Consider the following 54,372-nt stretch of genomic DNA (forward strand, 5'->3'; position numbering starts at 1 on the left):
TGCGCGGCTGAGGTCCCGACGGGACCGGTGGCCGGGCGCTGGGCGGGCGGATCCGGACGGCCCCGTCGTCCCGGAAAGAGGCCTCGAACCGGGAACCGGGCGCCGCCTTGCGGCACTGCGCGGCTGAGGTCCCGACGGGACCGGTGGCCGGGCGCTGGGCGGGCGGATCCGGACGGCCCCGTCGTCCCGGAAAGAGGCCTCGAACCGGGAACCTTCGCGCTTCACCCGATCGGAGCAGTGACGGTGTGGACCTGGACGGCCACTTCCCGCACGGAGGGCAGCGCGGGGACGTGCCGTCGGTGTCGCCCGGGGGCGGCGGGAGCCGGTCGAGGCGACACCGGCACGACTCGCGATGTCAGTGGCGGCTGGGATGGTGGAGGGCATGGACAAGGACGACGAACAGCTGCTGCGCGGCCGGGTCTACGGCGCGGACCACGACGACCCCCGTCAGGGCCCGCAGCGCGGCCGGGACTATGCCGAACTGGTGGGTGGACCGCTGGACGGTCTGCTGCTCGACATCACCGGCCGCACGCCGGAGGAGATATCCGGCGGCGTGGCGCTGGAGACGGAGCTGGGCCAGTTCGGCCCTGGAGCGCGCGCCATGTACGACCCGCGTCCCGGGGAGCCGATGTTCTTCGACTGGGCCGGTGACGCCCCCTGAGGCGTGACCGGCGGGCCGTCGGCGCCGGGTGCCCGGCTCAGATGTGCCAGGCGACGCTGTTGTCGGCCGCCGTGACGACGGCGAGCACGACCAGGTCGGCGACCCCGAGCAGGATCCCCAGATAGGCCCGGTGCCTATGCAGCGTGCCGCGGTGCAGGGCGACAAGGCCGAGGACGACGGCTGTCGGGCCGAGGACGATGTTGAAGACCAGCAGGCCGACGAGGCCGAGGATGAAGGACGCCACGGCGAGGCTGTACGGGTCGCGGCGGGACCGCGTCCGCGTCGTCTCCTGGGTGGACTGGCTCATCGTGCCTCCCCGCCCCGGTAGGAGGTCGTCTTCTGCGACGTGCCGGTCCGGTGCTTGCGCAGCCCGTAGAAGAGCAGCCAGCAACCGATGGCCACTGCGGCCACCAAGGTGACCGGCAGCGGCAGGTGGGCTGCGGCACCCACCACAACGCCGAGGAGCAGCAACGCGGCGACGAGGAAGAGCATGTGTCTCCTTCTGGATTCGCGGGGCATCACGGACGAGCGATCGCCGGAGCCCCGGGTGCCCCGGCCCTCAACCGGGAAACGCCTGCCCCACCTGTCGGCCGAGGAAGTGACCTGAACTCGCCGCCCGCGCCCACCTGTTCCGGGAAGGCCGGGGTCGTCGCGGGCCAAGTCGGTCCCGTTACAGCGCGAGACGAGTCCCCGGGAAGGGACAAAAGAGGTTCCGGAGTCTTCACCTCACGAGTCGGGGTACCCGGGTCACCATGAACGACAACTACTGGGACATCGCGCTGTCGAACGCGGCCTACGGCACATTCGGAGCCTTCGTCGGCGGCCTCGTCGTCGCGGGCGCCCTGGTGTGGGCCGTGCGGCTGGGCATCAGGACGCGCCGCCGCGAGTCCGCGCCGCCCACGCCCTCCGAGCAGCCCAGGCTGCCGGAAACGGGCCCGGTGCGGGAGACCAGCGAGATCCGTGAGCCGAGCGAGGTCCCCCGGGCCGCGGACAAGAGCGAACGCCTCACGCCGCGTCAGGTCCAGGCCTCGGGCAGCGAGCGGAGTGATCGGCAGGAGCGCCCTCGCTGGGAGTCCGAGCGGTAGCCCTCAGCAGCCTGCGGAGCACGCCGCTCCCTTCAACGTCCCGCAGAGCCTGCTACGCCCCTCCGTCACTAACCCGTCATGCTGAGTCACGGCGTCTCTCAAAGGGGTTTACTGGCGGTAAAGTGGGGAAATCGGACACAAGTGCTTCGGACAGGAGGCACGTCCGTGGGAGCGGTTCGCTCCGCAGTGCGGGTGTGTCCCGAAAGTGCTGTGCGACGGCCTCCCATGGTGTTCTGTCCCGTCAGCAACCCCTGAGGGAGCTGTCAGCACATGCACACCACAAGCACGGTGAAGGGCCGCCGTCCGCATGACGACGCCCCCGACACGGACGCCGCGTTCGAGCGGCTCGCCCGGCTTCCGGACGGGGCGGAGCGGCATGCCCTGCGGGACCGGATCGTCCAGGCCTGGATGCCCATGGCCGAGCGCATCGCCGGCCGGTACCGCGGGCGGGGTGAGGCGCTGGAGGATCTGGTCCAGGTGGCCGCTCTGGGCCTGGTGAAGGCCGTGGACCGGTACGACCCCGATCGGGGGAACGCCTTCGAGAGCTATGCGGTGCCGACCATCGCGGGCGAGATCAAGCGTCACTTCCGCGACCACATGTGGGTGCTGCATGTGCCTCGACGCGTCCAGGAGGCGCGCAACCGGGTGCGTACGGCCATCAGGGATCTGACGGCGGTGAGCTCCGGCAGGCAGCCGACGGTCGCCGAGATCGCGGCCTACGCACGGCTGACCGAGGAGGAGGTCCGCAGCGGCCTGGAGGCTCTGGACAGCTTCGCGGCCCTGTCGCTGGACGCCGAACTCACCGACGGCGACGACGGATACTCGCTGGCGGACGCGCTGGGGGAGACCGACGCCGGATACGACCTGGTCGTCGACCGCGAAGCCGTGAAGCCGGCCCTGCGGAGGCTTCCCGAACGCGAGCAGACCATCCTCTACCTGCGATTCTTTCGCGGTATGACGCAGAGCGGCATAGCGGAGGAACTCGGGGTCTCGCAGATGCACGTCTCGCGCCTGATCAGCAACTGCTGTGCCTCGCTGCGGGACCAGGTGATGTCGGACGCGGCCTGATCCAGCTCAGCGAAGGGGGCCGGCCGCCCGCCAGAGATGCCGACCGGGCGGCCGGTGGCGGGCTCACTGCCGAACCCTCCCGGGAGCGGTTGGCAGGCAACCCACCTCACTGCGGACTACCGGGCTGAGCTCCGTCCAAACACGTCCCGACGATCAGGATGCGTCCTGGAGCGGGACACGTCCGGTTCCACACGGAGTGTGTACCGACCCCGCACGGAGTGGTCACGAAGAAGGTCCGTTCAACCGCGGACCGGCCAGCACTCGGTCCGGGGTCAGCGGCAGCTCGCGGTGCCGGGTTCCGGTGGCGTGGTGGACGGCGTTGCCGATGGCCGCGGCGGTACCGACGATCCCGATCTCCCCGATGCCCTTGCCGCCCATCGGGTTGAGGTGCGGGTCCTCCTCATCGATCCAGTGGGCCTCGATCGCGGGCACGTCCGCGTGGGCGGGGACGTGGTAGGCGGCCAGGTCCGACTCGACGAAGTCGCCGAACGCGGGGTCCATGGTGCTGCCTTCCGTCAGCGCCATGCCCAGACCCATGGTCATGCCGCCGATGAACTGGGACCGGGCGGTGCGGGCGTTGAGGATGCGCCCGGCCGCGTACACACCCAGCAGCCGGCGTACCCGGACCTCGCCGGTGACCGTGTCGACCGCGACGTCGGCGAAGTGGGCGCCGAAGGCATGACGTGCGTAGGCGCTGTCCGCGTCGGCGCTTCCCGCTGTGTCGGCGCTCGCCGAGAGCCCCTCGTCGGGCAGTGGTCCTGAACGTTCCGCCAGCGAGGCGCGCAGCCGGGTGCAGGCCTCGTGGACGGCCCAGCCCCAGGACGCGGTGCCCGAGGAGCCGCCGGCCAGCGGGGCCGAGGGCAGGTCGCTGCTGCCGATCTCGGTGCCGACCCGGTCCAGCGGGACACCGAGAGCGTCGGCCGCGATCTGCGCGAGCACGGTCCGGGCGCCGGTACCGATGTCGGTCGCGTTGACACGGACCGAGAAGGTTCCGCCGGGCAGTGCTCGCGCGACGGCGGTGGAGGGCGACACGAGCACCGGATAGGTGGCGGCCGCCACACCCGAGCCCAGCAGCAGGGCACCTTCGGAACGGGAGCCGGGCCGGGGATCGCGCCGCGCCCAGCCGAAGCGCTCGGCGCCGTCCCGCAGACACTCGACGAGATGCCGGCTGCTGAAGGGATTGCCGCTGTCGGGTTCGGTTTCCGGCTCGTTCGCGATCCGCAGTTCGACAGGGTCCATGCCGAGGGCCACCGCCAGTTCGTCCATGGCCGATTCCAGGGCGAACATGCCCGGTGCCTCTCCGGGGGCGCGCATCCAGGACGGGCTCGGAACGTCCAGCGGTACGACGCGGTGCGTGGTGCGGCTGTTGGGCGAGGCGTACATGATGCGCGCCGGTACGGCTGCCTGCTCCACGAACTCCTTGATGCGCGAGGTGTGGGTGGTGACCTCGTGCGTGAGCGAGGTGAGGGTGCCCTCCTCGGTCGCGCCGAGCCGGAGGCGGTGCAGTGTGGGGGCGCGGTGGCCGACCAGAGCGGGCATCATGCGCCGGGGCAGGGCGACGGTGACAGGCCGTCCGGTCCGCTGTGCGGCCATCGCTGCGAGCACGACGTGCGGGCGTGCCGTGCCCTTGGACCCGAAGCCGCCGCCGACGTGCTCGGCCATGACGGTGATCTGCTCCTCGGGGAGCCCGAACAGCCCGGCCAGTGTCGCGCGCACGGCTGTGGAGCCCTGGCTGGAGTCGTGCACGACGAGACGCTCGTCGTCCCAGTGCGCGGTGGCCGCGTGGGGTTCCATGGGGTGGTTGTGCAGCGGTGGCACCCGGTAGGCCGCGTCGACACGGACAGCCGCGGACGCGAACGCGCCGTCGGGGTCGCCTTGCTCGCGCTGCCCCGGATAGCCGCCGTTGGCCTCCTCCGGGAAATACCCGGCGGGGTGGCCGTCGGTGAGCGTGACGTCGTGGTCCCGCGTCGTGTACTCGACCCGCACCGCCGCGGCGCCGGCCCGGGCGGCCTCGATCGTCTCCGCGACGACCAGGGCCACCGGCCAGCCGCGGTGCGGTACGTCGGAGTTCTGCAGGACGGCGAGGGTGGGGTCGTCCGCCTCGGCGAGCCGGGGGGCGTCCTCGGGAGTGAGTACGGCGAGTACGCCGGGAACGGCCAGGGCCGTCGACGTGTCGATCGCGCGGATCGAGCCGCTCGCGACGGTGGCGGCCACCGGTCGGCCGTACGCGTGGCCGGCGGCGGTGTGCTCGGCTGCGTAACGGGCCCGGCCCGTCACCTTGTCGGGGCCCTCCCGGCGTTCGGCCGCCGTGCCGAGCACGGTGTCGGTTCGGGCCATGGAGGTCCTCCTTGCTCCTTGTGGTGCCGGGCCGGGAACGTCCGGAGGCCGGTTCAGGCGGTGGTGGGCGTCGCGAGCCGGGTCAGTACGTCCACGGCGAGGTTGCGGGCCAGACGCACCTTGTGGGCGTTGTCGCGCAGGGGCTGGGCCGCTTCGAGTTCGAAGTCCACAGCGCGCCCGAAGGCGGCCTCCGTGGCGGCGGCGCCGAACAGTGCCTCCTCGGCGCGTCGGGCACGCCAGGGTCGGTGGGCCAGAGCGCCGAAGGCGATGCGGGCCTCCTGGACGACGCCTTCCTCCACCCGGAGCACGGCGGCGACGGACGCGAGGGCGAACGCGTACGACGCCCGGTCGCGGGCCTTGCGGTACAGGGACGGCACCCCGGCCCTGTCGGCGGGCAGCACCACACCGGTGATCAGTTCGCCGGGCCGGATCTCGGTGTCCCGCTCCGGGTGGTCGCCGGGCAGCCGGTGGAACTCGGCGGCCGGGAGCGTGCGGGCGCCGTCGGCTCCGTACAGCTCGACCTGCGCGTCGAGGGCGGCCAGCGCGACGGCCATGTCCGAGGGGTGCGTGGCGATGCAGTCGAGGGAGTGGCCGAGCACCGCGTGCTCGCGGTGGACGCCTTCCCGGGCTCCGCAGCCGCTGCCCGGTTCACGCTTGTTGCACGGCTTGCCGGTGTCCTGGAAATACGAACAGCGAGTGCGCTGAAGGAGATTGCCCCCGGTGGTGGCGATGTTGCGCAGTTGCCCGGAGGCGCCTGCCAGGATCGCTTGCGAGAGCACCGGGTAGCGGTCGCGGACCAGGGGATGAGCCGCGAGATCACTGTTGCGGACGGTGGCCCCGACGCGGAGCGCGCCGTCGGCGGTTTCCTCCACCGTGTCCAGACGCAGTCTGCTGATGTCGACGAGGGCGGTGGGGCGTTCCACGCCCAGCTTCATCAGGTCCACGAGGTTGGTGCCGCCTCCGAGGTAGCGCGCGCCAGGACGTGCGGTGAACTCCGCGACGGCCTCCTCGACACTGCCCGCACGTACGTATCCGAGAGGCTTCACCGGGTCACGTCCTCGATGGCTTCGACGATGTGCGGATAGGCGCCGCACCGGCAGAGGTTGCCGCTCATCCGCTCGCGGATCTCGTCCCGGCTCATGGGGACCGAACGACCGGAGGGTGAGGCCGGGTCCGTGACGTGGGAGGGATGCCCTGTCTCCGCCTCGCCGAGGGCGCCCACGGCACTGCAGATCTGGCCGGGGGTGCAGTAACCGCACTGCAGGGCGTCGCGGTCGATGAAGGCGCGCTGGAGCGGATGCAGGTCCCCGGAGTCCCCGGACAGCCCCTCGACGGTCGTGATCCGGCATCCGTCCAGGGCCACGGCGGGCAGCAGACAGCTGTTGGCACGCCGGTCGTCGACCAGGACCGTACAGGCCCCGCACTGGCCGTGATCACAGCCCTTCTTCGCGCCGACGAGACCGAGACGCTCGCGCAGGACGTCCAGGAGCACCGAGCGGTGGTCGACGGTGAGGACGTGCGATGCGCCGTTCACCCGCAGGGTGATCTTCGATTCATGAGGGTCGGGCGGAAGGGACGTGCCGCGTGCCGAGCCGGGATTCATGGCAGGCCTCGCCTCTGTGAGGGACGTTCGGACGACGGCCCGTGCCGTTCACCCGGTCGGTGCTGCGTCCAGGCTGGCACAAACCAGGCTTTCCGGGCTATCGGCGTACGGCCGAACAGGCCCCGTCGCTCAGGAACCGACCCGGACGGCGGCGCGTGATGCCGGGCCGGCGCAAAGGCCCGTCACGACTCAGCGGCCTCGTCCGCGACCTGGCGCAGCGTGCGTCCGCTGCGCGCCGAGCGGGCGCGGTGCGGGTCGGGCGTCCCGTGACCTGCGCCGGCGTGGACGTCCTTCGCCTTCACCAGCAGCCAGGCCTCCTCGTCGCCGTCCTCGCCGCTGCGGAACCGGGTCAGGGCGTACTCGCCGCGCAGCTTCGAACCGTTGAGCCAGAAGGTGGCGTGCCCGTGTTCGAGGGATTCGTCGAACGGTACGGGCCTGCCGCGGCGGTCGTGGCTTCGCGGCTGGTAGGTGCCGTGATCCCAGACGATGACCGTTCCGCCGCCGTACTCGCCCCGGGCGATCACACCCTCGAATTCCTCGTACTCCAGCGGATGGTCCTCGGTGGGAACCGCGAGCCGCTTGTCCTTCGGATCCATGGAAGGCCCCTTGGGGACGGCCCAGGACTTCAGTACGTCCCCGACCTGGAGGCGGAAGTCGAAGTGCATGCGGCGGGCGTCGTGGATCTGCACGACGAAGTGCGGCTCCTCGTCCCCGCCCTCTCCGCCGCCCCTGGGCTCCCCGGTCCGAGTGAAGTCGCGTTTGCCGCGATAGCGCCCCAAGGCGTCCTGTTCAGCCATCCCGTGCTCCTTTCCCGGCGGACGGACTCGACGGCCCGAGGGCGCCCGCGCCGTCTCCTGCGGAGTACCCCACAGCCTGCCTCCGAGCCGGGGCCGAACCGCGTCGGGGAGTCGCGGGAACCCGTTCGCGGAACGCGTGCCACGGAGTGCCGCCCGCCCTCGGCCGCGAACGCGGCGTTTGCGGGTGGGACGCCGGGGCACCCGGAAGTCCGTGCTTCGGACTGGAGGCGCAAGCCGAGCGGAGATCTCCCTGGCCGGCTGCGACCTCGTCGTGGGCCGGACAACTCCGCGCGGTGACCCAGACCTTCCGTTCGGGTCGTGCCCGGAGTGCGTCCCGGGCGCGTCCTGAGACTTCCGTTCAGGAGCGAATCCGCGTGCCTACCCACATGACCGCAGCGCGTCCGCACACCCACAACGCCTCCGCCTCGCCCTCCGCGCCGGCGCGCCGTACCCATGATGATTCCCCCGAGGCCACCGCGCTCTTCGAGCGGCTGGTGGAACTGGACGACGGCCCCGAGCGGGACGCCCTGCGCGACGAGCTGGTGGCCCTCTGGCTGCCCATGGCCCATCGGATCGCCGGCCGCTTCCGCGACCGGGGCGAGGCCATGGAAGACCTGCGCCAGGTCGCGGCGCTCGGGCTGGTCAAGGCGGTGGACCGGTTCGACCCGGCCCGGGGCGCCTTCGAGAGCTACGCGGTGCCGACCATCACCGGCGAGGTGAAGCGTCACTTCCGCGACCGGATGTGGGCCCTTCGCGTACCGCGCCGGGTGCAGGAACTGCGCAACAGGGTCCGCGTGGCGCGCCGGGACCTCCTTGAGCGCCCGGGTACCCGCGAACCCACCCCCGCGGACCTCGCCGCCCACACGGGACTCACCGAGGAGGAGGTCGCCGCGGGCCTTGAGGCGCTGGAGAGCTTCAGCACGCTCTCGCTGGACGCCGAACTCGCCGCCGGCGACGACGGCTACAGCCTCGGCGACACGCTGGGCGAGTCCGACTCCTCGTACGACGTCGTCGTGGACCGCGAGGCTGCCAAGAACGAACTGCGCAGGTTGCCGGAGCGCGAGCGGGCCATCCTGTACATGCGCTTCTTCGAGGACATGACGCAGAGTGGGATAGCCGACCGCCTCGGCATCTCGCAGATGCACGTATCGCGGCTCATCACCCGCAGCTGCGCCCAGGTGCGCAACGAGGCTCTGGGGCAGTACTCCAGTGGTCGTTCCGCGTCATGACACCGTCGTCCGCACGCAAGGAGTCGCACCGATGCTGATGCCCCTCCCCGCCACCCTGCACCGGCTCGTCGAGGAGTACGAAACGCTCCTGGCCGAGGAGGCGCGCCCCGGGGTCACGGCTCCGGGCGCCCGGCTCCGCGATCTCGCCTACACGCTGTGCGTGTCCACGGGAACCCGCGAGATCGCCGACGCGCTCACGAGGGCGCACGCCTACCTGGTGACGGCGGCCGCACCGCCGGTGCGCGTCCGCCGCACGGTCAGGGCGGGGGCGCCGGGCCCCGCCGTGCGGGCGACGACCATTCCCAGGGAGACCGAGCCCACGCCTCGGTGAGCGCGTTCGACGGTCCATCGGGGTACGCGTCCGGCGGGTCGGACGGGGCGGGCACGCCGGCCCGATCGGACGTCGACAGGTGAGGATCGCGCCGATCTGGACACCATGGATCCATGAACGAACACGACACGGGCGCCACTCCGGTGCACCAACGTCCCAGCGGCGTCTCGGACGCCACGGTGGAGGCCCTCGGGGCGCTGTCGAAGGCCCTGGAGACGACCGAACGGGCCCGCGGGCACCTGTACGAGTTCCATCAGCTGACGGGCGGCGCCGACTTCGAACTGGACCGCGCGGTGAGGCTGCTCCGTGAAGCGGGCCACGCCGCATGGGCCGACCGCGTCGAGCGGGAGATCGTCGGACGCAACGTCATCCCCGGCCACTGGACGTTCCAGATCGTCGAGGCGTACAACGCCACGTACTACGAGCCGTTCAAGAGCGCCGAGACCGAGATCCGCGGAGAGCTGGCCGACGGGGTGGACCACCTGTTCGAGGCCGAGCTGAAGGAGAAGCGCCGGACCGGCGGCCACCCCGATCATGCCGCTTCCTGAGAAAGATGTCGGGCAGAGGACGGTTTGGTGTGGCCGGTGAGGGCTACGCGACCTCTGTGCACCGCGTCAGCGACGCCACCCGTCTTCCCCGAGGGAGGTTGTGCCGTGCCGCATCAGGCGACGAGTACGAAGGCCGACAGCGGGACCGACAGCAGGGCCCGGACCGCCGACAGGGCCCGGGCCGGCAAGAAGTCCGGGAAGCGGGCGACCGGCCCGACGGACCGAGCCCTGGTGGCGGCCCTGCTCGACCGGCAGCCGCGTACCTACGCGGCGCAGGCGGGCATCCGGCTGCGTGACACCCCGGCCCCGCTCTACCGGACACTCGTCCTCGCACTCCTGCTCAGCGCCCGCATCAGGGCCGACATCGCGGTGGCCGCGGCCAGGGCCTTGTCCGACGCCGGGCTGCGCGACGCGCGGTCCATGGCGAAGGCGTCCTGGCAGCGGCGCGTCGACGCCCTGGGGGAGGGCGGCTACCGGCGCTACGACGAGCGGACCTCGACGCAGCTCGGTGAGGGAGCCGAGCTGCTGCTGGAGCGTTACGGCGGTGACCTGCGCCGGCTGCGCGAGGAAGCGGACCCGAAGAAGGCCCTGCAGGACGTCCCCGGGATCGGTCCCACGGGCGCCGACATCTTCCTGCGTGCCGTGCAGGGGGTGTGGCAGGAGTTCGCGCCGTACATCGACGGCAAGGCGCAGGACGGAGCGCGCAGGCTCGGGCTGCCGGTCTCACCCCGAAGGCTGAGCGGTCTCGTCACCGTGGACGAGATGCCCCGGCTCGCCGACGGGCTCGTGCACGTCGCCCTGGACAAGGCGTTGGCCGACGAGGTGCGCGCGGCGGCCGAGGCGGCCTGACGGAGCCGGCCTCCGGGGGACAGCAGGGCCCGAGGCGTTCTCCTTCGGCAGGGGCCCAGGCGTGTACGTTCGTCCGTATGCCGCCCGACTACTTCGCCGACGACCCGCGTTCGAACCTGGAGCGCATGCTCGCGGGGGACCTGTACATCGCCGACGACCCGGAGATCGCGAAGCGACAGCAGCGCGCCATGCGCCTGGCCGCCCGCTACCAGGCGGCCTACCTTGAAGACGCCGTCGGCTCCCGGCCGATCCTCGCCGAACTGCTCGACGCGGTCGGTGAGGACGTCGATCTGAGGCCGCCGCTGTACGTCGACTACGGCAGCAACATCACCATCGGGGCGCGCACCTTCGTCAACTACAACCTCACCGCGCTGGACGTCGCACGGATCACCATCGGCGAGGACTGCCAGCTCGGCCCGAACGTCCAACTGCTCACCCCCACCCACCCCTTGGAGCCGGACCCGCGACGGGACAAGCTCGAAGCGGCCCGCCCCATCACCATCGGGAACAACGTCTGGCTCGGCGGCGGAGCCATCGTGTGCCCGGGCGTGACCATCGGCGACAACAGCGTCATCGGCGCCGGAGCGGTGGTCACCAGGGACATCCCGGCCGACGTCGTCGCTGTCGGCAACCCGGCACGCCAGGTGCGCCGGCTGTAGGCCCCGTACGGGGTGGGCCCGGGGGCGCTTCGTGGCGCGGTCCCGGCGTCTGGCCTGAACCATAGCTCCCGGCGCCGGACCGTCCCGCTAGGCTCGGGCGCCCACACCCCCCTTTAGGCACCCCGAGGTCCGATGCCCACTCTCAGGCTTGGCAAGTACCTGACATTAGCGAGTGCGGTGCTTCTGCTGCTCGCCACCGCTCCCGGGGCGGTCGCCGCGCCCACCGCTCCCTCGGGTGCGGCGGCGGCTTCAGCTGTCGAGGCGACGGCCGAAGCCTGGCAGCCGCCGCTGTCCACGCGGGGGCGCTACATCGTCGACGCCGACGGGAAACGCTTCCGCCTGAAGTCCGCCAACTGGGACGGCGCGCAGGGCTCCTGGACGGGAAGCGGCAGCACCGGCGACCCGGCCGGCCACCACGCGGGCCAGAACTCCCACGGCATCCCCCTCGGACTGGACCGCGTCCCCCTGCCCCAACTGCTGAGCGACTTCCATCAACTCGGCATCAACAGCGTCCGGTTGCCCTTCTCCAACGAGATGATCCACGCGACCTCACCCGTCCCCGACGTGGCCGTCACGGCCAACCCGGACTTGCGCGGGAAGACACCTCTGCAGGTCTACGACGCCGTCGTCGCCGCTCTCACCCGGAGCGGGTTCGCGGTCGTCCTCAACAACCACACCAACACGTCGCGTTGGTGCTGCGGCATCGACGGCAACGAGCGCTGGAACAGCGCCCAGACCACCCAGCGGTGGGCCGACGACTGGGTCCTCATGGCCAGCCGATACGCCGACGACCCGGGTGTGGTGGGCGCCGACCTCTACAACGAGGTACGCCGTGACGTCCTGGACGACCCCAACTGGGGCCTCGGCGACGCCCACGACTGGTACGCGGCGGCCCAGCTCGCCGCCGACCGCATCCTCACCGAGGCCGATCCCGACCTCCTCATCGTCATCGAAGGGATCAACTGGACGGGCCTTCCGGTCGACGGTCTCCCGCACGGCCGTCCCACCCTCACCCCCGCCCGCACGCTGTCCCACACCCTCGTCGCCGCTCGCAAACTGGTGTACTCGGCCCACTTCTACGGCTACACCGGCCCCCAGCACAGCGGAGCCACCGGGATCGGCGAGACCCATGACGCCCGCTACCAGGACCTCACCCGCGACCAGCTCGCCCAAGTCCTCCACGACCAGGCGTTCTTCGTCTCCGACGAAGCGAACCAACACTTCACCGCACCCGTGTGGATCAGTGAGTTCGGCATCGGCGCGGGCGAGACCGGAGCCGCGGCCCGCGCATGGTTCGGCAACATCACCGACTATTTCGCCGACCATGACGCCGACTTCGCCTACTGGCCCCTCGTCGGCTGGGACGGACACGACGACTGGTCGCTCCTGCGATACGACACGGCGGGCAACCGCCACGGCGTCCTCGACCAGGCCGACTGGCGCGGAACCGCGTGGAGCAGGCTCATGACCGCCCCGTCGCGTACCGGTTCCGTCGCCCCGGTCCCCGAGTGGGACATGCTCGCCACCGATCACGGCGACCAGGTGCGGTCCCTCCGGGTGCGGGCGGCCGGCGACTGGGACTCCGGTGCGTCCAAGGCCGCCTGTCCCGACGGCGAGCGGCTGATCGGACTCGGCCACAGCGGAGTGCGCGCGCTGTGCACCGACGTGTCCACCGGCGACCTCCGCGCGGCGGGAAGCACCCAGACCGTCGTCACCGACGAGCGGCACGTGCCCTCGGGGGGTGACTGGGCGTCCGGCTACACCAAACTGCAGTGTCCGGCTGGCGACTTCCTCGTCGGATACAGCCGCCGGGATGGCCGGACATCGGCCGCGCTCTGCGTACCGGCGGCCCCCGCGCCGGCGGGAGCCGGGCGAACGGTGTGGTTCGACCGCTCCGACAACCGGCCCGCCGGTGCCTCCGGCGGTGACTTCGCCTCCGGCGACTACAAGGGCCAGTGTGCCGACGACGAGTACGCGGCCGGCATCGCCTTCACCACGCGCCTGGGGTCGCGCCCCGGCCCGGCCGCACTGCTGTGCCGCAAGCTGAACTGAACACCCACTCGTCCATTGACGGACGAACGACGGGGTGTGCGGTGCGGACTTCGCCGGCCGCACCGCACACCCCGAGCCGTTTCCGCAGGGGGGCGTCAGGCCCCCGACGCCCCCGTGATGTTGACCATCCAGTCGACGCCGAAGCGGTCCGTGCACATGCCGAACGTGTCGCCCCACATCTGCTTCTCCAGCGGGACCGCCACCGTGCCGCCCGCGGACAGCTTCTCCCAGTAGCCGCTCAGCTCACCGGCGTCGTCGCCGCTCAGGCTCACCGCGAAGTTGTTGCCCGTGCGTCGCTCCATGCCGGGCGGGACGTCGGCGCCCATCAGGACGAAACCGTTCGGGGCCTCCAGCATGCCGTGCATGACCTTGTCGGCGTACCCGGGAGGCGCGTCGGAGCCGAAGCTGCCGAACTCGTGGACCGTCAGTTCGCCGCCGAAGACGTCCTGGTAGAAGGTCATGGCCTGCCTGGCATCACCGGAGAAGCTGATGTAGGGGTTGAGGCGAGAGCCCACAGCGAGATCCTTTCGTGACGGTTCGTCAGGACCGCACACTAGCCCCGGACCTCCCGCCCGACGAGCATCCGCGCCGAGCCCCTCCCTCATCCGGAAGGCCTGTCCCCCTCAGTCAGGAGACGACGAATCCCGGCCCGGTGTCGCGCGGGACCTCCCCATGCAACGCCAAGAGCGATCTCTTCCGTCAGAGCGTGGTCGCCGTTTCCTGACCCCACCCCGTGGCCGGCGGGCGGAATCCCGCCGGCCACGGGTTCCGCCGCCCGCGACCGCTCCGTACGCGGTCTTCGACAGGAATCCCCGTGGCGCTCGGCGCCAGTCCGACTAGCCGGTTTGCCCGTATTGCGCGCATGTTCGTCCTACCCGTGGGACCGTGAAAGAAGGCGTGGCCCGTCGACATCCCCCGAACGACGGGCCACGCCGCTGTGCGCCGGACGCGCCGCTAACCTGCGGCCATGCCCGGTTCCCCGCCCAGCCCGCTCCTCTTCCTCGACGTCGACGGACCTCTCATCCCCTTCGGCGCCGCGTCCCCGTACCGGACCCACGAGCACGGCACCGCGTACGCGGGGGAACACGTGAACCCGCTGCTCGCCCGGATCGATCCCGAGCACGGGCGTCGGCTGGCCGCCCTTCCGTGCGAACTGATCTGGGCGACGACCTGGATGGCCGACGCGAACGCATGCGTGGCGCCGGTGCTCGGCCTGCCGGAGCTGCCCGTTGTGGTCTGGCCGGAGCCGGCCGACGTCGACGAACGGGACGAGCGGAGGGGGCTGCACTGGAAGACGCGCACCCTCGTGGACCGTGCGGCCGGACGAGCCTTCGCCTGGGTCGACGACGAGATCACCGACACCGACAGGGCCTGGGTCGCCGAGCACCACCGTGGGGCGGCGCTGCTCCACCGCGTCGATCCTCAACAGGGCCTCACCGATGGGGATTTCGACACCCTTGAGAACTGGCTGCGGCGGGAGGCGGACAGGCGGGGCGGACAGTAGGACCCTGACGTTCTCGTCGTCCGGTCGCGCACATGCCACCGCGCCTGCCGACCTCGATGAAGGTCGGCAGGCGCGGAGGGAGAGGCAGGCGTGGAGCGGGAGCTTGCAGTGCGCCGGATCAGCAGTAGAGATTGCCTCCCGGCGTCACGCCGAGGATCGACGTGAAGCGCTGGTAGGCGTCCACGCGGCTCTGAACCTGTGCGGGGTTCCTGCCGTCGCACTCCAGCGACCCGTTGATGCTGCGGATGGTCTGGCCGAAGCCCGCGCTGTTGACCATCGCGTTGTGCGGGGTCATGCTGCCGGGGCCCGACTGCGTGTTCCAGTACCAGAGCCCGGTCTTCCAGGCCACGGCCGAGTCGTTCTGGACCAGCCAGGGGTTGCCCAGCAGGTCGATGCCGAGGGCGTCGCCCGCCGCCTTGTAGTTGAAGTTCCAGCTGAGCTGGATCGGACCGCGCCCGTAGTACGCCGACTGGCCCGCCGGGCAGCCGTACGACTGACTCCAGTCGCAGTACGTGGGGTAGTTGGCGGTGTTCTGCTCCACCACGTAGACCAGACCGCCGGTCTCGTGGTTCACGTTCGCGAGGAAGGCCGCGGCCTCCTGCTTCTTGACCGTGTCGCTTCCGGTGTTGGTGAATCCGGGGTAGGCGCTCAGTGCCGCCTTGAGCCCGTTGTAGGAGTAGAACGAATTCCGGTTCGGGAACATCTGGTTGAACTGCGACTCGCTCACGACGAAGCCCTCGGAGGGGTTGGTCGAACCGCTGTCGCAGGCGTAGGGCTCCCAGAACCAGGTGCTGATCGTGGGGTCGTAACCCGGGTTGTCGTGCTCCGCTATGTAGGCCTTGCCGTCGGTGTACCGGACGATGTTGCCGGTGACGTACGACTTGCCGGCCACCCAACTCGGGTAGCTCGAACAGGATGCGGCGGAGGCGCCGGCGGCCGGCAGGAACACCGGTGCTGCGGTTCCGATCAGGATGGCGGCGAGGAGGGAAGAGACGCGTCGCTTTGACACAGGATCAATTCCTTTGCACGGCAGGGCCGCACCGGAAGACAAGGCGCAACCTTGCTCGCACGCGCCGACGTTGGCCGGCGCCACGGCTTCCGGAGCGGCCGCGGTGGGGGGTGTGCTGCCACACTCAACCGCTTTGGTCTGTACCAGTCAAGGGTGTAGACCAGTCATCCGCGACAACGTTGGCAAGCCGACTCCGCAGGTGCCGCGAGCGGACCGCCGCGACCTGCGGGAGGGCGCGCAGGGGAGGGGAGTGAGGGCCCGAGACCGGGCGGGGATTTCGGGCCCTCACGTATCGCGCGTCCTCGGGGGTGGCAGCGCGACGACCATTTCAACGACGTTCGCGCGGGATGGATACGAATCGGTTCGTCCGAGCCGTCGGCCCCCCGCGGTCCTTCTCAGGGCGCCGGGTCGAGCAGGCGATCGACGAGAGGCCCCGGGTGCGACAGCGCGGCCAGATGGCCGCCGGGGGCGGTCTCGGCGTCGACGCCGAGACGCTCGCGGGCCACTCGGCGCTGGAACTCCGCCGGGAAGAACCGGTCCTCGGCTCCGGCGAGCACTCGCGTGGGCACATCGGGCCACCGCTCGATGGCGCAGGGCTGGCCGAACGCGATCTCGGCCTCGGGTCGTTCGTGCTCGGCGCCGCCCGCGGCGACCTCCGCCGGCACGTCGTGCAGGAAGTAGGTGTCGAGGTCGATCTCGGTCGTGTACCCGCCCGCCTCGGCCGCCGCGACCCGGGCCGTCTCCGATCCCGTGGCGCCCCACCACTGCCCGGGTGTCTCTCCCGGCAGCGGGATCATCGCGTTGACGAACACCAGCCGGTCGACCGGGACGCGTGCGCAGACCATCGGTGCGGTGAAGCCGCCCATGGACTGGGCCAGCAGTACCACCCCGCCACGACCGCCGATCGCGGCCACCACCGCGTCGGCGTACTCGGGCAGCCCCGAGGACTCGTCCGCGCCGTCCAGATCGACAGCGAGGGCCTCGTGGCCCCGCGCACGCAGTTCGGACACCACACGGTGCCAGTACCAGGCCGCACCACCGGCACCGGGAATCAGGACAAACACGGGCACCCTCACTTCCGTCCGCTTCACTCTCGCACTCTTCGGACCGTGGCGGACGAGGAGACTCATCGGTGATTCGGCACCCTCTCTGTCCGAGAGATGGCGCACACCCGGTGCCGGCCGCCCCCACGTACCGCGTCCGAGGTCAGTGACTCTCCCCATGAGGTGCTTCATGGCGAGCCTGAGTATGCTCGCGGAGTTATCCGTCAGGCAGCGGCGGAATGGTGGTGGGTGGGGGGTTCTCTCGATGATGACGTCGCAGCCAGGGGCTGCCGGCGTGGCTTCTCCCGCGCTGGACCATGCAGCGGCCTGGGGGGTGGAACAGCCGTCGGTCCTCCTCGTCGAGGACGACGCCGGTGACGCCCTGCTCGTGGAGGAGCTGGTCGCCGACAGCGCGCTCGGGATGCGGCTGCGCTGGGTGCGTTCGATGGCCGAGGCCTGTGACGTGCTCGCGTCCGAGGTGCCGGACTGCGTGCTGCTCGACCTGCACCTGCCCGACGCCCAGGGGCTCGAGGCGGTGTCCCGGATCCGTGAGTGCGCCGAACACGTCGCCATCGTGGTCCTCACCGGCCTCGCCGAGGAGGGGACCGGGCTCGCCGCGGTCGCCGCGGGTGCGCAGGACTATCTGGTCAAGGGCCGCGTCGAGCCGGAACTCTTCGGACGTGCGGTCCGCTACGCGATCCAGCGCAAACAGGCCGAACAGGACGCCGTGGCGCTACAGGCGAGCCAGATGCAGGCACGGGAGAACGCGCGCCTGGAGCGTGGGCTGCTGCCGCGCCCGCTGCTCCGCGGCGACGCCGTCGAAGCCGTCACCCGCTACCGTCCCGGCCGCGCCCACGCCCTGCTCGGTGGTGACTTCTACGACATCGTGCAGAGCGCCGACGGCACCGTGCACGCGATGATCGGTGACGTCTCCGGACACGGACCGGACGAGGCCGCACTCGGGGTGGCGCTGCGAATAGCGTGGCGCACGCTCGTGCTCAGTGGTGTCACCGGCGCCGACCAGGTGGCCCGGCTCGAGGAGATCCTCCTGGTCGAGCGGGCCAAGGCGGGAGTCTTCGCCACCCTGGTCATCCTCTCGATCGGTCCCGGTGAGCGACGCGTCCGCATGGTGCGGGCAGGCCATCCCGGCGCACTGCTGGTCGGGGAGGAAGGCGTCGAGTGGGTGGAGGTCCGGGGCGGACCCGCCCTCGGGATCGTGCCCGGCGGAGCCTGCTGGCCCGTGGAGGAGCTGACCGTCCCCGAGGGCGCCGCGATCGTGCTCTTCACCGACGGGCTCTTCGAGGGGCGGGTGGGGCGCGGCATCGAGCGCCTGGGCGAGGAGGGGCTGCTGGGCGTCGCGCGCGAGCTGGCCGCCCTGGCGCCCGCCGCGTTCGTCGACGGGCTGATCGAGCGGGCCGAGCTGCTCGCCGAGCAGCAGGGCGGCCTGGCCGACGACGTCGCCGTGCTCTACCTGCGCTGGCGGTGACGGGCGTGGAGAGCGTGCGACAGGAGAGTGGTTCCGAGGATGGGATGGCGAAGATGACCGGCGAGCGGTGGGCCGGACACCGGCTGACGGTCCAGGGCTGGTTCCGGCTCGTGCTCGGCCTCATGGCCTTGCTGGTGCTCGTGGGCGCCGTGATCGGCGCGGTGATGCTGCAGCAGACGGCCACGGTCACCGACCAGATGCTGCGGGACATCAAGCCCGCGCAGACCGAGGCGTACCGGCTGCAGGCTTCCCTCGTCAACCAGGAGACCGGTGTCCGCGGCTACGCCATCGCGGCCGACCGCCAGTTCCTCGACCCCTACGAGCAGGGCAAGAAGGAAGAGGCGCGTGCCGCCGGCAGCATCCGCGCCCTGATCAGCGACCGCCCCGCGCTCCTCGCCGACCTCGCCACGGTCGAGAAACGTGCCGACGCGTGGCGGCGCGCGTACGCCGAGCCCCTCGTGGCCCGCGTCACGCCGGGCGAGCCGCGCACCATCGACCGGGCGTCCGCCGAACGCGGCAAGAAGGCCTTCGACGAGATTCGCAAGGCCGCGGCCCGGCAGAACGCCGGACTCACGGCAGCGGTCGACGACGGTCAGAAGCGACTCGACCACTCCCGGAAGGTCCGCGACGCCGTACTCGTCGGCATGGTCGTGGCGTTCCTGCTGGCCGGGGTGGCCCTGATGTTCCTCGTACGCCTCCTGGTCGCGCGGCCGCTGGAAGCCCTGCGGACCGCCACCCGTGAAGTGGCACGCGGCGAGTTCGGCCACGCCATCACCAGCGGCGGACCGGTGGACCTGCGGGCGGTGGCGGCGGACGTCGAGGGCATGCGCCAGCGGATCGTCGACGAGCTGGACTCCTCGCGCGAGCAGCGCGACATCCTGGCCCGGCAGACCGCGGATCTGGACGCCCAGGCCGTGGAACTGCGCCGCTCCAACGCGGAACTCGAACAGTTCGCCTATGTCGCCTCGCACGACCTCCAGGAGCCGCTGCGCAAGGTGGCCTCCTTCTGCCAGCTGCTGGAGCGGCGCTACGGCGACCAGCTGGACGACCGGGCCAAGCAGTACATCGACTTCGCCGTCGACGGTGCCAAACGCATGCAGGTCCTCATCAACGACCTGCTCACGTTCTCCCGGGTGGGCCGGGTCAACGACGCCCGCCTCCCGGTCGATCTGGGCCTCGGGCTCACCAAGGCGCTCGCCAACCTGGACAGCGCCGTCACCGAGAGCGGCGCACGCGTCGACCGGCCGGACGAACTGCCCGAGGTCGTCGGGGACCCGACCCTCCTGGCGATGCTCTGGCAGAACCTCATCGGCAACGCCGTCAAGTTCCGTCACCCCGACCGCGCACCGCACGTCCGGATCACCTGCGGACGGGATCCGGACGACTCCGGGGCCTGGCGCCTGTGCGTCACGGACAACGGGATCGGCATCCCCGGCGAGTTCGAGGAGAAGGTCTTCGTCATCTTCCAGCGGCTGCACAGCCGCGACTCGTACGGCGGCACCGGTATCGGCCTCGCGCTGTGCAAGAAGATCGTCGAGTACCACGGCGGCCACATCTGGCTCGACACGAGCCACACCGATGGCACACGCTTCTGCTTCACCTTGCCGGCCGCCGAGGTGGCGGACAGCACTCCCGCGCACTCCGAGGACAAGGCCCTGACATGACGACCCCCTCAGGCACTCCCATCGACGTCCTCCTCGTCGAGGACGACCCGGGCGACGAGCTGATGACCCGGGAGGCGTTCGAGGACAACAAGATCGGCAACACCCTGCACGTCGTCCGGGACGGCGAGGAGGCGCTCGACTTCCTCTACAAGCGCGGCGCCCACACCGGCGCCCCGCAGCCCGACCTGATCCTCCTCGACCTCAACCTGCCCAAGTACGACGGCCGGCAGGTCCTGGAGCAGATCAAGTCGGACCCCGCCCTGGCGCACATCCCGGTCGTGGTCCTCACCACCTCGGCGGCGGAGGAGGACATCCTGCGCAGCTACAAGCTGCACGCCAACGCCTACGTCACCAAGCCGGTCGACCTGGACCAGTTCATAGCCGCCGTACGCCAGATCGACGATTTCTTCGTCCAGGTGGTCCGCCTGCCGCGGCACAACGGCTGACGCGGGGGTACGGCGGAGCGGTGGGGCCGCTGCGGGCGGGACGGGATGCCGGGGCCGCGGACGTACGGGGCTCCGCGGCCATCGGTCGGCCGGACCTCCCGCGATCGGCGGCCGGGGCTCAGCCGATGCCGACGTCCGGCGCACCGATCGGAATGCCCGTCCCATGAAGGCCCGGGGCGGGAAGCGCTTGCGGTGCCCCGGTCATCGTGACGACGCGGTCGTCGACGGTCGTGAGGATCCGGGCCGGGGCTGACCGTTCGGCGCCGCCCAGGTCATCGATGATCTCCTCGATCGCTTGTGCGCGAGAAGGCATCGCCCGGTCGTCGGCGGTCTCGCCGGCAGGCGTGAGGCGCACCAGCCGCGCCCGCCGGGGTCGCCACGGCCGTCGCGCTCCAGGCCGCCGACCATCCCGGTAGTCGTCCGGGGCGCGACGCCCAGAACGGCCGCGAGCTCGGACCGGCGCACGGGGCCGTCCGTCAGGCATCCGAGGACGCGCTCGCGGGCGCCCGAGACTCCGCGTACCCCTCAGGCACCCTCCTGAGGAGGAGGAGAACCACACCCGCGACCGCGCCCCGTCGGCGCGCCCCGCATCCGGCCGGCCGCCCGCCGCCGAAAAGGTGCTCAGTGGACCACCACGCGAAGGGCGGGGACGCCGGCCACGACGTCCTGCCTCGTACTCATCGAGGAGGCACTGATGCGGGCCACCGCGACGATCGAGGCGGCGGGCGCGGCGCAATCGTCGTACGCCCTGCCCCGCACCGAGGGCGCCGGAGAGCCTGTACGGGCGCCGGAGGCCCCGCCGCCGTGGCGTGACCTCGGGCTGTCGTCCATGTCGGCGATGCTGGTCGTCTCCCTGAGCCGCGCGGGAAGCCGTTCGTTCCAGGCCGTCTGCCAGTGGCCGCGCTGGCATCCCCTCAACGAACACGCCCTCGCCGTGACGCACCACCCGCTGATCCTGGTCGAGTCGACCCGCCAGCTCGCCGCCCTCGCGCAGAACCGGTATCTCCCGGTCGCCGACTCCGCTCCACTGCGGCCCACGTCGGTCGCCCTGGGGACGGATCCGGAGACACGGCCGATCGAGACGGGCGGCGCCACCGACGTCGCCGTGCGGGTCACGACGAGCGATGTCGCCGTGCGCTCCGGCCGACTGGCCGGCTACCGGATCACGGCCGAGTACTTCCACGCAGGCTCGCGATTCGGCGTGTGCGCCATGGTGTTCGCCCCCGCCTCGCACGCTGCTCCGGAACCCGGGGTGGGCACGCTCACCGGCCTGCTGCATCCCGCGGCCGCGGCGGTGGGAGCGGCCGCCGACCCCGACGTTCTCCTGGCGCGAGCGCCGCAGGGACGCCTGGTGATCGTTCCCCGTGACCCCACCCACCCCGTGCTGCTCCCCGGCCACCCTCGCGAGCTGCCCCTGCACGCGGTGCTCGAAGCAGGCCGACAGGCGGCCCTGCTGTACCAGGGGCGGCTCGCCTCGGCCGTGGTCGGGCTCGCCGCCCAGGTCCGTGGCCCGGTGCCGTGCCGGGGTGCGGTGATCGACGTGGCGCCGGAGCAGAACGGGGCGCGGTTCCTCGTCACGGCCGAGGGGCTCGACGTGGCCTCGGGGACGGTGACGCTGGCGGGGGCCTGATCCGCCGCGTCGGGCAGAGTTCGTCGGCTGTCTCAGCGACGGGCACCCATCGCCCGCCGGTCGTCCGAGCCGCCGGTCGACGGGGGGACCTCCAGGACGAAGAACAGGAAGGTGGTCCTCGTCGCGAGGTCGTGGAAGGCGTCGGGGAACAGCTCGCGGGCGGCCGGGTCGGGCCGCGGTTCGTCGATGGCGGAAAGACGGAAGCCCGCGGCGGTGAAGGCCTCCGTCATCGCGTGCAGCGGTTTGCGCCAGAACTTCATCGGCATGGACTGTCCCTTGAACGTCCAGGTGAAGGTGTAGCTGGTGGTCGCGAAGTAGTCGGGCCGAGGATCCTGGAACGTGTAGGCCACGAAGGGGTGCTCCACCGACGCGATCAGCCGGCCGCCCGGCCTGAGCACGCGCCGGAGTTCGGCCAGCGCGGGCCCCCAGTCCTCCAGGTAGTGGAGCACCAGCGACGCGACCACGTCGTCGAAGGCGCCGTCGGCGAACGGCAGACGCTCGCTCAGGTCGGCGACGCGCAGGTCGACGTCGTCACCGAGCCGCCGTCCGGCCAGCTCCAGCATCCCGGCGCTGACGTCGATGCCGGTGACGACGGCACCGCGGTCGAGGAGCGCGGCGGACAGCGGGCCCGAGCCGCAGCCGGCGTCCAGGATCCGACGGCCGGTCACCTCTCCGGCGAGGGCCACCATCGCGGGGCGCTCGTAGTAGGCGTTGACGAGGCTGTTCTCGTTCTCCGCCGCGTACGCCTCGGCGAAACGGTCGTAGTCGTTCACCGGGTCCTGATCCGCGGACCGTGGGAGGCTTTCGGGCACGTCGGTCACGTGTTCCATCGGCGCAGCCTAGTGGTCACATGATCCGCGTGACAGGCCTCGGTCGGCACCGCAAGTGCGGGCGTTCTCCTTGCGGCCGAGAAGCTGACCTCGACCCGTGGCAGGGTGGGAGTGAGCCGGTGAGCCGTCCTAAGGAGAGCCCCGCATGTCCACGATTCCCGCCGCGCGTGACGTCAGGACCACCCCGGAAGGCCTTCTGTGGGCGCCGAGCGAACGCTGGGTGCGAGGCCGCACCGGCGGGATCACCGTCGTGGACAGCAGGAACCCCGTCCTCGTCTGGGAGCCGGGAGTGCCGGTCCCGCTGTACGCCTTCCCGCGCGGAGAGGTCCGGGAGGACCTCCTCCGCCCGGCGAAGAGCCCCCGCACGGGCACCCACACCGGATCGCGGATCTTCTACGACGTCGAGCTGGACGGCGACCTGCTGGAGAACGCGGCTTGGACGTTCCCGGCCGACGAACTCGCCGGGCACATAGCCTTCGAATGGTTCCGGCGCGCCGGCCGGGGTCTGGAGCACTGGTACGAGGAGGAGGAAGAGATCTTCATCCACCCCCGCGACCCGTACAAGCGTGTGGACGCCGTCCCCAGCAGTCGTCATGTCCAGGTCGAGATCGACGGCACCCTCGTCGCCGACACGCACCGCCCCGTCCTGCTCTTCGAGACCGGCCTCCCGACCCGGTACTACATGCCGCGCGAAGACGTCCGACTCGACCTGTTCCAGCCCAGCGACCTGAGCACGGGATGCCCGTACAAGGGCACCGCCACGTACCGGGCGTGGCAGGGCGCCGGCGACGAACCCGAGAACCTCGTCTGGAGCTACCCGGAGCCCCTGCCCGCGGTGGCCGCCGTCAAGGACCTCCTCGCCTTCTACAACGAGGCGGTCGACATCACCGTGGACGGCGAACGTCTGGACCGGCCCGTCACCCCGTTCACCTCGAAGCGCGCCGGCTAGCGCCTGCCACCATGGACACCGGCCGGCAAGGACTCGGTCGGCGGCGGCGGACGGCAGGGGAGGCTCACCAACCTCTCGAAGCCCAAGATGGGGGCCTTCCACGTCGCCGCACTGCCCCAGTTCATCCCTCCGGGCACAGGTAGAACGCGGGCCCCCGGTCAGGGCCGAAGGCCCGCGCGTCGGAGCGTCAGCGTCGACAGGTCGGCGATGACGTCCGGATCCCCGCGTCGCCAGGCGTCGGCCAGGCCGCCCGGCGGAGTGGGAATGGCGGACAGCGGCCGCTGCGGCCCGGTGAGCGCGCGCAGCGCGAGAAGATCGGCGCCGCCGGGGGCGTCGAGGAGGCGACGGGTGGTGGCGGTACGGCGGATCCACCGCAGCCGCGGAACGAGCCACAGCACCAGGATGACAGCGGTCGGCAGGACGATCAGGGCGATCGTGGTGAGGGTGGCGACGTGGCCCACGGTGTCCTGCAACGACTGTCCGGCGTCGGCGAGGCTGGTGCCGGCGTCGGCCGCGGACTTGAGCGGCTTCTTCAAGGAGTCCCCGACGAACGGGACCTTCGAGGCCGCGTTGCCGGCGTCGTCGAGACCGGAGGCAAGACTGTCGCCCGCGCTCTCGGCCTTCCGCCCGGGCTCGGCCAGCGTCAGGATCGCGTCACGGACGACCAGGGCGAACTTCACCGTGATCGCGATGAGGAGCAGAGCGATCAGATCCGCGATCAGCTGACGACCCCGGCGCGCTGGGGTCTGGGCGTAGAGACGCATGGACGTGCTCCTGTTCCGACGGTGACATCGATGAAGGCCGACTCCGGCCGGGTGGCACTGCGGTCGTGCTTGCGGGGGGGACGGCGAGGCTGAGCGGGTGGCTTGACGGTACGTGGGACGCGCGGACGATATCGGGGTACGCGCGTCCTGGGCCGGTCGCGTCCACCACCGAGCGCTCGCCGGGCGGATCCGTCGGCCGGCCGCTCTCCAGGGAGAAGGCCCCGATTCCCCGGGTGCGACCGCACCGCCGGGCCGCCGTGGAGGCGGTGTCGCGTCCGGTGGACCGAGCTGTCCTCACGGTGATGTCCCGCCGCTCCCCGCCCGGTCCTGTGCCCCTGTCGGGGAGAGTGTGCCCGGTCGCGGCCCAGGTACCCGTCCCCGCATGCCCGCCTCGGCCCTGGCGTACGGGTCCGACAGTGCGGCGGCGACGATCCGGTCGTTCGTGGCGCCGGTTCCCGTCACACCAGCGGTCGGCCCGCACGTACGTCCTCGTCGGTAGGCTGCCCCGACCGCCCTGGACCACGACGACGGGCGGCGGGGAGGCGGGACATGGACGCGGTACGCAGAGCTGTGACCCGGGACGACCTCGACGGCGTCGCGTGTGCGGCCTTCGGCAACGGGCGGCGCCTCACGGGAGTTTCACGCCTGCGCGGCGGCAGCAAGAAGGGCGTGTACCGCCTCGTCCTCGACGACGACTCCACCGCCGTCGCCTACATCTGGGACGAGTCCGAGAACTACTGGCCCACCACGGAGACGGACACCGACCGCCACGCGGACCCGTTCTCGCCCGCCTCCGGCCTCGACCTCTTCGAGGCCGCCCACCGGCGTCTGCGTCAACTCGACATCCGGACACCTCAGTTGCTGCTGGCCGACCGGAGCGGGAGCCGCTACCCGGCGGACGTCGCGGTGGTCGAGGACGTGCCCGGGGACAACCTGGAGTCCCTGCTCCGGCAGGACCCGAGCAGGGCAGCTCCGGCGATGGCCCGACTGGCCGAGGCCCTGAGCGCGATGCGACAGCATCTCGCGCCGCGCTTCGGGAAGGTCGCTCTCATCGACGGAGGCGGCTCCTCCGAAGGCGCCTCCTGCGAACAGGTCGTCCTCGACCGAGCCCTCGACGACCTGACCGAAGCGGCCGCCCGTGACCCACGCCTGTCGGCGTCGCACGACCGACTGCGCTCCGTCGTCGGCGAGCTGGCGGCGCGGGTGCGTACGCGCTCGCGCTACGGACTCGTCCACGGTGAACTCGGCCCGGATCACGTGTTGGTGGACCGGAACGGGCAGCCCGTTCTGATCGACATCGAAGGGCTGATGTTCTTCGACGTCGAGTGGGAACACGCGTTCCTCCGCCTGCGCCTCGGCGAACACTACGTCGGGCTGAGCAGCGGCGACCTGGACGAACACCGCATGACCTTCTACACCCTGGCGATGCACCTGTCCCTCGTCGCCGGGCCCCTGTGCCTCCTGGACGGAGACTTCCCCGACCGCGACTTCATGCGGGGAATCGCCGAGCACAACCTCCGGGAGGCACTGACGTTCCTGCCCGCGCCCCAAGGCGGACAGGAACTGACCTGATCCGCGCCTATCGTCCCCGCTGAAGCCGTGACCGACAGCTGGGAGACGAACCGTCATGTCCGAGTACAGCAGCGCCGCTCCGACGGGCTACACCACCGTGGCACCCTGGGTCGTCACCGACGACACGGGTGCGTTCCTCGACTTCGTCACCGGGGCGTTCGGGGGCGAGGAGCTCGGCCGGGTGACGACCGAGGACGGTCTGATCGGCCATGGCGAGATCCGGATCGGGGACACCGTCGTCCTGGCCTTCGACCGGCACGCCGACTGGCCCACCCTGCCGAGCCTGTTGCGCGTCTTCGTCGCCGACGCGGACACGGCGATGACACGGGCCGTGGCAGCCGGCGGCGAGGTCGTCACGCCCCTGTCCGACGACGCCTTCGGACAGCGCGGCGGACGCGTCAAGGACCCCTTCGGCAACATCTGGTGGGTGATCAGCCACATCGAGGACGTCCCCGAGGACGAGATGTGGAAGCGACTGAAGGAACCGGCCTACGCCGACGCGATGCGCGTGGCCCAGGAGACCCTCGACGCGGAACTCGGCGGCCGGAACCACGGACACGGCAGCGCACCGGTCAGGCCGAGGGGCTGAGGCCGCCGCCCCGGTCGGCTCGTCGCTCGCTTGACGCCTCGCTCAGGTCAGGTCTTCCTCGAGAAACCAGGGGGAACCGCGCAGCCGTGCCTGCCACCATGGAGATCATGACCGACGTGACGCACGAGCGGAGTCGCCAGGGCGGCGAAGAGGCCGGGCGTCCGCTGGCCCTGGTCACCGGGGCCGGCCGTTCCGCGGGCATCGCCGCTTCCGTGGTCCTCGATCTCGCACGGGCGGGCTGGGACGTCGCCCTCACGTACTGGACTCCGTACGACGCCCGGATGGAGTGGGGCATGGAGGCCGGGGCGCCCGGGGAGTTGGAGAAGAAGGCGGCCGCACTCGGCGCGCGAACCCTGGCGATCGAGGCGGACCTGTCCGACCCGGCCGTCCCCGCCCACCTCTTCGACACCGTCGAGCACGAGCGCGGGAACGTGACCGCGCTGATCCTCTGCCACTGCGAGTCCGTCGACTCCGGGCTTCTCGACACCACCGTGGAGAGCTTCGACCGGCACTTCGCCGTCAACGCGCGGGCCACGTGGCTGCTGATCCGGGAGTACGGGCTTCGCTACAGGGGACGGCACGGGAGCGGTCGGATCATCAGCCTGACCAGCGACCACACCGCCGGCAACCTGCCGTACGGAGCGAGCAAGGGCGCCATGGACCGGATCACCCTGGCCGCCGCCAGTGAACTCGCCCACCTGGGCGTCACCTGCAACGCGATCGATCCGGGCCCGACGGACACGGGATGGATGACCGACGCCCAGAAGACGGACACCATCGCCGCGACTCCGCTGGGACGCCTCGGACTGCCGCGGGACTGCGCGCATCTCGTGACGTTCCTCTGCTCGGCCGACGGAGGATGGATCAACGGCCAGCTCGTTCAGAGCAACGGGGGCATCGGGTAGGCGCTGGGGGACGAGGGCGCGGTGCGCCCTGGTGAGGCGGCAGCGCGTGCGCGGCAGCCGCGAAACGCACGCACGTACGGGTTTGATCTCCGCAAATAGGTCTACGCGGTCTGTATGGCCCATTCGACCCGCGAGACAGAACGCAAGTACGCGCCGCCAGCCGATGGCATGTCCTGGCCGCCCGACCTGGCGGGCGTGGGCCCCGTCGCCGAGCTCGCGGACCAGGGGGTGCAGGACCTGGACGCCGTCTACTACGACACCGAGGACCTGCGCCTCTCCCGTAGCCGCGCGTCCCTGCGGCGCAGGACGGGCGGTACCGACGCCGGCTGGCATCTGAAGCTGCCGCTGCCGGGCGACAGCCGCGAGGAGATCCAGGCGCCCCTGTCCTCGGAGGAGGTCCCCGAGGAACTGCGCGACCTCGCGTTCTCCCGTACCCGCGGCGCGCCCCTCCGCCCGGTGATCCGCATCCGTTCGACCCGCTCCTTGCACCACCTGCTCGGCGCCGACGGCGAGGTCCTCGCCGAACTCAGCGTGGACGACGTGACCGCCGAGGCCCTGCTCGACGACGGTGGGCGCGCGACATGGAAGGAGATGGAGGTCGAACTCGCGGAGGACGGCGACCCCGCCCTTCTGGACACCGTCGAGAAGGCTCTGCGCGAGCACGGAGTCGACCGGGCGCAGAGCCCGTCCAAGGTGGCCCGCGGACTGCGGGAGACCACGTCCCTCCTGAACGGCACGACGGACACGCGCGGCGACGTCACCCCGGGATCGGCCGGTGACCATGTACTCGCCTACGTGGACCGCCTGGCCGGCGCCCTCAGGGACCTGGATCCCGCCGTGCGACGCGAACTGCCCGACTCCGTGCACCAGATGCGGACCACGGCTCGCCGCTTGCGAGGCTGCCTGCGCTCCTACCGTTCGGTCCTCGACCGCGAGGCCACCGACCTCGTCCGGCAGGACCTGAAATGGCTCGCCAACGAACTCGGTGTGGAACGCGACCACGAAGTACTCCGCGAGCGGCTGACCACCGGGGTGAGCGAACTGCCCGGCGAGCTCGTCCTCGGCGCGGTCGAGGCGCGCCTGCGGACCTGGGACGCGGCGCAGCGGACCGAGGCCCGTCGCCGGACCCTCGACACGCTCGCCTCGCCCCGCTACCTGAACCTCCTGGACAACCTGCAGGCACTGACGGACGCCCCGCCACTGCGCGCCAAGGCGGCCGGTGAACCCGAGAAGGTCCTGGTCAAGGCGCTCCTGAAGGAGTACGAACGGCTCGCGGCCCGGATGGAGCCCGCTCTCGACATGACGCCCGGCCCCAAGCGGGACGCCGCGATCCACGACGCGCGCAAGGCCGCCAAGCGGCTGCGCTACGCCGCGGAAGCGGCCCGCGCCGCCCTGGGGAAGCCGGCCGCACGTCTGGGCAAACGTGCCAAGGCCGTGCAGCAGGTCAGCGGTGCCCAGCACGACAGTGTGGTGACCTCCGACGTACTGCGAGACCTGGCGGTCGCGGCGCACGCGGCCGGGGAACCGGGCTTCACCTGGGGCCTCCTGTACGGCCAGGAGCGGGCCTCGGCCAGGTCCCGCGAGCGCCGGCTTCCCGAGGCGTGGGCCCGTGTGCGCGCGGCGGCCCGGCCCAGGAAGCTGCGCGGCTGACCCCTCGATCGCTCCCGTACGGCAGTGCCTGGTCCGCGCGGACGCGAGACCGCGGGCCGGGGGCCTGCGCTCGATTTCCGCTGGCGGACCCGACGCCGACGGGTGACGGTGGGGCTGATGGCAGAGGTGCCCGGCACAGGTGCCGTCGACGAGGCTTCCGCGACGCAGGTACGCGGGCCCGCGTACGACGGGGAAGGAACGGATATGACGAACTGGAACGACAGCGAGCTGGGGAAGATCGGCGCCGCCGAGGAACTGGAACTGCGGTCCGAACGCGCCGACGGCACGCTGCGCACCCCCGTCACCATGTGGGTGGTCCGCGTCGGCGACCAGCTCTACGTCCGTTCGGTCAAGGGCACCGAGGGCCCCTGGTACCGAGGGACGCGATCCCGCCACGAGGGAGTCGTCGAGGCGGGCGGTGTCCGGAAGGACGTCACCTTCGTCGAGGCAGGGTCCGGCGAGCACGACGATGTGGACACCGCCTACCGTGCCAAGTACGGGCACTACTCGACGATCATCGAGACCGTCCTCACCGAGCAGGCCCGCACCTCGACGCTGCGGCTGGAACCACGCTGACGCCGCGCGGGGCCGCCCGTCACCTGGGCGGCCCGTCCGGATGCGGTCCCCTTCCGCAGATCATCGAAGACGCCGCCGTTCCACAGCGTGGACGGCTCCTGGTGCGATGCCGTCCCGCTGCTGTACAACTTTCCTCGTGATCCACGAAACGTTGGTGCGCCGCCTGGTCGTCGACCTGTGCCGCCGCTCTGTTTCGTGTTGTTGATCCTCCACGTCTGAGGCACCGCAGCCCCGTCCGGGACCTCCCGACCGAGCTGAGCCTCGATCCCGCTGCCGTCGCGCGTACCCGCCGGCGGCCCGCGAGGCCTCCCTCCGAATGCGGTCCCGACCAGCACCTGTCGCGGTGTCCGCCACACCCACGCGGCGGACGATGCCGTGTTCCCAGGAGTCCACGCGGTGGTGCTCAGCAAGCGTCCGAGAGACCAACCCGATGGAAGGAGCGACGGCATGACCGTCATCAGCGAGCAGACGCACGAGGCAGAGTCGATCCGACCGCACCGGTCCGACAGCGCCGGACCGCGCGTCGTCCCGCTCGGGCCGAGCTTCGGCGCCGAGGTGTACGACGTCGACCTCGGCCGACTGGACGACGACCAGGTCGCGGCGCTGCGGGCGGCACTCGTCGCGCACAAGGTGCTCTTCCTCCCCGGCCAGGACATCGACGACCGCGCGCAGATCGACTTCGGCCGCCGACTCGGCGAGCCGACCGTCGGCCACCCGGTCCACGACTCGGGCGACGTGCCCGACGAGGTGTACTCCCTCGACAGTCAGGACAACGGCTTCGCCGACGTCTGGCACACCGACGTGACGTTCGTACGCCGTCCCCCGGCCGTCTCCGTCCTGCGCGCCGTGGTCCTCCCGCCCCGCGGCGGCGACACGTCATGGGCGGACAGCCAGTTGGCCTACGAGTCGCTGACGCCCGCACTGCGCGCACTGATCGACCCGCTCACCGCCGTGCACGACGGCAGCCGCGAGTTCGGCTACTACCTCGCCCAGAAGCGGAAGGGCCGCGGAAATCTGTGGGATGGAGAGGTGTTCACGGACCTCGTCCCGGTGGAGCATCCCGTGGTCCGCGTGCATCCGGAGAGCGGCCGCAAGGGCCTGTTCGTGAACCCGGGCTTCACCTCGCACATCACCGGGGTCTCCGAGCACGAGAGCCGCGGCATCCTCGACATCCTCTACGCCCACCTCACCAAGCCCGAGCACACCGTCCGCCACCGCTGGCAGCCCGGCGACGTGGCGATCTGGGACAACCGCGCCACCTCCCACTACGCCAACCGCGACTACGGCGACCAGCACCGCGTCATGCACCGCATCACCCTGCGCGGCGACGTTCCCGTCGGTCCTACGGGGACGGCGGCGTCCCCGGGCTTCGGGGACTAGACGGCCGTTCCCGCCCCGGCAAGACCGCCGGTTTCAGTGCGACGGAAGCTCGCCCTGGGCGATCTCGACGCCGTGATGCACCGAGACGGCCCCGGCCAGGGCGGAGCTGCCGGCCAGGCCGATCACGGTCGCGACGATCAGCAGGGCGGGGGCCAGGCGTCGGGCGGGTGCATGCGTGAGGAGCGCCTTCACCCGCGCGGGGATCGGTCCGCCGACGGCGCCCGGGGTGAAGCTGGGCAGCACCCTGCGCGCGCGGGTGGTGGCCAGCGCCGCGTGCCCGACGGCGTGCGCCGTCAGCGTTCTGTCGCCCGCGGTGCGCGCCGCGGCCTCGTCCGCCGCGCGCTCGGCCGCGAACGCCACATGACGCGTGACGGCCGCGAGCGCCGGATGGCACCAGCCGGCCAGTTGGGCGGTGGCGAGGAAGAGGTGATGCCGTCCGGCGAGGTGGGCGCGCTCGTGGGCGAGCAGGACTCCTCGCTCGCCGGGGGTCAGCGCGCGCAGCATGCCGGTGGTGACCACGATCCGGTCGGCACGGCGACGGCCACCGGGCAGGGCGTAGGCGTCGGGCCGGGCGTCGTCGATGACACAGAGACCGCCGGCCTCCGGGACCCCGGCGACGTCGAGGCGAGCAGCACGCAGCCGACGTACCTCCGAAAGGGCCCTGCGCACGGCGGTGACGCACATGACCGCCAGGGCACCGCCCGCGAGGACCGAGACGCCCATGACCAGAGGCGCGGGTCCTGCGTCGAGAGGGTGGATCAGATGCGCGAGACCGGCGATCGCGGGGACGGAGAGGGCCAGGGGAAGCAGCAGGACGCCCAGGCACGCCAGGACCCCCACGGCCAGCGCCGCGGACGCGGAGGTGAGGACCCACAGGGCGGTCTCGGGGCGGACCCGTTCGACCACGCGGCGGGCCGGCAGGGGGAGCGCGAAGGGCAGAACGAGCGGAACGAGCAGGAGAGCGATCATCGCCCGCCCCCTTCCAGGAGGCGTCGCAGCTCGGCCTCGTCGTCGGGGCTGAGGCGCTCGACGAAGCGGGCCAGCGCCATGCTCCGGTCGCCGTCCTGGTCGAGCTCGCGGTGCATCCTCCGGGCGGTCAGGCCGTGAGAGTCGGCGACGGGGAAGTAGGCGTACCCGCGTGCGGCGGGGCTGCGTCCCACCGCACCCTTCTCGTGCAGACGGACGAGCAGGGTGGCCACGGTCGTGCGGGCCAGGGGCTGCGGTATGGCCGCTCTGACCTGCGCGGCCGACAGCGGCTTCCCCGCGGTCCACAGAACCGCGAGCACGCTGGCCTCCAGCTCGCCCGCCGGCCTGCGCTCACCGTCGGAGTCCGTCATCGCTTCGTCCTTCCCCGAAATCGCCTGCGGCACCGTGTGCCGACTACAAAATGGTAGACGCTCGGCTCGCCGGACAACCCGGGGAAGACCAGAACGTCCCGCTACAACGGGCCGGCGGCCTGCGGGGGCGCGTCCCGGAGAGCGGTCGCGCGGTTCGATCCGCGGGCCTGGAACCGGTCAGGACGCCGCGAGGAACGTGTCCACGAGCCGACGTGCCCAGTCGGGCGAAGCGGGCCGGGCGCTGAAGATCGCCCGGTAGTACAGCGGGCCGAGCAGCGAGTCCACGGCGCTCTCGACGTCCGGCGCGTCCCCGCCCCGGGACCGCTCGCGCTCGATGATGGCGCTGAGCTGTTCGTGGCGGTCCGCCGTGCAGGCACAGCCCCCCTCCGGCCCGGAGCCGATCGTGGCGCGCATCAGCGCGAGGGTGTCCGGGTCGGCGAGGTCGGTCGCCACGTCCTCCATCCACCGCTCCAGGTCGCCGTTGAGCGAACCGGAGTCCGGCACGACCACATCACCGCTGAACCTGCTGGTGGCGACGTCGTTCAACAGCTGCGCGGCCGAACCCCAGCGCCGGTAGACGGTCGTGGCGTGCACGCCGGCGCGGGTGGCGACGGCGGGGATCGTCAGGGGCTCGGTGGGCTCCTCCGCGAGGAGTTCCCCGACAGCGCGGTGGACGGCGGCCCGCACCTTCGCGGAGCGGCCACCGGGACGTACCTGAGCTGAAACGTCAACCATGACGGAATTATCGCACTGATCGCTGCGTTAGTGCTAGCGTCGTTAACGCATTGATCGCTGCGTTTGGAGAGAGTTGCCATGCCCGGTTCCGCCCCGCCCCAGAGCAAGACCTCCCCGCCCGCCGTCGACGCCCCGCCCGGCCGCGGCCGACGGGAGCTCGGCCGGCCGGCCGCCTTCGTCGCTCTGGCCGTGGTGTTCGTCCTCTTCATGGCCGCATCCAGTGCGCCGTCCCCGCTCTACGTCGTCTACCAGCAGGAATGGCACTTCTCCGCGACCACTCTCACCACCGTTTTCGCGGTCTACGTGCTGGGGATGATCGCGGCCCTCCTCGTCCTGGGCGCCCTCTCCGACCACCTCGGCCGCCGCCCGGTCCTGCTGTCCGCCATCGCCCTCGAAGCCGTGTCGATGGTCCTGTTCCTCACCGCGGACGACATCATTCCGCTGATGATCGCGCGACTGGTCCAGGGCATCGCGACCGGCGCCGCCATGACCGCCCTCGGCGCCGCGCTCGCCGACCTCAACCCGGCGCACGCCCCACACCGGGCCGGCGTCGTCACCGGCGCCGCCCCCACCTTCGGGCTCGGGCTGGGCGCCCTGGGCTGCGGATTCCTCGTCCAGTACGGGCCGCACCCGACCCGTCTCGTGTACGCGCTGCTGCTGGCAGGCCTGGTCGTCGCCGGGGCGCTGCTGCTGGCGCTTCCCGAGACCTCGCTCCGCCGCCCCGGTGCCGCACGCTCGCTGCAGCCGCGCCTCAAGGTCGCCACGCACCTGCGGGCCGACCTGCTGGGACTGGTGCCGATCCTCGTCGCGAGCTGGGCGCTCGGCGGTCTCTACCTCTCGTTGGGGCCGTCCGTCGCCGCCGGACTGTTCGGACTCTCCAACCACGTCGTCGGCGGACTGGTCGTCACGCTCCTGACCGTGCCGGCGTCCTTGACCGCACTGGCACTGCGCGGCTGGCCCGTCGGGCGCACCCTGGCGCTCGGTGCGAGCCTCCTGCTCGCCGGCACCGCCGTCGCCCTGTCCGGGGTCGAGGACCACTCCCTGACCCTGGCGGCGCTGGGCACCGTCATCGCGGGCGTCGGCTTCGGCGCCTCGGCCCTCGCCAGCTTCGGCACCCTGGCCCGGATAGCCGCTCCGGCCGAACGCGGCGAACTGCTCTCCGTCGCCTTCGTGATCTCCTACGTGTCCTTCAGCGTGCCCGCCGTGGTCGCCGGCATCGCCGTCACCCACACCGGGCTGCACGAGACCTCCGTCGTCTACGCGGCGACGGTCGCCTTCCTGGCCGCCCTCGCCCTGATCGCCCAGTGGCTCCGCTCGCAGCGCACACCGGCCCGGCGCACCTGCCCGCAGGCGTGACGGACCCCGGCGGGGCGTGACGTGGGACGCGCAGTCTGATGTCCGCCTGCCCGGCGGGTGTCAGGCTGCGTCGACTTGCCGCTCGCCCCGACTCGTCGGCTCGGGCGCGGCGGCGTCCGCCTTGGCGCCCTTGATCAGGCGGAGATGTCGGAAGCGCGCGTGCCGTGCCGAGTGGGTCGGCGCGTCGTTGAGTACCCGGTCTTCGAGGCGGTCCATCGCGTAGAGCAGAGCTCCCTGGGCCGGCAGCAACAGGAGAGCGACCACTGTCACCACCATTCCCCCTTCGGTCGACGTCGATCGGCGGGTGCCCCGGAGTCGCCGTGATCACTGGATCCATTCCGTGGAGGTTTGGTGACCGACGGATGCGGCGCAGGGGGCTGCGGGGTGAACCGGCCCGGCAGTCGTCCGTAACGCCGATGCGTCCGGCTCCGTCCAACACGTAGTCTCTGAGCCGGAGTTGACGAGGAACGCGCTGTGCCCACGCTGGGGAGGTCGGACCGATGGACAGTTCCGCCGGATCGCAGGCGGGCCAGGAGGAGGTCCTCGCCCGGATAGCCAAGGGCCTCGTCTACATGGAGTCCGAAGCGGCGTTCCAGAACTCCCGGCGCCGCACCGACGAGATCTTCGCGTACAACCACACGCCGCCGAGCGAGCCCGAGAGGCGGCGCGCCCTGCTCCTCTCCGTCCTGGGTTCCGTGGGAGAGCGCACGGTCCTGCTGCCGCCCTTTCACGCGGGGTTCGGAAGCAACGTCCATATCGGCGACGACTTCTTCGGCAACGTGAACCTGACGTTCGTCGACGACGTGGACATCCGCATCGGCGACGGCGTCATGATCGCGCCCAGCGTCACCCTGACCACGACCGGACACCCCGTACATCCCGCGCGACGCGTGGACTTCGCCCGGTTCTCGGAGCCGATCGTGATCGAGGACAAGGTCTGGATCGGCAGCAACGCGGTCGTCCTGCCCGGCGTCCGCATCGGCTACGGATCGGTCATCGGTGCCGGCAGTGTCGTCAGCCGCGACGTTCCGCCCATGAGCGTCGCGGTCGGAACCCCGTGCCGGGTGCTCCGCCGGGTCACGGACGAGGACCTGAGGACACGCACCGTCGGCGACCTCAACGGCTGAGAAGGCCTCCGGGGGCCCGCGTACGCGCACCGGCGCCCCTGTCCGTCATTCGTTGGGCGCGGCGTTGGTGATCGCGGAGAGGACGGAGTCGGGCTCGTTCTCGACGGCGATGTCCCCGAGGGTGACGATGCCGACCGGGTGGCCGTCGTCGACGACGGGGATGCGCCGGACGGCCCGTTGACGCATGAGGCCGATCGCCCGGTCGAGATCGTCGTCGGGGGAGACGGTCACCAGTACGTCGCTACAGGCCTGTTCGGCCGTCACCTGGTCGATGTCGCCACCCTGGCACATCACGCGGACCACCAGATCCCGGTCGGTGACGACGCCGCGGAGTCGCCCGCGCTCGGTGACCAGCACGGCGCCGATGTCCTCGTCGCGAATGTACCGGGCGACCTCGGTGACGGGAGTCCGGGGCGAGACCGACCGCGGGGGACCGGTCATCACGTCACGCACTGCCTCGACCATCGCATCGCCTCTCGCCATGAAGACAGGTCCCTTCGCTTCCATCAGCCGTCCGGGCACCTCGACTTCGTCGATCACCGTTCCGCGCGTACCCGGTCGGCCTGTGCTTCGAGAAGCACAAGTGCCCACGGACGGCGTCGGCAGTCGGGACGGGGTGACCGAGTTCTCGGCTCCGCGCGGTCCGGGCGCCTCAACTCCCCTCAGATCAGCCGCGATCCCGGGTCCAGCAGTGCCAGGCCCAGCGGGGTGACCGTGTGGACGACCGTCTTCCCGTCGCGCCGGCTGGTGATCAGGTCCGCCTTGCGCAGGACGGAGGTGTGGTGGCTCGCTGTCGCCGGCGAGATCTTCAGAGCGCGGGCCAGATCCGTCGTTCCGCGGCCTCCGACGGTGGCGCGCAGGACCGCCGCCCGGGTGCGTCCCAGCAGATCGTCGAGCGGGTCGGCGCCGGGTGTGCCGATCCCGTCCCACAAGGTCGTGCCGTCGAGCGTGTCACGCACGCTCGGGATGGCCAGTACGGGTGGCTGGTCCGGGTCCAGTGGTGCCTGGAGGAGTTCGATCTCCTGCGAGGAGAACAGGGTCGGTGCGATGACGAGACCCCGCCCGCCCAAGTGCACGTCCTCGTCCCGTGGATGCCGTATCTCGAGCACCGGTGGCCGCCAGCGGACAAGGGGCCCGCAGAGCGACGCGAGGAGAAGGTCGACACCCCCCTCGGCCAGGGAACTCACGTACGCGGCACGGGCCTCCGCGAGATGGGCGCGCACCTTGGCCCAGTACGGCGCGACGGTCAGGCCGTGACAGGCCCGCAGGGCCGACGCGACCTGGAGGCGGGCCTCACGGTCGCCGTCCACCAGGTTCCGCGCGAAGGACCGGTACGCGGGATGGAAGTCGATGTTCTGGAGCTCGATGCGCACCAGGTCGCGCGGTGCTCCGAGGAGATGCTCCACCGCCTCGTCGATGGACGCCGAACGGCCCGCCAGGCTCACCACGTCGACAAGCGGCCCTCGGGACGGCATCAATGCGGCCAGCGGGAGAGCCTGTTCGCGCACTCGGCCGCGGACCGCCACCTGCCAGCGCCGGAAGGCGAGACCGCCGCCGCGGTCCATCAGCATCCGCACGCTGTCGAACGTCTCCGCCGCCACACCGATGGTGGGGGCCACGCGGGTTCGCATGAGATCCCCGGCAGTGAAATGGATCCGCTTCACCGAGTGCCCCGTCCGCTGTGCAGCTGTACGCACAGCAGTCTCGTTTCACGGCGGCGACCTCCGCAACGATCAATCAGGCCAGAGATGTCGGCGGCACCGGCCCGGTGACGCCGGGACCGGCGAACGGATGTGACCGGCTCTGCCGGTGCCGGTGCCGGTTGAGGTCCGGTCGGTGGTGAACGCCCGTGTCCACCAGGCCCGTTCAGATGCCCCGCGCGTCCGCCAGAACACTCGCCTGCTCCATCATGCGTGTCGGTTCACGGCCGTCGGCCCAGGCGTCGTTGAAGGTGGGCACCGACTCCACCGACGGGCCGAACTTCCGGCGGATCGCCTCCAGGAGCACCTCCATGGCCTGCGCCTCCAGACGGCGGTCGCCGCCGGACTCCCTGCGGATCGCGCCCTGTGAGCACAGGGCCCCGTCCTCGTCGACCAGCGCTCCCGCGCACCAACCCGCCTCCCGCAGTCGCAGGGAGGCTCGGTGCAGAAGTCCCGCGACCGGCGTCGTGTACGGACAAGGGGGTCGGGTCGGCGGGATGGGAGCGGGAGCGGGCGCGGTCGGGATCCGGGACCAGTCGACCGGCATCGTGTCGATGTGAGCGGTGTTGACCTCGTAGGCCAGCGCCGCCACCGTGAGCCGGGCGTCCATGTGCCGCTTGGCCGCCTCCATCCGTGCCTCGAGCCCCGGGCGGCGTCCCTGTTCGGGGCGCCCGTCGGGGGGCGCCGGAGCGCCGCTCGGGGGATCTGTCGGGACCGGGGCCGGTGTCGCGTGTGAGGAGAGCTGCATGCTGGATGGATTCCAGGCGGACGCCCGCGCCCAGCACCGCCGGACGGGTGACGCAGGGCACGGAGCCGCCGGGAGCGCAACTCGGGCGGGGCCTACCCGGTGGTCGTCGAGCGGGCCCTCCACAGGTCGCGGAGCAGTGCGATCTCGGCCATGTGGTGGATGAATTCGAGGTTGGCCCCGGCCAGGACGGAGACGTACGGGTCGTCGGGGTCGGAGCCGTACGGGTACTGCGAGAAGCCGACCGTGTCGAGCTGCTCCTCGGTGACGGTGCCGACGCTGTCGCGCCAACGGTCGATCAGGGCCCAGAACCGTTCGAGCGCCAGGTCTGCCGAGGGCGTGAAGTCGACCAGCAGCTTCGGCTCCCGGCGCTGTTCGCCGAAGGTCCACTCCCACCCGCCCCGGAAGTGGAAGTGCAGGTGGGCGATGCGCCACGCGATGGTCGTGACCGGTGTCTCGTCGGGCTCCGGCTCACCGGTGTGCGCGAGGACCTCCCGCACCCGCTCGACGCTCACACTCCAGTCCTCGGCGATCTTGTCGACCGTCATGCCGTCCGCGGCCTGCCGCGCGACCTCGGCGTACTCGCTCGCCGGGATGTCCGCGGCGCCCAGGTCCATCACCCACTCGCCCGGCCCGAACGCCCTGGGCGTCTTCGCCTCGGCGCGGGGGCGGAGCGACCAGCTTCCCGGTACCGGCTCCCACAGGTACTCCTCGTCACCGAGTCCCGTGAGCCGTACCTGGGCCGCCTCTCTCGCCTTGTCGAACTGTTCCAGCAACAGGCCCAAGCGATCCGTGCGCGTGCCCTCGGTCCCCATGTCCGGCCCCTTCCGCGGTCGCGTGTCGTGCCCCACACCGGGCAGGGCGGAACCTAACGGCTCCGGGCACGGAGGCGCGACCCATTTCCCGCCCGGGAGGCGGGCGTCGCGATTCATGCACCGCGCCGCTGAATCGCAGCGGACCCAGCGGTTGGACTTCGCCACGGAGGCGGCGCAGAGTTGACTCGTACCCCTTTCGATCAGCGAAAAGGGCCGATACCTGTCGCCGGCGGAGAACACACCATGAGCCACGTCCCTGATCCCAAGCGCTACGACGGCGCCATGCGCTACCGGCGCACCGGCCGCTCCGGACTCGACCTGCCGCTCCTGTCCCTCGGGTACTGGCACAACTTCGGTGACGACAAGTCGTTCGAGTCGCAGCGGGAGATCGCCCTGCGGGCGTTCGACCTCGGGATCACGCACCACGACCTGGCGAACAACTACGGCCCGCCGTACGGCTCGGCGGAGATCAACTTCGGCCGGCTGATGCGACAGGACCTGAAGCCGTACCGCGACGAGCTGGTCGTCTCCACGAAGGCGGGCTGGGACATGTGGCCCGGCCCGTACGGCCAGGGCGGCGGCTCCCGCAAGTACATGCTCGCCTCGCTGGACCAGTCCCTCAGCCGAATGGGCCTGGACTACGTCGACATCTTCTACTCGCACCGGCTGGACCCCACCACGCCGCTGGAGGAGACAATGACGGCCCTGGACACCGCGGTCCGCCAGGGCAAGGCTCTCTACGTCGGCATCTCCTCCTACGACACGGAGCGCAGCCGCCAGGCGGCGGCCATCCTGCGTGAACTGGGCACGCCCCTGCTGATCCACCAGCCCTCGTACAACATGCTCAACCGGTGGGTGGAGACCGACGGCCTCCTCGACGCCGCCGACGACGAGGGCTTCGGCGTCATCGGCTTCACCGCCCTCGCGCAGGGGCTCCTCACCGGCCGCTACCTCGACGGTGTCCCGAAGGACTCGCGGGCCGCCCAGGACAAGTCCTTCGACACGGGGTGGCTCTCCGAGGAGACCCTGCGCCGCCTGCGGGCCCTCAACGACATCGCCGGCCGGCGCGGCCAGAGCCTTGCCCAGATGGCACTCGCCTGGGCGCTGCGCGACGAGCGGGTCACCTCCCTCGTGATCGGCGCCTCCCGTACCGAACAGTTGGAGCAGAACGTCGCTGCGCTCGACAACCTCGACTTCTCCGAGGAGGAGCTGCGCGAGATCGACGAGCTGACCGCCGGCAGCTTCAGCGTCGACCTGTGGAGCGATGCCCGCCAGGGCACTCTCGGCAGCTGACCCGCCGATCGAGCCCCCTCGCCGAACGGCCCCGATGTTCCGCCCGCCTCTGGTGCCCCGTACGCACGCGTACGGGGCACCACGCGTCGGTGGGACGCCGGAAAGGAACGTGGACCGGCCCGGGAACTCGCCCGTGTCCCCGTACGACTGTCTGAGGGCAGCGGCCGAAGTGCGGCCGGTGCAGGGCGGTGTCGCGGCGGGTCTCCGGCGGACGTCGCCCTGCCCTGCACCCTGACGGCGCCTTGTGCGCCGCCGACAGAGCGAGGTCCGACCATGTCCGTCAGCTCCGAGATACCCGATCTGCCCGACGCGGGCACCGAGAGACCTGAGGCCGGGGTCCGACCGCCCGCACCGGCGGGGCGTCGGACGGGTCTCGGCGCGCTGCTGGTGCGGCTCCACTTCTATGCCGGCGTCCTCGTGGCGCCGTTCCTGCTCGTCGCCGCGGTGACCGGCCTCCTCTACACCTTCACGCCACAGCTCGACGCGTTCGTCCACGACAAGGAGTTGAGCGTCGCCCACACCGGCGACAGGGTCATGCCGCCGGCCGGACAGGTGGCCGCCGCACGGGCCGAGCACCCGACCGGCACGCTGGTCGCCGTCCGCCCTGGAGGGGGCGAGGCGACCACGCAGGTGGACTTCGCGCTGCCCGGGCTGGGCGAGAAGGCGCACACGGTCTACGTCGACCCGTACACGGACGAGGTGACGGGGCAGCTGACCACCTGGTACGGCAGCACTCCGCTGACGACGTGGCTGGACGACCTCCACCGGAACCTGCACCTGGGCACGGTCGGCCGGTACTACTCGGAGTTCGCCGCCAGTTGGCTGTGGATCCTGGTCCTCGGCGGGCTGGTCCTGTGGTGGCGCCGGCACCGTGGAACCCGGACGGCACGGCGACTGCTGCTGCCGGACCGGGCGGCGAAGCAGGGGGTACGGCGCACCAGAAGCCTGCACGCCGTGACGGGTGTGTGGCTCGCGGTCGGTCTGCTGGCCCTCTCCGCGACCGGCCTGACCTGGTCGCGCTTCGCCGGCGAGCACTTCTCCGAGGCGCTGGACGCACTGCGGTCCGATACCCCCGGGGTGTCCACCACCCTGTCCGGCTCGTCGGCGGGTGCGACGGTCGGCCACGACCACGACGCTGGTGGGAAGGACCCCCACGAGACCAACGATGTCGATCCCGCGGCCATCGACGGAGTCCTCGCCGCGGCCCGGGCCGCGGGCCTGGACGGTCCGGTGGAGATCGCCGTACCGCAGGACGGCGCCACGGCATGGACCGTTTCGCAGACCCGCAACCTGTGGCCGGTCGGTCGTGACAGCCTCGCGGTCGACGCCTCCACCGACCAGGTCGTGGACCGGGTGGACTTCGCCGACTGGCCGTTGCCGTCCAAGCTGACGCGCTGGGGCATCAACGTCCACATGGGGACCCTGTTCGGCCTCGCCAACCAGGTGCTGCTGGCCGTCCTGGCCGTGGGCCTGATCTGCGTGATCCTCTGGGGATACCGCATGTGGTGGCAGCGCCGTCCCACCCGCGCCGACCGCCGTGCTCCCTTCGGCGCGCCGCCTGCCCGCGGTGCCTGGCGCGGCGTGCCGTCGGCGGGCCTCGCCGTCGGTGTCGTCGCCGTCGTGGCGCTCGGCTGGGCACTGCCCCTGTTCGGTGTCCCGCTGGCCGCGTTCCTCGTCGTCGACCTCGCCACCGGAGTCGTGCGACGCCGCCGCGTGACGCGGCCTTCGGGGGGCCGACCGTGACGAGCGAACGGGCACCGGAACAGAACACCGACGCCGTACGGCGGTCAGGAGTGGACTCGTGATCGCAGCGAGCGGACTGCGCTGGACCCTCACCCTGGTGTTCGCCCTGACGACGGCTCACGGGTTCTGGCGCGCCGTCATGCCCGCCACCGGCAGGGCCGATCGGGTGGACCACGCGCTCCACACCGCCATGGGCCTCGCGATGATCGCGATGGTCTGGCCGTGGGGCATGGCCTTCGCGGCGGGACCGCAGGCCGTGGTGTTCGTGGCCGGCGCGCTGTGGTTCATCTGCGCCGCGCCGTTCCGTGGCGGCGATGGAACGCGATTCACGGCACTGCCCGGCGCGCTGGCCCAAGCGGTCCTGATGGGGGCCATGGCCTGGATGGTGACGCTCATGGACTCCGGAGGAACGGGCGACGGAACCGGGGGCGGCGGCGCCATGCAGGGCATGCCGGGAATGGACATGTCGGGGGGCGCGGGGGCGGCCACCATGACGCTCACCGCAACCGGTCCGAAGGCGGCGGCAGGACTTCTGGCCCTCGCGTCGCTGGGGTTCGCGCTGTGGTGGCTGACGCAGGCCTTCGACCGTGCCCGGGCCGTGCCCGCGACCGCGGCCGGCCCGGTGCCGGGCGGCGGCGAAGCGGCGCTGGGCCCGGCGTGTCACGCGGCCATGGCGCTCGGGATGGCGGCGATGTTCGTCCTGTTGCTCTGAACCAGCCTGGGGCCAGGCGTCGTTGACGCGACCGGGGGACGCCGCCGGGGGTCCGGCCGGGGGCCCTGCCCCGAGCGGTCGGCCGTGTCCACCGGCCGCGGCCGACGTGCGCCCCCCGGACGCGCGATCGCTTCGCGCCGCTCGGCGCCGGGCGAGTGGGACGCGCGTGACGCGTGTGGCGCACGTCATAATTCGTCGTCGGAACTCGGCGCCTCTTCCGTCCGACTTCTCAACCGGCGCGGCGCTTCAACCACCGCTTGCCGCACAAGAGTTCGAGACAACGAGGAAGGCCGACCATGGCCGAGTCCCGACAGCCGTCCGGCGCCGCGGGAGCGATGCCGCGCAACGGCATGATCCCGCCCGCGCTGTGCGGGTTCCTGCTGCTGCTCGCCCTGGCGTTCTGGGCGTCGTACGCCGTGGGGTCGGCCGCGGGCCCGGTCGCGCCCGGCATACACGGCACGAGGACCGGTGACGGGACCGGCGGTAGTGGAGACGACGGAGACGGCGGCATGGAGAACATGCCGGGTACGACCCACGGGCACGGTGGGTGATGGCGGCCGGACCCACGACCCGCCTGACGGTCACCGACCTCACCGTCGGCGGGATGACCTGCGCGGCCTGCGTCCGCCGCGTGGAGAAGAAGCTCGCCAAGCTGGACGGCGTCACCGCGACCGTCAACCTGGCCACCGGCCTCGCCCGCGTCAGCCACCCCGACGACGTGACACCACAGGACCTCGTCACCGCGGTCGAACAGGCCGGCTACCAGGGCGCCTTGCCCACGCCTCCCGCACGAGCGGACGAACCGGCGGATGCCGACGGCACCGACACCGCGGAGGCCACGTCCCGGCGGGAGCGCGAACGGCTGCTGATCACCGCCCTGCTGGCTCTCCCGGTTCTCGTCCTGTCCATGGTGCCGGCCCTGCAGTTCCGCGACTGGCAGTGGCTGTGCTTCGCGCTGACCGTCCCGGTCGCCGTGTGGAGCGCCTGGCCCTTCCACGAACGGGCGGTACGGGGGCTGCGGCACTCCGCGGCCACCATGGACACCCTGGTCTCGCTCGGGGTGGTCGCCTCCTTCTCGTGGTCGGCCTACGCCCTGTTCCTGGGGGGAGCGGGCGACCCCGGCATGCGGATGCCGTTCAGCCTGCTGCCCTCCGCGTCGGACGGGACGGCGCACGTCTACCTGGAAGCGGCGGTGAGTGTCCCGCTGTTCGTGCTGACCGGACGGTTCCTGGAAGCACGCGCTCGCCGCGGCACCGGGGCGGCCCTGCGGTCCCTGGCCGAACTGGCCGCCAAGGAGGTGTCGGTGCGCGACGCGAACGGCGAGCGCTCGATCCCCGTCGAGGCGCTGCGGGTGGGCCAGGTGTTCGTCGTGCGTCCCGGCGAGCGGGTCGCCACCGACGGCCTGGTGACGGAGGGCAGTTCCGCCCTGGACCTGTCGCTGGTGACGGGGGAGAGCGAGCCGGTCGAGGTGAACCCCGGTTCGGCCCTGATGGGCGGGGCCGTCAACGCCGGCGGCCTGCTCCTCGTACGGGCCACCGCCGTGGGCGCGGACACCCGGCTCGCCCGCATCACCCGGCTGGTGACGGACGCGCAGGCGGGCAAGGCCCGGGCGCAGCGGCTCGCCGACGCGGTGGCCGGCGTGTTCGTGCCGGTCGTCCTGACCATCGCGGTGAGCGTCCTCGGCTTCTGGCTCGGCGCCGGGGCCGACCCACAGGCGGCGATCACGGCTTGCGTCGCGGTGCTCGTCGTCGCCTGCCCCTGCGCGCTGGGCCTGGCCACCCCGACGGCCCTGATGGCCGCGACCGGCAGAGGGGCCCAACTGGGCGTGCTGGTGAGCGGACCGCAGACACTGGAAGCGCTCCAGCACGTGGACACGGTCGTCCTCGACAAGACCGGCACCCTGACGTCCGGTCACATGACCGTCGCCCGGGTGACCGCGGCGTCCGGCGGCATCGGACAGGAGGCCGCGCTCCGGCTGGCGGGGGCGGTGGAACAGGGCTCGGAGCATCCGCTGGGGCGGGCCGTCACCGCGTACGCCCGTCGCTCGGCCGACGGCGCGACTCTTCCGGCGGTCGAGGACTTCGCCGCGACTCCGGGGCACGGGGTACGGGGCCGGGTGGAGGGCCGTACGGTCCAGGTGCGGGTGCCGGAGGGTGAACTGCCACAGGTTCTCGCGGACGCCCTCTTGGCCGCGGAGACCGCCGCCCACTCGCCTGTCCTGGTGCTGGTGGACGGCCGGGCCGAGGCGCTGATCGCGGTCGGGGACGTCGTACGGCCCGGCAGCTACCGGGCCGTCGACCGGCTGCGGCGGCTCGGGATCCGCCCGGTCCTCGCCACCGGCGACCGCGAGGCGCCCGCACGGGCCGTGGCCGGGGCGCTGGGCATCGACGAGGTGCACGCCCGCTGTTCCCCGGAGGACAAGGCCGCGTTGGTCCGCCGGTTGAGGGAGGAGGGCGCACGGGTCGCGGTCGTCGGTGACGGTGTGAACGACGCCGCCGCGCTCGCGGGCGCCGACCTCGGCATCGCCATGGGCGGCGGGACGGACGTCGCGATCGGCGCCGCCGACCTGACACTCGTCCGCGGGGACATCGAGGCCCTCGGCGACGCGGTGCTCCTCGCCCGGCGCACGCTGGGGACGATCCGCGCCAACCTGGTGTGGGCCTTCGGATACAACGTCGTCACCGTGCCGCTCGCCATGGTCGGGCTGCTCAACCCCATGGTCGCGGCCGCCGCGATGTCCGCCGGCTCGGTCCTGGTGGTGGGCAACAGCCTGCGCCTGCGGGCCTGGCAGCCCACCCCGGCCCGACGCGGACCGGCCGCCGCCCGCCGCGGCCACGGAACCCGACCGGTAAGGGCCGGTGTGCGATGAGGAGCCTGGGGAGGCGTGCGGTGACGGCGCTCGGCGGCCACCGGCGACGGCTGACGGATGCCGCCCTCGCGGTCCTCGTTCCCGTCGCCGCGTGCAGCATGGCCCTGGCGTTCCTGACGACCTGGGTACGGACCGGCGAGGCGGGCAGTCCCGCGCACATCACCGTCACCGAAGGACGGTTGCTGCTGCCGTCGGCCGGTGTGCCGCAGACCGCGGCGTTCTTCCGCATCGACAACGACGGCGGCTCGGCCGACCGGCTCCTGAGCATCAGCTCGCCCGACGCCCCGGGCGGTGTCACCCTCTCCCGGCACCGGATGACCGGTGGGAGCGCGGCCTACCGGGAGACCATCGAATCCGTCGCGATACCGGAGGGCACCGCCCTCGCGATGTCGCCCGATGGGGTGGACCTGACGCTCTCCGCGGCAACCGTCCGATGGCGTCCGGGCGACCTCGTCCCCTTCACCCTCGATTTCCGGCGCGGCGGGAGCATCGAGGTGTTCGCCGTGGTGGTCCGCCCGGGAACGGCCTCGTTCTCGTAGTCGTCCCGGCCACCCGTCGAGTTCCCGGGCAACTCCTGTGACATGAGCCACTGTCAGACCCGTGAGGTGCTCCCGCACACACCCGCGTACCACCTGATGTCGATCGGATCCCGGGTGCGAAGATGGGCGCGTCATGACTGTCGGAGGGTGGTGCCGCACGCTGCGGGCGGGTGTGTTCGCCGCCGCCTGCGTGGTGTTGGCCGCCCTCGGCCACGTGATGATGTCCGGTTCCGGAGTCCCCGGCTGGACCATGACGGGCGGCGCCGTGGCGACCGCGGGCGCCGGCTGGTTCCTGGCGGGCCGTGAGCGCGGGCGCACGCTGATCGTCGCGGTCGTGGTCGCCGCCCAGGCCGTGCTCCACGAGACGTTCGCGCTGGGGCAGTCGACGTCCACGACGACCTCCGGCCCGGCATCCGCACCGGGCGACGGGGTCGGTACGGCCTTGGGGTCGATGGACATGAGCCGCATGGACATGGGGTCCATGGGCCGCATGACACACGGCACGGGCGGTGTGCCGCACGCGCACAGCATGGTCGGCATGGGAGGGAGCGCCCTCGGGATGGCGGCCGTCCACCTCCTCGCCGCGGTCCTGTGCGGGCTGTGGCTGGCGTACGGCGAGCGCGCCGTCTTCCGTCTCCTGCGGGCCGCCGCAGCCCGACTGGCCGCCCCGCTGCGGATGCTGCTGGCGCTGCCCGTGCCGGGCGGCCGCCCGCCGGTACGCGGGCGCCGCACCACCGCGCGCCGGGTCTCCCTCGCCCGCTTCCTTCTCTGTTACGCCGTCACCTCCCGGGGACCGCCCGTGGATGCCGCTGTCGCCTGAGACAGCCGGATCCACCGGGGCTCACCCGCTCGACGTCCACCGCCCTCCCGTGCGGCGGATCTCCCCGACGGCACGCACACCCCTTCCGTGACGTCCGTCGCGCGCGCGACGAGCCCCGGGCATCGCCGTACCCATCGCGTACGGCGCACCCCATGTGCCGGAGCGCCGCGCCTCGTTACGGGACGTCGGCCCCGGATGACCTCGAGAAGGACATCACGTGATCATTTCTGTCCTGCCCGCCCCCCGCGCCACGGCGCGGGCCGTGACGGACGCCTCCGCCACCGCCTGGGCACTGGCCGCACGCGACGGAGACCCTCACGCCGCCGAGCACTTCGTCCGCGCGCTGCACGGCGACGTACTGCGCTACGTCGCCCATCTCAGCGGCGACCCCCAGACCGCCCAGGATTTGGCCCAGGACACCTTCGTCCGCGCCTTCGCCAGCCTGTCGCGCTTCGAGGGGCGGGCCTCGGCCCGCACCTGGCTGTTGTCCATCGCGCGCCGCGCGGTCGCCGACAGTTTCCGCCGCGCCGCCGCGCGGCCCCGGCAGGCCGACACCCACGACTGGCAGGCGGCCATGGAACGAGCCCAGCCCCGCGGACTCCCCGGCTTCGACGACGGAGTCGCGCTGCTCGACCTGCTGGAGGCGCTCCCCGACGAACGCCGCGAGGCGTTCGTGCTGACCCAGATCGTGGGCCTCTCCTACGACGACGCGGCCCGCTTCATCGGCTGCCCCATCGGCACCGTCCGCTCCCGGGTGGGACGGGCCCGGGCCGCTCTCGAACGGCTGCTCGTCGAAGCGGACTGCCCTGCTGTCAGGGCCGCATGACGTGACGGCCGGCGCCTCCTCGCGGGGCGCCGGCCCGCCGGTCGAGCCCAGGCTCCCCGCGAGGGGCACGGGGCGGCACACCCTCCTCAGGTGGTCGCACGGCCGACAGGCCTGGTTCCCGGGCGGGACGGGGGAGCTGAAGCACCGGGGGTGGACAGGCGCATGACCCCCGCGGGCCGTGCCCCCGGCGCGCCGTACACCGGCGCGTGGCGCTGTGGGCTCCGGGTATGCCCAGGGCAGCCACAGGCCCCGGGTGACCGACACACCCGCGGCCGCGAGCCCTGCGAAAGGGAGTTGACGATGAGTGACATCACCGGTCTGGAGCCTCTGGCGACGTTCTGCGGGAACTGCGACTGCGGCTGCCCGCAGTTGTTCGTCGACCCGGGTGCCCCGGCGGAGCGTCGCGTGCTGCTCACCGACGACTTCGGCCAGCGTGTCCAGATGAGTGTCGACCAGTTCGCCTCCTTGGTGGAGGAGGCGAAGGCCGGAAAGCTGGACGGCATCGCCACCGCCTGAACGATGGCTCTCACGGGACGGGGGAGCGAGGCGCCGGTGTGGCCGTGGGACGAGCCGCCCGGACGGCGGACCGTGGGGCACGGGAGCGGGACCGGCTCCGCCTGGCCGGTGCCGGCCGCCACCGTGGCGGTGCTGGCCGGCGGCTACGGCTGGCTCGGCTCGGTGATCGCGGGCACCGCCGGGGCCGCGATCGGCTGCCTGCTCGGGCTGCTGGTCACCGGACTGCTCCACCTGCTGGTGCGCCGGGCGACGTCCGGGCTCCCGCCGTCCCGCCTCCCGCCGCCCTGTCCCCCGACGTCAGGCCCCGTGCCGACCGGCCAGTCACCGCCCTCGCGGGACTGACCCGGCCGGCTCCGGTGCCGCAGGGCGACACCGCGTCAGGACCACCGCACAGGGCAGGGCCCAAGGAGGCGTGGACGGGGCGTCCCGATCATGCGCTCGGCCACACCGTCGGCCGGGCCGACCCTCCCCTCAGAACGACCATCGCGTGTGGGTGAACACCCCGTCGTCCCGGCCGAAGCCGTACGCCGTCGCCGGGGCCACCGCGAACACCACCACGTCACCCTTGCGGAACGCGTCGCTGATGCCGTGGAAGGTGCCCTCCGGCGACGTGATGTGCGCTCCGTACTTGGTCTCGTACGCCGTGATCACCTCCTCCAGGACCGCCCGATCGGCGACCCGCTCCGCCGTGCCCTCGACCACGAGGTCGAGCCCTTCGGTGAGCGAGTTCGCCCCGGTGGTCAGCGCGCAGTGCCCCTGGTGAGCGAGGTTCTTCGCCTTCTGCTCGGCCGGGCCGGTGGAGAAGTACAGCACCCCGTCGTGCCAGGCGGCGATCACGGGGGTGACGTGCAGCCGGCCGTCGGGCCGGACCGTCGACAACCAGAAGATCTCGGCGGTCCCCAGCTCCCGCCGGGCCTCGGCCCAGTCGGTGGCGGCGACCCCTTCGGCACCCGGGCGCGGGTTGAGCGCGGAGCTGTAACGGGCGTCGAGTTCGGTGACGGGCTGCTGTGCGGGTTCCTGCGTCGGCATGGAGAACTCCCTTCCTCTCTCCCATATCGACCGATCTCCCGGACCGAACTCATCGCCGCGCCCGTTCCGATCCCGTGGTGCACCCGATCGGACGCCGTGCGACCGCCCGGCACCACCACTCCGGATGCGCGCTGCCCCCCGCGCCCGCACCCTGGGTGCATGTCCAGCGATCAGCCCGTCGTCGTCTACCCGCCCACCGCGGACGGCGGCCGAAGAGTGCGCCTCCATCAGGGCTTCGTCGGGATGGCCTACACGTTCCTCGACATCGCCGAGTTCCTCCGCCGGGCCGGCATGGAGGACATCGAGGCCTCCGACGTCAGGACCGCGGACTGGATCGAGTGGCGGGGCGGCGGGCCCGGCGTCTGGGAGCACTGATGCCGAACGGTCACGCCGGATGGCCAAGGGGCGGACGCGCGCGGGTCCACGGACGTCGTCCCGGCGGACTCCTGTGGCTCTTTGTGCAAGCCGAGTTCGCCCGACCGCTGGTCTAACGGTCTACTGGCCGGTATACAGGCGAGGTTGGGTCCGCCGGGCACGAGCCGCCGAGCGGCCGGGTGCCTTCGAACGTCCCATGCGCCGTGGTCGCCGTTGCCCGTTCCGTGGACAGTCACGGCTTCAGGGGAGGGGCATCATGATGCAACGGACGCGTCCGGGCGAGGCCATATCGAGGCGACGCACGGCCATGGCGCTCGCTGTACTGAGCAGTTGCGCGCTCACCGTCGGCGCCACCGGAACGGCCTCCGCCACGGCGGGGGAGCACCACGGAACACCCCACTCCAACTACGTCGCCCTGGGCGACTCCTACACCTCCGGACCCCTGATCCCCACTCAAGTGGACGCGAACTGCGCCCGGTCCGACCACAACTACCCCTCGATCACCGCGAACCAGCGCAAGGTCACGTCGTTCACGGACGTCAGCTGCGGCGGCGCGACGACCGCCGAGATGTGGCAGGCACAGGGGACCAACGGACCCCAACTGGACGCGGTGAAGCGGGACACCGACCTCGTGACCGTGCAGATCGGCGGCAACGACGTCGGTTTCGGCTCGATCATCGGCACCTGCGCCGGCCTCAGCGCGAAGGACCTGTCCGGCAACCCCTGTCAGCAGTACTACGGGTCAGCGGGCTACGACCAGTTGACGCTGAAGATCCTCCAGACGGCGCCCAAGGTCGCCCGTGTGCTGCGGGCGGTGCACGCCAAGGCACCCCACGCGCGCGTGGTCGTCGTCGGCTATCCGGACCTGCTTCCCGACGACGGCACCGGCTGCTACCCCACCGTCCCGTTCGCCGCGAAGGACTTCCCGTACCTGCGCGACACGGAGAAGCACCTCAACGTCATGCTGCGCGCGGTGGCGCTGCTGAACCGCGCCGACTACGTGGACACGTACGGCCCGACAGTGGGCCACGACATGTGCAAGGCGCCCGCCGACCGCTGGATCGAGCCGCTGCGCCCGACCTCGCCGGCAGCCCCCGCCCACCCCAACGCCAAGGGCGAGGAAGCCATGGCGCAGGCCCTCATGAAGACGCTCGCCAGGGGCGCGGGGCATCGCTGATCCGCTGTGATCGGCAGGCCGTGCGGGTGAGTGCGGCGATGACATGAAGTCCGGCGTCCGACCCGGCTCGGGTCGGACGCCGGACCGTACCGACAGCGGACACGCGGGCGAAGCGGCTGGAGCACCCTCAAGCGCAAGAGCACACCGGCGACCAGGCACCATGAACCACATGATCACTGTTCACCTGAAGTACGAGATCGACCCCGACCGCCTCGACGACTTCGAGGAGTACGGCCGCCGCTGGATCACCCTAGTCAACCGGTTCGGCGGCACGCACCACGGCTACTTCCTGCCCAGCGAGGGCGACAGCGACATCGCCTACGCTCTCTTCTCCTTCCCGGACCTCGCCCGCTACGAGCGCTACCGGACGGACAGCACGACCGACCCGGAATGCCAGGAAGCCTTCGAACTGGCCCGCCGGACCCGGTGCATCAAGCGCTACGAACGCCGATTCCTGCGGCCCCTGGACCCTGCGCCGGCCGCGGACTGACGCGCCGTGGCCACCGGCCGGCGCAGCGATCATAGGCCAAGGCCCGCCGCCCGGTCGGTGAGGTCGCGATCGCGAACTCCGGGCCGAGGCGTTCGGCTGCACCCGCGCCGCCTTGCCGCGGCGGACCGCGCGGTGCCACACCTCCCGTGACCCGCGCGTGCGAGCGGTCCCGTGCGCGGAGAACGGCACGGGACCTGTTCACTCCGGCCCTCAGCCGCGCGAGAACCGAGGTGCCTCGCGACCGTTTACCCAGCGCTCCCGGGGTAGGCGCGGTCTTCGCGGCGGGTTGCCGTGCGGTGGAGAAGCGTCTGCCGCAGTATTCGCAGGAGTGAAAAGCGCGGAAGAGGGTGGCGGTGTGGGCGAGTCAGCGTCCGGAGGCAAGTCCGGTCCTCCCAGCCCGGTTCAGATGTCGAAGACGGTCGGCCGGCTGCCACGGCAGGTGCGTGAGGACCTCACCCACCGGCTGCGGCGCAACAAACGGGCCTTCCGGAAGGACGACGTACAGGTCGTCGAGGGGCCGCTGCTGCGCCGGGCGGTCGGGGCCTCCGCTCTGGGCAACTGCATGGAGTGGTTCGACTTCGGCGTCTACAGCTATCTGGCCGCCACGATCGGCAAGGTCTTCTTCCCCGGTGCGTCCCCGGGCGCGCAGGTCGTCTCGTCGTTCGCCACCTTCGCGGCGGCATTCGTCGTCCGCCCTCTGGGCGGTCTCGTCTTCGGCCCGCTGGGTGACCGCCTCGGCCGGCAGAAGGTGCTCGCCACCACCATGATCATGATGTCGATGGGAACCTTCGTCATCGGGCTCATCCCGAGCTACGCGACGATCGGCATCGCCGCACCCATCCTCCTGCTGCTCGCCCGCATGGTGCAGGGCTTCTCCACCGGCGGTGAGTACGGCGGCGCCACCACGTTCGTCGCCGAGTACTCGCCGGACCGGCGCCGCGGGTTCCTCTCCAGCTGGCTCGACTTCGGCACCTTCGTCGGCTACGCGCTCGGCTCCGCCCTCGTCACCGTCCTGAACCTCGCGCTCACCGACGACCAGATGATCGCGTGGGGCTGGCGGCTGCCGTTCCTGATCGCCGGCCCGCTCGGTGTGATCGGCTTGTACATGCGACTCAAGCTGGAGGAGTCGCCCGCGTTCCAGCAGCAGCTCGACGAACACGACAAGAGCCTCGCCCAGGAGTCGGCGGGCACCGAGTTCAAGTCCATCATCACCGAGCACTGGCGTCCGCTGTTGATCTGCATGGGCCTGGTGCTGCTCTACAACGTCACCAACTACATGGTGACCGGCTTCCTGCCGACGTATCAGACGGAGACGCTGAACCGTTCCAGCAGCCGCGCCGACCTCCTGGTGCTGATCGGCATGGTCTGGATCGTCGCCCTCATCACCTTCATCGGACGCCTCAGCGACCGGGTCGGCAGACGACCGATCTACGGGTTCTCCGCCGTCGCCATGATCCTGCTCGCCATTCCGGCCTTCGAGCTGATCAAGATGGACGGCTTCTGGCCGCCGCTCAGCGGGGTGCTGATCCTGGCCACCCTGCTGGCGTTCTTCGCCGCGCCCAGTGCCGCGACCCTGCCGGCGTTGTTCCCGACGGCCATCCGGTACGCGGCGATGGGCATCGGCTTCAACTTCGCGGTCGCGGCGTTCGGCGGCACCACCCCGCTGGTGACCGAGGCACTCGTCAACGTCACCGGCAACGACATGGTGCCCGCCTACTACCTGATGCTCGCCGGCGTGATCGGCCTGGTGACCGTGAGGTTCATGCCGGAGAGCGCACAGGTGCCGCTCAACGGATCCCAGCCCATGGTCGGTTCCCGTGAGGAGCGACAGGAGCTGATCACCACGTCGAAGGAGCTGTACCAGGTCTCGGCGGGTCACGCCGAGGGCGACGACAGTCCGGCGGCCCCTCTGGCGTGACCCCGCGGCGGACGCGCGGGTCGGCCGAGCGGGCGACGGGTGCGGGATGCGGGGCGTCAGGGGGAAGGCATCGATCATGCGGCCCACCGTGCGGCTGCAGTTGCCGTTCAGGCTCCCGGAAGCTCCCGGGTGACGGCTCGCCGTACCGGCCCTGCCGACGTACGTCCGAGCGGCGGCAAGCGTTTCCGCAGACGGGCCCGGCGACGCGCCCGTCGAGAACAGATGGGTGCACCGTGAAGCGCACGACAGCGGAACCAGGGACACACGAGGCCTCGCCCCGCGACGGCCGCACCCGGCGCTGGGCCCGGCGGCTGGCCGCCGCCACAGGGGTCCTCGCTCTGTGCGCCCTGCCGATCGGGCCGGCGGGCGCGGCATCGGCGGGCACGGCACAGGTGAACGGCCGACCGCCCGTCAGACCGGCGCTGTACGTGTCCGACTACGGCAACGACCGTGTGGTCCGGCTCCCGGCCGGCGGGGGCGGCCAGACGACCGTCCCCCTCGACGGAGTGCTCCGCCCCACCGGTCTGGCCTTCGACACGAAGCGCAGCCTCTACGTCTCCGACACGGGCAACAACAGGGTGCTGAAGCTGGCCGCCAACGGCGGGGAACAGTCCACCGTCCCGACCACCGACCTGTCACGCCCCCTGGGCCTCGCCGTCGACGCGCCCGGCAACCTCTACATCGCCGACAGCTTCAACGACCGCGTCGTGAAGGTGCCCGCCGACGGGAGCGGCCAGACCACCGTCCCGACCACGGGCCTCCTGCACCCCTGGGGGCTGGCACTGGCGAAGGGCGGGGACCTGTACGTCTCCGACTTCGTCAACGACCGGGTGGTGAAGGTGGCCGCGAACGGCGGCCAGACCACCGTCCCCACGGACGGCCTGTCCCAGCCCACCGGACTGGCCCTGAACGCCGCCGGAGACCTCTTCATCGCGGACAGCGGCAACAACCGCGTCGTGAAGGTGTCCGCGCGCGGCGGGGCGCAGACCACGGTGCGGACCGACGGTCTGAGCGACCCGCTCGGCCTCGCCCTC

The 54,372-nt window shown here is 71.7% G+C and carries 59 protein-coding genes (1 of these 59 only partly in view); 38 read left to right on the forward strand and 21 right to left on the reverse strand.

What is annotated here, in order from left to right; genetic code table 11:
• Positions 1-382 precede the first annotated feature (382 nt).
• Positions 383-661, forward strand: coding sequence for a hypothetical protein (locus ACIRQH_RS10955; RefSeq protein WP_388873574.1), 279 nt, complete (start codon positions 383-385; stop codon positions 659-661).
• A gap of 37 nt (positions 662-698) precedes the next feature.
• On the opposite strand, the gene ACIRQH_RS10960 is transcribed toward ACIRQH_RS10955, so the two are convergent.
• Entirely contained in the window at positions 699-968 is a 270-nt protein-coding gene (locus ACIRQH_RS10960; protein ID WP_388873571.1) for a DUF4190 domain-containing protein, read from the reverse strand.
• Entirely contained in the window at positions 965-1,153 is a 189-nt protein-coding gene (locus ACIRQH_RS10965) for a hypothetical protein (protein ID WP_388873568.1), read from the reverse strand. The genes ACIRQH_RS10960 and ACIRQH_RS10965 overlap by 4 nt, the downstream gene beginning before the upstream one ends.
• A gap of 260 nt (positions 1,154-1,413) precedes the next feature.
• Between ACIRQH_RS10965 and ACIRQH_RS10970 the strand changes: the two genes are divergently transcribed.
• Both ACIRQH_RS10970 and ACIRQH_RS10975 read left to right on the forward strand, forming a co-directional pair.
• Complete coding sequence (locus tag ACIRQH_RS10970; RefSeq protein ID WP_388873565.1) at positions 1,414-1,746, forward strand: DUF6479 family protein; 333 nt, start codon at positions 1,414-1,416, stop codon at positions 1,744-1,746.
• Positions 1,747-2,016: 270 nt separating this feature from the next.
• On the forward strand, positions 2,017-2,814 hold the full coding sequence (locus ACIRQH_RS10975) for an RNA polymerase sigma factor SigF (RefSeq protein WP_404225273.1): 798 nt from the start codon (positions 2,017-2,019) through the stop codon (positions 2,812-2,814).
• A 222-nt stretch (positions 2,815-3,036) separates the two neighbouring features.
• On the opposite strand, the gene ACIRQH_RS10980 is transcribed toward ACIRQH_RS10975, so the two are convergent.
• From ACIRQH_RS10980 to ACIRQH_RS10995, 4 genes are all read right to left on the reverse strand, one after another.
• Positions 3,037-5,151 (reverse strand): xanthine dehydrogenase family protein molybdopterin-binding subunit, encoded by a 2,115-nt coding sequence (locus tag ACIRQH_RS10980; RefSeq protein ID WP_404225275.1) that lies wholly within the window; start codon positions 5,149-5,151, stop codon positions 3,037-3,039.
• Positions 5,152-5,204: 53 nt separating this feature from the next.
• Positions 5,205-6,197, reverse strand: coding sequence for an FAD binding domain-containing protein (locus ACIRQH_RS10985; protein ID WP_404225277.1), 993 nt, complete (start codon positions 6,195-6,197; stop codon positions 5,205-5,207).
• Positions 6,194-6,754: a (2Fe-2S)-binding protein gene (locus ACIRQH_RS10990; protein WP_388932380.1), complete on the reverse strand. Its 561-nt coding sequence runs from the start codon at positions 6,752-6,754 to the stop codon at positions 6,194-6,196. Before ACIRQH_RS10990 ends, ACIRQH_RS10985 begins: the two co-directional genes overlap by 4 nt.
• Before the next feature lie 182 nt (positions 6,755-6,936).
• Positions 6,937-7,551, reverse strand: a complete 615-nt coding sequence (locus ACIRQH_RS10995; RefSeq protein WP_388932382.1) for a DNA polymerase ligase N-terminal domain-containing protein — start codon at positions 7,549-7,551, stop codon at positions 6,937-6,939.
• Positions 7,552-7,937: 386 nt separating this feature from the next.
• Between ACIRQH_RS10995 and ACIRQH_RS11000 the strand changes: the two genes are divergently transcribed.
• The 6 genes from ACIRQH_RS11000 to ACIRQH_RS11025 all read left to right on the forward strand — a co-directional run bounded on the left by ACIRQH_RS11000 (position 7,938) and on the right by ACIRQH_RS11025 (position 13,219).
• Positions 7,938-8,780 carry a SigB/SigF/SigG family RNA polymerase sigma factor gene (locus tag ACIRQH_RS11000; RefSeq protein ID WP_388932385.1) on the forward strand — a complete coding sequence of 281 codons (843 nt, stop codon included), beginning with the start codon at positions 7,938-7,940 and terminating at the stop codon, positions 8,778-8,780.
• 31 nt (positions 8,781-8,811) lie between these two features.
• On the forward strand, positions 8,812-9,111 hold the full coding sequence (locus tag ACIRQH_RS11005; protein ID WP_388873541.1) for a DUF5133 domain-containing protein: 300 nt from the start codon (positions 8,812-8,814) through the stop codon (positions 9,109-9,111).
• A gap of 113 nt (positions 9,112-9,224) precedes the next feature.
• The gene (locus ACIRQH_RS11010; protein ID WP_388873538.1) at positions 9,225-9,659 is read left to right on the forward strand and encodes a hypothetical protein; all 435 of its coding nucleotides are present in this window, start codon (positions 9,225-9,227) and stop codon (positions 9,657-9,659) included.
• Positions 9,660-9,887: 228 nt separating this feature from the next.
• On the forward strand, positions 9,888-10,508 hold the full coding sequence (locus ACIRQH_RS11015; protein WP_388932888.1) for an endonuclease: 621 nt from the start codon (positions 9,888-9,890) through the stop codon (positions 10,506-10,508).
• A gap of 77 nt (positions 10,509-10,585) precedes the next feature.
• Positions 10,586-11,167, forward strand: coding sequence for a sugar O-acetyltransferase (locus tag ACIRQH_RS11020; protein ID WP_388932388.1), 582 nt, complete (start codon positions 10,586-10,588; stop codon positions 11,165-11,167).
• 132 nt (positions 11,168-11,299) lie between these two features.
• On the forward strand, positions 11,300-13,219 hold the full coding sequence (locus tag ACIRQH_RS11025; RefSeq protein ID WP_404225280.1) for a glycoside hydrolase family 5 protein: 1,920 nt from the start codon (positions 11,300-11,302) through the stop codon (positions 13,217-13,219).
• Between the two features lie 95 nt (positions 13,220-13,314).
• Here ACIRQH_RS11025 and ACIRQH_RS11030 read toward each other — a convergent pair whose 3' ends face one another.
• On the reverse strand, positions 13,315-13,734 hold the full coding sequence (locus ACIRQH_RS11030) for a VOC family protein (RefSeq protein WP_388873529.1): 420 nt from the start codon (positions 13,732-13,734) through the stop codon (positions 13,315-13,317).
• Between the two features lie 452 nt (positions 13,735-14,186).
• Here ACIRQH_RS11030 and ACIRQH_RS11035 point away from each other — a divergent pair, with 452 nt between their 5' ends.
• Positions 14,187-14,723, forward strand: a complete 537-nt coding sequence (locus ACIRQH_RS11035) for an HAD domain-containing protein (RefSeq protein WP_404225282.1) — start codon at positions 14,187-14,189, stop codon at positions 14,721-14,723.
• Positions 14,724-14,841: 118 nt separating this feature from the next.
• Here the strand turns inward: ACIRQH_RS11035 and ACIRQH_RS11040 are convergent, their stop codons facing one another.
• Together ACIRQH_RS11040 and ACIRQH_RS11045 are read right to left on the reverse strand one after the other, a co-directional pair.
• The gene (locus ACIRQH_RS11040; RefSeq protein WP_388873522.1) at positions 14,842-15,732 is read right to left on the reverse strand and encodes a glycoside hydrolase family 19 protein; all 891 of its coding nucleotides are present in this window, start codon (positions 15,730-15,732) and stop codon (positions 14,842-14,844) included.
• A 395-nt stretch (positions 15,733-16,127) separates the two neighbouring features.
• Positions 16,128-16,802, reverse strand: a complete 675-nt coding sequence (locus ACIRQH_RS11045; RefSeq protein ID WP_404225284.1) for an alpha/beta fold hydrolase — start codon at positions 16,800-16,802, stop codon at positions 16,128-16,130.
• A 241-nt stretch (positions 16,803-17,043) separates the two neighbouring features.
• Between ACIRQH_RS11045 and ACIRQH_RS11050 the strand changes: the two genes are divergently transcribed.
• The 3 genes from ACIRQH_RS11050 to ACIRQH_RS11060 are packed head-to-tail and all read left to right on the forward strand — an operon-like array spanning position 17,044 to position 20,371.
• Positions 17,044-18,261, forward strand: a complete 1,218-nt coding sequence (locus ACIRQH_RS11050) for a PP2C family protein-serine/threonine phosphatase (RefSeq protein ID WP_388873633.1) — start codon at positions 17,044-17,046, stop codon at positions 18,259-18,261.
• A gap of 44 nt (positions 18,262-18,305) precedes the next feature.
• A complete protein-coding gene (locus ACIRQH_RS11055; protein ID WP_404225286.1) occupies positions 18,306-19,925 on the forward strand; it encodes a CHASE3 domain-containing protein in 1,620 nt (539 codons plus the stop codon).
• Complete coding sequence (locus tag ACIRQH_RS11060; RefSeq protein ID WP_355875300.1) at positions 19,922-20,371, forward strand: response regulator; 450 nt, start codon at positions 19,922-19,924, stop codon at positions 20,369-20,371. Before ACIRQH_RS11055 ends, ACIRQH_RS11060 begins: the two co-directional genes overlap by 4 nt.
• 118 nt (positions 20,372-20,489) lie before the next feature.
• On the opposite strand, the gene ACIRQH_RS11065 is transcribed toward ACIRQH_RS11060, so the two are convergent.
• Positions 20,490-20,726 carry a hypothetical protein gene (locus ACIRQH_RS11065; protein WP_404225288.1) on the reverse strand — a complete coding sequence of 79 codons (237 nt, stop codon included), beginning with the start codon at positions 20,724-20,726 and terminating at the stop codon, positions 20,490-20,492.
• Positions 20,727-21,065: 339 nt separating this feature from the next.
• Here ACIRQH_RS11065 and ACIRQH_RS11070 point away from each other — a divergent pair, with 339 nt between their 5' ends.
• Positions 21,066-22,001 carry a hypothetical protein gene (locus ACIRQH_RS11070; protein ID WP_404225290.1) on the forward strand — a complete coding sequence of 312 codons (936 nt, stop codon included), beginning with the start codon at positions 21,066-21,068 and terminating at the stop codon, positions 21,999-22,001.
• Positions 22,002-22,033: 32 nt separating this feature from the next.
• Here the strand turns inward: ACIRQH_RS11070 and ACIRQH_RS11075 are convergent, their stop codons facing one another.
• Positions 22,034-22,831 (reverse strand): class I SAM-dependent methyltransferase, encoded by a 798-nt coding sequence (locus ACIRQH_RS11075; protein WP_404225292.1) that lies wholly within the window; start codon positions 22,829-22,831, stop codon positions 22,034-22,036.
• Between the two features lie 145 nt (positions 22,832-22,976).
• Here ACIRQH_RS11075 and ACIRQH_RS11080 point away from each other — a divergent pair, with 145 nt between their 5' ends.
• Entirely contained in the window at positions 22,977-23,780 is an 804-nt protein-coding gene (locus ACIRQH_RS11080; protein WP_404225293.1) for a DUF427 domain-containing protein, read from the forward strand.
• Between the two features lie 158 nt (positions 23,781-23,938).
• On the opposite strand, the gene ACIRQH_RS11085 is transcribed toward ACIRQH_RS11080, so the two are convergent.
• Entirely contained in the window at positions 23,939-24,544 is a 606-nt protein-coding gene (locus ACIRQH_RS11085) for a hypothetical protein (RefSeq protein WP_358816034.1), read from the reverse strand.
• Positions 24,545-25,093: 549 nt separating this feature from the next.
• On the opposite strand from ACIRQH_RS11085, the gene ACIRQH_RS11090 reads away from it, so the two are divergent.
• From ACIRQH_RS11090 to ACIRQH_RS11115, 6 genes are all read left to right on the forward strand, one after another.
• On the forward strand, positions 25,094-26,116 hold the full coding sequence (locus ACIRQH_RS11090) for a phosphotransferase family protein (RefSeq protein WP_404225295.1): 1,023 nt from the start codon (positions 25,094-25,096) through the stop codon (positions 26,114-26,116).
• Between the two features lie 55 nt (positions 26,117-26,171).
• Complete coding sequence (locus ACIRQH_RS11095) at positions 26,172-26,705, forward strand: VOC family protein (RefSeq protein ID WP_388873495.1); 534 nt, start codon at positions 26,172-26,174, stop codon at positions 26,703-26,705.
• Positions 26,706-26,803: 98 nt separating this feature from the next.
• Positions 26,804-27,610 carry an SDR family oxidoreductase gene (locus ACIRQH_RS11100; protein ID WP_388873630.1) on the forward strand — a complete coding sequence of 269 codons (807 nt, stop codon included), beginning with the start codon at positions 26,804-26,806 and terminating at the stop codon, positions 27,608-27,610.
• Between the two features lie 114 nt (positions 27,611-27,724).
• A complete protein-coding gene (locus ACIRQH_RS11105; protein WP_404225297.1) occupies positions 27,725-29,260 on the forward strand; it encodes a CHAD domain-containing protein in 1,536 nt (511 codons plus the stop codon).
• Between the two features lie 117 nt (positions 29,261-29,377).
• Positions 29,378-29,836 carry a DUF2255 family protein gene (locus tag ACIRQH_RS11110; RefSeq protein WP_404225299.1) on the forward strand — a complete coding sequence of 153 codons (459 nt, stop codon included), beginning with the start codon at positions 29,378-29,380 and terminating at the stop codon, positions 29,834-29,836.
• Positions 29,837-30,283: 447 nt separating this feature from the next.
• Positions 30,284-31,216: a TauD/TfdA dioxygenase family protein gene (locus tag ACIRQH_RS11115; RefSeq protein ID WP_404225301.1), complete on the forward strand. Its 933-nt coding sequence runs from the start codon at positions 30,284-30,286 to the stop codon at positions 31,214-31,216.
• 33 nt (positions 31,217-31,249) lie between these two features.
• Here ACIRQH_RS11115 and ACIRQH_RS11120 read toward each other — a convergent pair whose 3' ends face one another.
• The 3 genes from ACIRQH_RS11120 to ACIRQH_RS11130 form a co-directional block, all read right to left on the reverse strand.
• Positions 31,250-32,185: a M48 family metalloprotease gene (locus ACIRQH_RS11120; protein WP_388873483.1), complete on the reverse strand. Its 936-nt coding sequence runs from the start codon at positions 32,183-32,185 to the stop codon at positions 31,250-31,252.
• A complete protein-coding gene (locus ACIRQH_RS11125) occupies positions 32,182-32,553 on the reverse strand; it encodes a BlaI/MecI/CopY family transcriptional regulator (protein WP_358816042.1) in 372 nt (123 codons plus the stop codon). The genes ACIRQH_RS11120 and ACIRQH_RS11125 overlap by 4 nt, the downstream gene beginning before the upstream one ends.
• Before the next feature lie 177 nt (positions 32,554-32,730).
• Entirely contained in the window at positions 32,731-33,288 is a 558-nt protein-coding gene (locus ACIRQH_RS11130; protein ID WP_388873480.1) for a TetR/AcrR family transcriptional regulator, read from the reverse strand.
• Between the two features lie 78 nt (positions 33,289-33,366).
• On the opposite strand from ACIRQH_RS11130, the gene ACIRQH_RS11135 reads away from it, so the two are divergent.
• Positions 33,367-34,644, forward strand: coding sequence for an MFS transporter (locus tag ACIRQH_RS11135; RefSeq protein WP_388873477.1), 1,278 nt, complete (start codon positions 33,367-33,369; stop codon positions 34,642-34,644).
• A gap of 60 nt (positions 34,645-34,704) precedes the next feature.
• On the opposite strand, the gene ACIRQH_RS11140 is transcribed toward ACIRQH_RS11135, so the two are convergent.
• A complete protein-coding gene (locus ACIRQH_RS11140; RefSeq protein ID WP_404225304.1) occupies positions 34,705-34,914 on the reverse strand; it encodes a hypothetical protein in 210 nt (69 codons plus the stop codon).
• 230 nt (positions 34,915-35,144) lie between these two features.
• Here ACIRQH_RS11140 and ACIRQH_RS11145 point away from each other — a divergent pair, with 230 nt between their 5' ends.
• Positions 35,145-35,771: a sugar O-acetyltransferase gene (locus ACIRQH_RS11145; RefSeq protein WP_404225306.1), complete on the forward strand. Its 627-nt coding sequence runs from the start codon at positions 35,145-35,147 to the stop codon at positions 35,769-35,771.
• Positions 35,772-35,816: 45 nt separating this feature from the next.
• On the opposite strand, the gene ACIRQH_RS11150 is transcribed toward ACIRQH_RS11145, so the two are convergent.
• From ACIRQH_RS11150 to ACIRQH_RS11165, 4 genes are all read right to left on the reverse strand, one after another.
• Positions 35,817-36,236, reverse strand: coding sequence for a CBS domain-containing protein (locus tag ACIRQH_RS11150; protein ID WP_404225714.1), 420 nt, complete (start codon positions 36,234-36,236; stop codon positions 35,817-35,819).
• A gap of 197 nt (positions 36,237-36,433) precedes the next feature.
• Complete coding sequence (locus ACIRQH_RS11155) at positions 36,434-37,402, reverse strand: ArsR/SmtB family transcription factor (RefSeq protein WP_404225308.1); 969 nt, start codon at positions 37,400-37,402, stop codon at positions 36,434-36,436.
• Between the two features lie 235 nt (positions 37,403-37,637).
• Entirely contained in the window at positions 37,638-38,219 is a 582-nt protein-coding gene (locus tag ACIRQH_RS11160) for a hypothetical protein (RefSeq protein ID WP_388873467.1), read from the reverse strand.
• A gap of 92 nt (positions 38,220-38,311) precedes the next feature.
• Complete coding sequence (locus ACIRQH_RS11165; RefSeq protein WP_388873465.1) at positions 38,312-39,031, reverse strand: DinB family protein; 720 nt, start codon at positions 39,029-39,031, stop codon at positions 38,312-38,314.
• Positions 39,032-39,274: 243 nt separating this feature from the next.
• Between ACIRQH_RS11165 and mgrA the strand changes: the two genes are divergently transcribed.
• The 10 genes from mgrA (at position 39,275) to ACIRQH_RS11215 (ending at position 48,691) form a co-directional block, all read left to right on the forward strand.
• Positions 39,275-40,324, forward strand: coding sequence for an L-glyceraldehyde 3-phosphate reductase (mgrA, locus tag ACIRQH_RS11170; protein WP_388873462.1), 1,050 nt, complete (start codon positions 39,275-39,277; stop codon positions 40,322-40,324).
• 273 nt (positions 40,325-40,597) lie between these two features.
• Entirely contained in the window at positions 40,598-42,067 is a 1,470-nt protein-coding gene (locus tag ACIRQH_RS11175) for a PepSY-associated TM helix domain-containing protein (RefSeq protein WP_404225310.1), read from the forward strand.
• A 58-nt stretch (positions 42,068-42,125) separates the two neighbouring features.
• A complete protein-coding gene (locus ACIRQH_RS11180; RefSeq protein WP_404225313.1) occupies positions 42,126-42,779 on the forward strand; it encodes a DUF5134 domain-containing protein in 654 nt (217 codons plus the stop codon).
• A 296-nt stretch (positions 42,780-43,075) separates the two neighbouring features.
• A complete protein-coding gene (locus ACIRQH_RS11185) occupies positions 43,076-43,330 on the forward strand; it encodes a hypothetical protein (RefSeq protein ID WP_388932424.1) in 255 nt (84 codons plus the stop codon).
• Positions 43,330-45,648, forward strand: a complete 2,319-nt coding sequence (locus ACIRQH_RS11190; protein ID WP_404225315.1) for a heavy metal translocating P-type ATPase — start codon at positions 43,330-43,332, stop codon at positions 45,646-45,648. Before ACIRQH_RS11185 ends, ACIRQH_RS11190 begins: the two co-directional genes overlap by 1 nt.
• Before the next feature lie 20 nt (positions 45,649-45,668).
• The gene (locus ACIRQH_RS11195; RefSeq protein WP_404225317.1) at positions 45,669-46,187 is read left to right on the forward strand and encodes a copper chaperone PCu(A)C; all 519 of its coding nucleotides are present in this window, start codon (positions 45,669-45,671) and stop codon (positions 46,185-46,187) included.
• 133 nt (positions 46,188-46,320) lie between these two features.
• Entirely contained in the window at positions 46,321-47,007 is a 687-nt protein-coding gene (locus ACIRQH_RS11200; protein ID WP_404225319.1) for a hypothetical protein, read from the forward strand.
• A gap of 217 nt (positions 47,008-47,224) precedes the next feature.
• Positions 47,225-47,833, forward strand: a complete 609-nt coding sequence (locus tag ACIRQH_RS11205) for a sigma-70 family RNA polymerase sigma factor (protein WP_404225321.1) — start codon at positions 47,225-47,227, stop codon at positions 47,831-47,833.
• A gap of 300 nt (positions 47,834-48,133) precedes the next feature.
• Positions 48,134-48,349 (forward strand): hypothetical protein, encoded by a 216-nt coding sequence (locus tag ACIRQH_RS11210; RefSeq protein ID WP_355875214.1) that lies wholly within the window; start codon positions 48,134-48,136, stop codon positions 48,347-48,349.
• Between the two features lie 3 nt (positions 48,350-48,352).
• Positions 48,353-48,691 (forward strand): hypothetical protein, encoded by a 339-nt coding sequence (locus tag ACIRQH_RS11215; protein ID WP_404225323.1) that lies wholly within the window; start codon positions 48,353-48,355, stop codon positions 48,689-48,691.
• A gap of 129 nt (positions 48,692-48,820) precedes the next feature.
• Here the strand turns inward: ACIRQH_RS11215 and ACIRQH_RS11220 are convergent, their stop codons facing one another.
• On the reverse strand, positions 48,821-49,378 hold the full coding sequence (locus ACIRQH_RS11220) for a pyridoxamine 5'-phosphate oxidase family protein (protein ID WP_388873436.1): 558 nt from the start codon (positions 49,376-49,378) through the stop codon (positions 48,821-48,823).
• Positions 49,379-49,537: 159 nt separating this feature from the next.
• Between ACIRQH_RS11220 and ACIRQH_RS11225 the strand changes: the two genes are divergently transcribed.
• The 5 genes from ACIRQH_RS11225 to ACIRQH_RS11245 all read left to right on the forward strand — a co-directional run.
• On the forward strand, positions 49,538-49,753 hold the full coding sequence (locus ACIRQH_RS11225; protein WP_355875205.1) for a hypothetical protein: 216 nt from the start codon (positions 49,538-49,540) through the stop codon (positions 49,751-49,753).
• A 256-nt stretch (positions 49,754-50,009) separates the two neighbouring features.
• On the forward strand, positions 50,010-50,930 hold the full coding sequence (locus ACIRQH_RS11230; RefSeq protein ID WP_388932437.1) for an SGNH/GDSL hydrolase family protein: 921 nt from the start codon (positions 50,010-50,012) through the stop codon (positions 50,928-50,930).
• A 169-nt stretch (positions 50,931-51,099) separates the two neighbouring features.
• A complete protein-coding gene (locus tag ACIRQH_RS11235; RefSeq protein ID WP_388873430.1) occupies positions 51,100-51,420 on the forward strand; it encodes an NIPSNAP family protein in 321 nt (106 codons plus the stop codon).
• A 406-nt stretch (positions 51,421-51,826) separates the two neighbouring features.
• Positions 51,827-53,338: an MFS transporter gene (locus tag ACIRQH_RS11240; RefSeq protein WP_388932440.1), complete on the forward strand. Its 1,512-nt coding sequence runs from the start codon at positions 51,827-51,829 to the stop codon at positions 53,336-53,338.
• 233 nt (positions 53,339-53,571) lie between these two features.
• On the forward strand, positions 53,572-54,372 hold the 5' portion of the coding sequence (locus ACIRQH_RS11245) for a hypothetical protein (RefSeq protein WP_404225326.1). Its footprint extends 159 nt past the window's final position; 801 of the gene's 960 nt are visible here — the first part of the coding sequence; the start codon lies at positions 53,572-53,574; its stop codon lies beyond the right edge, outside the window.

Origin of the sequence: Streptomyces sp. NPDC102279 (assembly GCF_044766365.1) — a bacterium.
Taxonomy (GTDB): Bacteria; Actinomycetota; Actinomycetes; order Streptomycetales; family Streptomycetaceae; genus Streptomyces.

Excerpts from the sequence above, each read along its gene's own strand:
- ACIRQH_RS11220 (WP_388873436.1), bottom strand. The coding sequence starts at position 49,378 with ATGCCGACGCAGGAACCCGCACAGCAGCCCGTCACCGAACTCGACGCC.
- ACIRQH_RS11240 (WP_388932440.1), top strand. The coding sequence starts at position 51,827 with ATGTCGAAGACGGTCGGCCGGCTGCCACGGCAGGTGCGTGAGGACCTC.
- ACIRQH_RS11225 (WP_355875205.1), top strand. The coding sequence starts at position 49,538 with ATGTCCAGCGATCAGCCCGTCGTCGTCTACCCGCCCACCGCGGACGGC.
- ACIRQH_RS11055 (WP_404225286.1), top strand. The coding sequence starts at position 18,306 with ATGGCGAAGATGACCGGCGAGCGGTGGGCCGGACACCGGCTGACGGTC.
- ACIRQH_RS11060 (WP_355875300.1), top strand. The coding sequence starts at position 19,922 with ATGACGACCCCCTCAGGCACTCCCATCGACGTCCTCCTCGTCGAGGAC.
- ACIRQH_RS11200 (WP_404225319.1), top strand. The coding sequence starts at position 46,321 with ATGACTGTCGGAGGGTGGTGCCGCACGCTGCGGGCGGGTGTGTTCGCC.
- ACIRQH_RS10995 (WP_388932382.1), bottom strand. The coding sequence starts at position 7,551 with ATGGCTGAACAGGACGCCTTGGGGCGCTATCGCGGCAAACGCGACTTC.
- ACIRQH_RS10975 (WP_404225273.1), top strand. The coding sequence starts at position 2,017 with ATGCACACCACAAGCACGGTGAAGGGCCGCCGTCCGCATGACGACGCC.
- ACIRQH_RS11005 (WP_388873541.1), top strand. The coding sequence starts at position 8,812 with ATGCTGATGCCCCTCCCCGCCACCCTGCACCGGCTCGTCGAGGAGTAC.
- ACIRQH_RS11130 (WP_388873480.1), bottom strand. The coding sequence starts at position 33,288 with ATGGTTGACGTTTCAGCTCAGGTACGTCCCGGTGGCCGCTCCGCGAAG.
- ACIRQH_RS11165 (WP_388873465.1), bottom strand. The coding sequence starts at position 39,031 with ATGGGGACCGAGGGCACGCGCACGGATCGCTTGGGCCTGTTGCTGGAA.
- ACIRQH_RS10990 (WP_388932380.1), bottom strand. The coding sequence starts at position 6,754 with ATGAATCCCGGCTCGGCACGCGGCACGTCCCTTCCGCCCGACCCTCAT.
- ACIRQH_RS11210 (WP_355875214.1), top strand. The coding sequence starts at position 48,134 with ATGAGTGACATCACCGGTCTGGAGCCTCTGGCGACGTTCTGCGGGAAC.
- ACIRQH_RS11100 (WP_388873630.1), top strand. The coding sequence starts at position 26,804 with ATGGAGATCATGACCGACGTGACGCACGAGCGGAGTCGCCAGGGCGGC.
- ACIRQH_RS11050 (WP_388873633.1), top strand. The coding sequence starts at position 17,044 with ATGACGTCGCAGCCAGGGGCTGCCGGCGTGGCTTCTCCCGCGCTGGAC.
- ACIRQH_RS11155 (WP_404225308.1), bottom strand. The coding sequence starts at position 37,402 with ATGCGAACCCGCGTGGCCCCCACCATCGGTGTGGCGGCGGAGACGTTC.
- ACIRQH_RS11145 (WP_404225306.1), top strand. The coding sequence starts at position 35,145 with ATGGACAGTTCCGCCGGATCGCAGGCGGGCCAGGAGGAGGTCCTCGCC.
- ACIRQH_RS11020 (WP_388932388.1), top strand. The coding sequence starts at position 10,586 with ATGCCGCCCGACTACTTCGCCGACGACCCGCGTTCGAACCTGGAGCGC.
- ACIRQH_RS10970 (WP_388873565.1), top strand. The coding sequence starts at position 1,414 with ATGAACGACAACTACTGGGACATCGCGCTGTCGAACGCGGCCTACGGC.
- ACIRQH_RS11125 (WP_358816042.1), bottom strand. The coding sequence starts at position 32,553 with ATGACGGACTCCGACGGTGAGCGCAGGCCGGCGGGCGAGCTGGAGGCC.
- ACIRQH_RS11175 (WP_404225310.1), top strand. The coding sequence starts at position 40,598 with ATGTCCGTCAGCTCCGAGATACCCGATCTGCCCGACGCGGGCACCGAG.
- ACIRQH_RS11080 (WP_404225293.1), top strand. The coding sequence starts at position 22,977 with ATGTCCACGATTCCCGCCGCGCGTGACGTCAGGACCACCCCGGAAGGC.
- ACIRQH_RS11070 (WP_404225290.1), top strand. The coding sequence starts at position 21,066 with ATGCGGGCCACCGCGACGATCGAGGCGGCGGGCGCGGCGCAATCGTCG.
- ACIRQH_RS11235 (WP_388873430.1), top strand. The coding sequence starts at position 51,100 with ATGATCACTGTTCACCTGAAGTACGAGATCGACCCCGACCGCCTCGAC.
- ACIRQH_RS11215 (WP_404225323.1), top strand. The coding sequence starts at position 48,353 with ATGGCTCTCACGGGACGGGGGAGCGAGGCGCCGGTGTGGCCGTGGGAC.
- ACIRQH_RS11000 (WP_388932385.1), top strand. The coding sequence starts at position 7,938 with ATGACCGCAGCGCGTCCGCACACCCACAACGCCTCCGCCTCGCCCTCC.
- ACIRQH_RS10960 (WP_388873571.1), bottom strand. The coding sequence starts at position 968 with ATGAGCCAGTCCACCCAGGAGACGACGCGGACGCGGTCCCGCCGCGAC.
- ACIRQH_RS11160 (WP_388873467.1), bottom strand. The coding sequence starts at position 38,219 with ATGCAGCTCTCCTCACACGCGACACCGGCCCCGGTCCCGACAGATCCC.
- ACIRQH_RS11190 (WP_404225315.1), top strand. The coding sequence starts at position 43,330 with ATGGCGGCCGGACCCACGACCCGCCTGACGGTCACCGACCTCACCGTC.
- ACIRQH_RS10980 (WP_404225275.1), bottom strand. The coding sequence starts at position 5,151 with ATGGCCCGAACCGACACCGTGCTCGGCACGGCGGCCGAACGCCGGGAG.
- ACIRQH_RS11035 (WP_404225282.1), top strand. The coding sequence starts at position 14,187 with ATGCCCGGTTCCCCGCCCAGCCCGCTCCTCTTCCTCGACGTCGACGGA.
- ACIRQH_RS11135 (WP_388873477.1), top strand. The coding sequence starts at position 33,367 with ATGCCCGGTTCCGCCCCGCCCCAGAGCAAGACCTCCCCGCCCGCCGTC.
- ACIRQH_RS10955 (WP_388873574.1), top strand. The coding sequence starts at position 383 with ATGGACAAGGACGACGAACAGCTGCTGCGCGGCCGGGTCTACGGCGCG.
- ACIRQH_RS11120 (WP_388873483.1), bottom strand. The coding sequence starts at position 32,185 with ATGATCGCTCTCCTGCTCGTTCCGCTCGTTCTGCCCTTCGCGCTCCCC.
- ACIRQH_RS11150 (WP_404225714.1), bottom strand. The coding sequence starts at position 36,236 with ATGGTCGAGGCAGTGCGTGACGTGATGACCGGTCCCCCGCGGTCGGTC.
- ACIRQH_RS11075 (WP_404225292.1), bottom strand. The coding sequence starts at position 22,831 with ATGGAACACGTGACCGACGTGCCCGAAAGCCTCCCACGGTCCGCGGAT.
- ACIRQH_RS10965 (WP_388873568.1), bottom strand. The coding sequence starts at position 1,153 with ATGCTCTTCCTCGTCGCCGCGTTGCTGCTCCTCGGCGTTGTGGTGGGT.
- ACIRQH_RS11010 (WP_388873538.1), top strand. The coding sequence starts at position 9,225 with ATGAACGAACACGACACGGGCGCCACTCCGGTGCACCAACGTCCCAGC.
- mgrA (WP_388873462.1), top strand. The coding sequence starts at position 39,275 with ATGAGCCACGTCCCTGATCCCAAGCGCTACGACGGCGCCATGCGCTAC.
- ACIRQH_RS11115 (WP_404225301.1), top strand. The coding sequence starts at position 30,284 with ATGACCGTCATCAGCGAGCAGACGCACGAGGCAGAGTCGATCCGACCG.
- ACIRQH_RS11105 (WP_404225297.1), top strand. The coding sequence starts at position 27,725 with ATGGCCCATTCGACCCGCGAGACAGAACGCAAGTACGCGCCGCCAGCC.
- ACIRQH_RS11230 (WP_388932437.1), top strand. The coding sequence starts at position 50,010 with ATGATGCAACGGACGCGTCCGGGCGAGGCCATATCGAGGCGACGCACG.
- ACIRQH_RS11095 (WP_388873495.1), top strand. The coding sequence starts at position 26,172 with ATGTCCGAGTACAGCAGCGCCGCTCCGACGGGCTACACCACCGTGGCA.
- ACIRQH_RS11085 (WP_358816034.1), bottom strand. The coding sequence starts at position 24,544 with ATGCGTCTCTACGCCCAGACCCCAGCGCGCCGGGGTCGTCAGCTGATC.
- ACIRQH_RS11110 (WP_404225299.1), top strand. The coding sequence starts at position 29,378 with ATGGCAGAGGTGCCCGGCACAGGTGCCGTCGACGAGGCTTCCGCGACG.
- ACIRQH_RS11090 (WP_404225295.1), top strand. The coding sequence starts at position 25,094 with ATGGACGCGGTACGCAGAGCTGTGACCCGGGACGACCTCGACGGCGTC.
- ACIRQH_RS11025 (WP_404225280.1), top strand. The coding sequence starts at position 11,300 with ATGCCCACTCTCAGGCTTGGCAAGTACCTGACATTAGCGAGTGCGGTG.
- ACIRQH_RS11185 (WP_388932424.1), top strand. The coding sequence starts at position 43,076 with ATGGCCGAGTCCCGACAGCCGTCCGGCGCCGCGGGAGCGATGCCGCGC.